40 protein-coding genes and 1 tRNA gene are annotated in these 40758 nt (G+C 45.2%); 18 read left to right on the top strand and 23 right to left on the bottom strand.

Annotated features, from left to right (window positions below):
- Nucleotides 1–145: 145 nt before the first annotated feature.
- Nucleotides 146–469: a hypothetical protein gene (locus E2R66_RS28530; protein ID WP_158288490.1), complete on the bottom strand. Its 324-nt coding sequence runs from the start codon at nucleotides 467–469 to the stop codon at nucleotides 146–148.
- 69 nt (nucleotides 470–538) lie between these two features.
- On the opposite strand from E2R66_RS28530, the gene E2R66_RS23225 reads away from it, so the two are divergent.
- Both E2R66_RS23225 and E2R66_RS23220 read left to right on the top strand, forming a co-directional pair.
- Nucleotides 539–1420 (top strand): NmrA family NAD(P)-binding protein, encoded by an 882-nt coding sequence (locus E2R66_RS23225; protein ID WP_133235409.1) that lies wholly within the window; start codon nucleotides 539–541, stop codon nucleotides 1418–1420.
- Nucleotides 1421–1430: 10 nt separating this feature from the next.
- On the top strand, nucleotides 1431–2357 hold the full coding sequence (locus E2R66_RS23220; RefSeq protein ID WP_133235407.1) for an alpha/beta fold hydrolase: 927 nt from the start codon (nucleotides 1431–1433) through the stop codon (nucleotides 2355–2357).
- Nucleotides 2358–2389: 32 nt separating this feature from the next.
- On the opposite strand, the gene E2R66_RS23215 is transcribed toward E2R66_RS23220, so the two are convergent.
- The gene (locus E2R66_RS23215; protein WP_133235405.1) at nucleotides 2390–2698 is read right to left on the bottom strand and encodes a hypothetical protein; all 309 of its coding nucleotides are present in this window, start codon (nucleotides 2696–2698) and stop codon (nucleotides 2390–2392) included.
- A gap of 669 nt (nucleotides 2699–3367) precedes the next feature.
- Between E2R66_RS23215 and E2R66_RS23210 the strand changes: the two genes are divergently transcribed.
- Entirely contained in the window at nucleotides 3368–5836 is a 2469-nt protein-coding gene (locus E2R66_RS23210) for an N-6 DNA methylase (protein ID WP_133235403.1), read from the top strand.
- Between the two features lie 45 nt (nucleotides 5837–5881).
- Nucleotides 5882–5955 (top strand) — tRNA-Asp (locus E2R66_RS23205).
- A gap of 176 nt (nucleotides 5956–6131) precedes the next feature.
- On the opposite strand, the gene E2R66_RS23200 is transcribed toward E2R66_RS23205, so the two are convergent.
- The 16 genes from E2R66_RS23200 to E2R66_RS23125 all read right to left on the bottom strand — a co-directional run bounded on the left by E2R66_RS23200 (nucleotide 6132) and on the right by E2R66_RS23125 (nucleotide 24788).
- On the bottom strand, nucleotides 6132–6899 hold the full coding sequence (locus E2R66_RS23200) for a 3-keto-disaccharide hydrolase (RefSeq protein ID WP_133235401.1): 768 nt from the start codon (nucleotides 6897–6899) through the stop codon (nucleotides 6132–6134).
- A gap of 29 nt (nucleotides 6900–6928) precedes the next feature.
- Nucleotides 6929–7804, bottom strand: coding sequence for a sugar phosphate isomerase/epimerase family protein (locus E2R66_RS23195; RefSeq protein WP_133235399.1), 876 nt, complete (start codon nucleotides 7802–7804; stop codon nucleotides 6929–6931).
- Nucleotides 7805–7851: 47 nt separating this feature from the next.
- A complete protein-coding gene (locus tag E2R66_RS23190) occupies nucleotides 7852–8739 on the bottom strand; it encodes a hydroxypyruvate isomerase family protein (protein WP_133235397.1) in 888 nt (295 codons plus the stop codon).
- Nucleotides 8740–8741: 2 nt separating this feature from the next.
- Nucleotides 8742–9995: a nucleoside permease gene (locus tag E2R66_RS23185; protein ID WP_133235395.1), complete on the bottom strand. Its 1254-nt coding sequence runs from the start codon at nucleotides 9993–9995 to the stop codon at nucleotides 8742–8744.
- A 134-nt stretch (nucleotides 9996–10129) separates the two neighbouring features.
- Nucleotides 10130–10555, bottom strand: a complete 426-nt coding sequence (locus E2R66_RS23180) for a c-type cytochrome (RefSeq protein ID WP_133235393.1) — start codon at nucleotides 10553–10555, stop codon at nucleotides 10130–10132.
- A gap of 69 nt (nucleotides 10556–10624) precedes the next feature.
- On the bottom strand, nucleotides 10625–11860 hold the full coding sequence (locus tag E2R66_RS23175) for an MFS transporter (protein WP_133235391.1): 1236 nt from the start codon (nucleotides 11858–11860) through the stop codon (nucleotides 10625–10627).
- A 47-nt stretch (nucleotides 11861–11907) separates the two neighbouring features.
- The gene (locus tag E2R66_RS23170) at nucleotides 11908–12960 is read right to left on the bottom strand and encodes a sugar phosphate isomerase/epimerase family protein (protein WP_133235389.1); all 1053 of its coding nucleotides are present in this window, start codon (nucleotides 12958–12960) and stop codon (nucleotides 11908–11910) included.
- Nucleotides 12961–12969: 9 nt separating this feature from the next.
- Nucleotides 12970–14139, bottom strand: coding sequence for a Gfo/Idh/MocA family protein (locus E2R66_RS23165; RefSeq protein ID WP_204985984.1), 1170 nt, complete (start codon nucleotides 14137–14139; stop codon nucleotides 12970–12972).
- A 241-nt stretch (nucleotides 14140–14380) separates the two neighbouring features.
- Nucleotides 14381–15007, bottom strand: coding sequence for a gluconate 2-dehydrogenase subunit 3 family protein (locus tag E2R66_RS23160; protein ID WP_133235387.1), 627 nt, complete (start codon nucleotides 15005–15007; stop codon nucleotides 14381–14383).
- A 54-nt stretch (nucleotides 15008–15061) separates the two neighbouring features.
- Complete coding sequence (locus E2R66_RS23155) at nucleotides 15062–16495, bottom strand: Gfo/Idh/MocA family protein (protein WP_133235385.1); 1434 nt, start codon at nucleotides 16493–16495, stop codon at nucleotides 15062–15064.
- 21 nt (nucleotides 16496–16516) lie between these two features.
- Nucleotides 16517–18196 carry a GMC oxidoreductase gene (locus E2R66_RS23150; RefSeq protein ID WP_133235383.1) on the bottom strand — a complete coding sequence of 560 codons (1680 nt, stop codon included), beginning with the start codon at nucleotides 18194–18196 and terminating at the stop codon, nucleotides 16517–16519.
- 230 nt (nucleotides 18197–18426) lie between these two features.
- Nucleotides 18427–20136, bottom strand: coding sequence for a GMC oxidoreductase (locus E2R66_RS23145; protein ID WP_133235381.1), 1710 nt, complete (start codon nucleotides 20134–20136; stop codon nucleotides 18427–18429).
- Between the two features lies 1 nt (nucleotide 20137).
- On the bottom strand, nucleotides 20138–20698 hold the full coding sequence (locus tag E2R66_RS23140) for a gluconate 2-dehydrogenase subunit 3 family protein (RefSeq protein ID WP_133235379.1): 561 nt from the start codon (nucleotides 20696–20698) through the stop codon (nucleotides 20138–20140).
- A 108-nt stretch (nucleotides 20699–20806) separates the two neighbouring features.
- Entirely contained in the window at nucleotides 20807–21721 is a 915-nt protein-coding gene (locus E2R66_RS23135; RefSeq protein ID WP_133235377.1) for a sugar phosphate isomerase/epimerase family protein, read from the bottom strand.
- A 14-nt stretch (nucleotides 21722–21735) separates the two neighbouring features.
- Nucleotides 21736–23274, bottom strand: coding sequence for a TolB family protein (locus E2R66_RS23130; RefSeq protein ID WP_133235375.1), 1539 nt, complete (start codon nucleotides 23272–23274; stop codon nucleotides 21736–21738).
- Between the two features lie 434 nt (nucleotides 23275–23708).
- A complete protein-coding gene (locus tag E2R66_RS23125; protein WP_133235373.1) occupies nucleotides 23709–24788 on the bottom strand; it encodes a fatty acid desaturase in 1080 nt (359 codons plus the stop codon).
- Between the two features lie 220 nt (nucleotides 24789–25008).
- Here E2R66_RS23125 and E2R66_RS23120 point away from each other — a divergent pair, with 220 nt between their 5' ends.
- The 5 genes from E2R66_RS23120 to E2R66_RS23100 are packed head-to-tail and all read left to right on the top strand — an operon-like array spanning nucleotide 25009 to nucleotide 29628.
- Nucleotides 25009–27828: an outer membrane beta-barrel protein gene (locus tag E2R66_RS23120; RefSeq protein WP_133235371.1), complete on the top strand. Its 2820-nt coding sequence runs from the start codon at nucleotides 25009–25011 to the stop codon at nucleotides 27826–27828.
- Between the two features lie 15 nt (nucleotides 27829–27843).
- Nucleotides 27844–28176 carry a type II toxin-antitoxin system RelE/ParE family toxin gene (locus tag E2R66_RS23115; protein ID WP_204985983.1) on the top strand — a complete coding sequence of 111 codons (333 nt, stop codon included), beginning with the start codon at nucleotides 27844–27846 and terminating at the stop codon, nucleotides 28174–28176.
- 6 nt (nucleotides 28177–28182) lie between these two features.
- Nucleotides 28183–28482 carry a HigA family addiction module antitoxin gene (locus tag E2R66_RS23110; RefSeq protein WP_133235367.1) on the top strand — a complete coding sequence of 100 codons (300 nt, stop codon included), beginning with the start codon at nucleotides 28183–28185 and terminating at the stop codon, nucleotides 28480–28482.
- A gap of 12 nt (nucleotides 28483–28494) precedes the next feature.
- Nucleotides 28495–28914: a PH domain-containing protein gene (locus E2R66_RS23105; RefSeq protein ID WP_133235365.1), complete on the top strand. Its 420-nt coding sequence runs from the start codon at nucleotides 28495–28497 to the stop codon at nucleotides 28912–28914.
- Between the two features lie 21 nt (nucleotides 28915–28935).
- The gene (locus tag E2R66_RS23100) at nucleotides 28936–29628 is read left to right on the top strand and encodes a toxin-antitoxin system YwqK family antitoxin (RefSeq protein ID WP_133235363.1); all 693 of its coding nucleotides are present in this window, start codon (nucleotides 28936–28938) and stop codon (nucleotides 29626–29628) included.
- 137 nt (nucleotides 29629–29765) lie between these two features.
- Here the strand turns inward: E2R66_RS23100 and E2R66_RS23095 are convergent, their stop codons facing one another.
- Both E2R66_RS23095 and E2R66_RS23090 read right to left on the bottom strand, forming a co-directional pair.
- Entirely contained in the window at nucleotides 29766–30266 is a 501-nt protein-coding gene (locus E2R66_RS23095; protein ID WP_133235361.1) for an FKBP-type peptidyl-prolyl cis-trans isomerase, read from the bottom strand.
- Nucleotides 30267–30447: 181 nt separating this feature from the next.
- A complete protein-coding gene (locus E2R66_RS23090; RefSeq protein ID WP_133235359.1) occupies nucleotides 30448–32466 on the bottom strand; it encodes a thioredoxin domain-containing protein in 2019 nt (672 codons plus the stop codon).
- Nucleotides 32467–32572: 106 nt separating this feature from the next.
- Between E2R66_RS23090 and E2R66_RS23085 the strand changes: the two genes are divergently transcribed.
- On the top strand, nucleotides 32573–33433 hold the full coding sequence (locus tag E2R66_RS23085; protein WP_133235357.1) for an Rpn family recombination-promoting nuclease/putative transposase: 861 nt from the start codon (nucleotides 32573–32575) through the stop codon (nucleotides 33431–33433).
- Nucleotides 33434–33593: 160 nt separating this feature from the next.
- A complete protein-coding gene (locus tag E2R66_RS23080) occupies nucleotides 33594–33989 on the top strand; it encodes a hypothetical protein (RefSeq protein WP_204985982.1) in 396 nt (131 codons plus the stop codon).
- Nucleotides 33990–33996: 7 nt separating this feature from the next.
- On the opposite strand, the gene E2R66_RS23075 is transcribed toward E2R66_RS23080, so the two are convergent.
- Nucleotides 33997–34254, bottom strand: a complete 258-nt coding sequence (locus tag E2R66_RS23075; RefSeq protein ID WP_133235355.1) for a Txe/YoeB family addiction module toxin — start codon at nucleotides 34252–34254, stop codon at nucleotides 33997–33999.
- On the bottom strand, nucleotides 34245–34445 hold the full coding sequence (locus E2R66_RS23070) for a DUF2683 family protein (protein WP_133235353.1): 201 nt from the start codon (nucleotides 34443–34445) through the stop codon (nucleotides 34245–34247). Before E2R66_RS23070 ends, E2R66_RS23075 begins: the two co-directional genes overlap by 10 nt.
- Before the next feature lie 276 nt (nucleotides 34446–34721).
- On the opposite strand from E2R66_RS23070, the gene E2R66_RS23065 reads away from it, so the two are divergent.
- The 3 genes from E2R66_RS23065 (at nucleotide 34722) to E2R66_RS23055 (ending at nucleotide 38047) form a co-directional block, all read left to right on the top strand.
- Nucleotides 34722–37016: an ATP-dependent helicase gene (locus E2R66_RS23065; protein ID WP_133235351.1), complete on the top strand. Its 2295-nt coding sequence runs from the start codon at nucleotides 34722–34724 to the stop codon at nucleotides 37014–37016.
- A gap of 159 nt (nucleotides 37017–37175) precedes the next feature.
- Entirely contained in the window at nucleotides 37176–37544 is a 369-nt protein-coding gene (locus tag E2R66_RS23060) for a helix-turn-helix domain-containing protein (protein WP_240049462.1), read from the top strand.
- Nucleotides 37545–37753: 209 nt separating this feature from the next.
- The gene (locus E2R66_RS23055; protein WP_133235349.1) at nucleotides 37754–38047 is read left to right on the top strand and encodes a hypothetical protein; all 294 of its coding nucleotides are present in this window, start codon (nucleotides 37754–37756) and stop codon (nucleotides 38045–38047) included.
- Between the two features lie 5 nt (nucleotides 38048–38052).
- Here E2R66_RS23055 and E2R66_RS23050 read toward each other — a convergent pair whose 3' ends face one another.
- On the bottom strand, nucleotides 38053–39492 hold the full coding sequence (locus E2R66_RS23050; RefSeq protein ID WP_133235347.1) for a tetratricopeptide repeat protein: 1440 nt from the start codon (nucleotides 39490–39492) through the stop codon (nucleotides 38053–38055).
- A 331-nt stretch (nucleotides 39493–39823) separates the two neighbouring features.
- Between E2R66_RS23050 and E2R66_RS28525 the strand changes: the two genes are divergently transcribed.
- The 4 genes from E2R66_RS28525 (at nucleotide 39824) to E2R66_RS23040 (ending at nucleotide 40643) form a co-directional block, all read left to right on the top strand.
- Complete coding sequence (locus E2R66_RS28525; RefSeq protein WP_158288489.1) at nucleotides 39824–39964, top strand: hypothetical protein; 141 nt, start codon at nucleotides 39824–39826, stop codon at nucleotides 39962–39964.
- Between the two features lie 30 nt (nucleotides 39965–39994).
- The gene (locus tag E2R66_RS28520; protein ID WP_158288488.1) at nucleotides 39995–40138 is read left to right on the top strand and encodes a hypothetical protein; all 144 of its coding nucleotides are present in this window, start codon (nucleotides 39995–39997) and stop codon (nucleotides 40136–40138) included.
- A gap of 66 nt (nucleotides 40139–40204) precedes the next feature.
- Nucleotides 40205–40396 carry a hypothetical protein gene (locus E2R66_RS23045; protein ID WP_133235345.1) on the top strand — a complete coding sequence of 64 codons (192 nt, stop codon included), beginning with the start codon at nucleotides 40205–40207 and terminating at the stop codon, nucleotides 40394–40396.
- Nucleotides 40397–40451: 55 nt separating this feature from the next.
- A complete protein-coding gene (locus E2R66_RS23040) occupies nucleotides 40452–40643 on the top strand; it encodes a hypothetical protein (protein ID WP_133235343.1) in 192 nt (63 codons plus the stop codon).
- The last annotated feature ends 115 nt before the right edge of the window (nucleotides 40644–40758 follow it).

Below are 40758 nucleotides of genomic sequence, written 5' to 3'. Positions count from 1 at the left end.
TTTCCGTTTTAACAGAAGGGGGCATATGAACTCAATTTTTGATAAACTTATAACCAGAATGACCGAGGCTAAACCCGTAAATTACAAAATGATTAAATGCGAACTAAATACATAATCCTATGAATTTTTTACCGAAATATCCAGTCTAAATCCCCAAAAACCCACGAGGTTTAACATAGAAGCCATAGAAGAGACCGAATTGTTCTATATCGACAAACCCGAGATGGAAAAGCTTTATAAATAATTTCCAACCTGGCAGGAGTTTGGCAGGATAACCTGGGAAGCCATGGCGGTTAGGATGATCGATCAAATAATTAGTTTCCAAACCTTGTCGGCAGAAGAACGCTACCTGGAATTTATGGCGAAATCTGAATTGATAAAAAGAGTCCCGGTCAAACAGATCGCCTCTTACCTGGGTATAACACCCAACGCCTTGAGCAGAATCAGAAAAAACATCAAGTAAATTCATTAACTACCAAATGGTAGTTTTAGCGGCCTTTTAAGCATGTACGTTTGCATCATCAAAAATGATGATAAAATGGAAAAGCTAATATTGGTAGCAGGAGCTACAGGTCATCTTGGCCAAAAAATATGCCGGGAACTGATCAAAAGAAATGTACACGTCCGGGCGATTGTGCGCGAACAAAGTGAGCCTAAAAAAGTTGATGCGCTTGAGAAAATGGGCGTTGATATTTTCAAGGTTGACATGGACAACGAACAGGAATTAATAGGCGCATGTGCAGGCGTTAATTGCATTGTATCGGCTTTAGCAGGGCTGCGCGAGGTTATCGTAGATACACAAACCAAACTTTTAAATGCGGCGGTCGCCGCAGGTGTTCCGCATTTTATCCCTTCTGATTTTTCGTCGGACTTTACGACGATGCCGGCGGGGGAAAACAGGAACTTCGATCTACGCAAAGAATTTCATGCGATATTGGATAATAGCCCGATCCGGTCTACCTCTATCTTCAACGGGGCTTTTGCAGACATACTTCGGTATAATACGCCGTTATTCAATGTACAGCAAAAAACTATTTCTTACTACGATAATAAAGTCGATTGGGCAATTGACTTTACTACCATGGACGATACGGCTGCCTTTACGGCGATGGTAGCACTGGATGAAGCTGCGCCGCAGGCACTAAGAATCGCAAGCTTTAGGATAAGCCCCAATGACCTGGTTAGTTTGAGCGAGCAATATAAGGGATCAAAATTCGACTTAATTGATATGGGTTCAATGGAAGGGTTTTCAGCTTATAACAAAACACTAAGAGCAGCTCATCCCGAAGGAGAAAATGAGCTTTACCCTAAATGGCAGCAGGCGCAGTATCTGTACAGTATGTTTTTAGTTCATCATACTAATTTGGATAACGACCGGTATGAGGGTTTAAGCTGGTCGCCCGTAGCAACAAATATTTAAAAAGATGATCATGAATAACGAAGAAAAAATAATGACCGATCAGTATTCCGACGAAGAACTGATCAAACAATGGCCTGGATTTGAAAACAAATACACGAATGTTAATGGTGTAAAATTACATTATGTGGAAGGCGGCAGCGGCATCCCTTTAATCTGCCTTCCGGGCTGGCCGCAAACTTGGTATTCCTTTAAAAACATAGCCCCGACACTTGCACAAAAATACAGCGTAATCGTTGTAGACATCCGAGGCATGGGTGCTTCTGCTAAACCGGAAGCTGGTTATGATAAGAAAACCATGGCTAAAGATATTTATGATCTTATCCAACATCTAAATTTGGGGAAAGTGTACTTGCTTGGTCACGATATTGGTGGCATGGTAGCTATGAGTATGGCTTTTAACTATCCGGAAAGTATAGCAAAACTGGTGATCATGGACGGCGCGCATCCCAGCCAGGGTATGCTTCAAATGCCTTTGATACCGGCATTAGGCACATTTACTGAAAAAATGACCGGTGAGTCGCAATATGTTTGGTGGATGGGTTTTAACCAGATAAAGGGACTGCCCGAGAAATTATTGGAAGGAAGGTTTCAATATTTATTGGATTGGTTGTTCGCTTATGTAATGATCGACGAAACGAAAATGACTACCTTCGAAAGGGAAGTGTACGCATCAGTTTATAATGATCCGGAAAATATCCGCGCCTCAAATGCCTGGTATCAAACATTTACCCAGGATATAGAAGATGCAAAAAGCTATCAGTCATTGACTACGCCTGTTTTAGGCATTGGAAGTAATGTGAGTTATAATTTCATGAAGATGGGTTTACCTTACGTTGCAAAAGACTGTAACGTGATTGGATTGTTAGATAGCGGGCATTATATGAATGAGGAAAAGCCTGAAAAAGTGCTGGAAGTTATTCTGCCGTTTTTGGGTTAACCAGTATGGCAGTGCTATTCTTGAATATTTACTTATATAAAGCTGCTATCTAAAAAAAGCCGGCTCCCCTCACAGGCAGCCGGCTTTTGTATTTTTTCCGTCCAATTTTTCTCGGTCCAATTTTTCACATCGGTTTTATAAAGATTCCTTTCCGGCCGATAGTGCAAATATTTATCAATCATCCCGATGTGGAACTTTTCATCCAACGATGACTGCTTAAAATTCAACGACAAGGCCATGGTCACACCCTCCGAAACAGACGACATCCTGTTAAGGTTAACCGGCAGCACCTCTTTAGATAGGGCCCTCCGTAGCGCGATTACCCAGGCAACGAGCGTCAACCTAGAAGCAGGTTTAAGCGGAAGATAGACCGGGAATTATTTTTGCGCCTGCCTAATATTGCCGGGAGAAATTAAACGGGCAACGCAATGAGGATGAGTTGAGTTGTACCGAGGCCCATCTTGCGGAAAGATTAGGTTTATAGATTAATTTATCGAGTAGCTAAAAGTAAAGCTTTTTGTTGGATTGGATTCGGCTGAATTACTACCTGGTAATCATTAGCATAGAAACCTTGCGGCCCGCATAGGAAGCGGTGGGTGTATTGCGGAAATACGATTAGTTGGGATTAGCGGTAATAGGCGGTAGCGTGAAATCTAGGGACACGCGCCGGCAAGGGGTAATTCATCAACAATTAAGAGTAAAATCACAATTCCTAAATATAATTCAAAAAAAGCAATCAAGTACTAATTATTTTAGTATTTTTACAGCAATTGTTATTTATCACACAAATGACGACCAGTAGAATGCAAACCAAAACTGTTATACGAATATCTTAAGAGAGTAGTTAAACCTGTGGAAGTGAGTTACAATTCACATGAAACGTTAATTTTAATCATTTGCAGTTCGAAACTTTCTTCGATAAGCTTACCCTATTTTCTTATAAAAAGAGAGTTGGGTGTTTTTTACAAGATGGATAGGCCGTAACTTTACATTAAAAACAATCTTGAAAAATGATAAATAGCAGGAAGAATGAAGCTAAAACCGATTTAGATCTATACAACTATATAAAAGAATCAAAAAAGTATAGCGAAAAATGGTTAATCAAAAAAACTTCGAATTCCTATGTACAAGAATGCTTAGATGTCTCTAGTAAAAGTGGGAAGGGTTTTAGAGGAGAGCCTGATCTAATTTATTTAAATGAAAAAAAGCGTCTTTTAATCCTTGTAGAGAACAAACCAACTATAAAAAACCATATCTCAAAAAATGAAAATAGTCCTAAAAGCTACGCGGTAGATGGTATTAAACATTATTTATCACATTTTTTTGGTGAGAAAATAGACACGCTCAATCCGACGATACGAAAATACTTTGAAGACTGGTCCATAGTAGGAATTGCATTTTCTGGAGATATTAATGATGAATATAATCACTTAATTTCAACATTTATTTTAGCAAATGAGCAAATAAAAAAAATCGAGACAAACGAAATTTTAGACGAGGAAGATTATTTGGCTTTTTTCGAAAATATAGATCTTGAAAACATTTCGAAAAATATCTCAAAATCTTCCAGCGAGATAAACAGAATGTTGCGGACACTTGATTCGCAAAAAAGGCCCGTGTTACTGAGTGCATTGATGATTTGCCTTTATGACAAAGGAGATATATCTAACGATTTCAAGAAGAGTTACAGCAATTGGACTATAACTACTATAATTAGAAATATCCCTACAACAATTGAAGATATTTTACTAAACGAGGGCATTGATAAAGATAAAATTGATGTCCTAGTAAATGAATTGACATTTATTAAAACGGATAACGACTTATTATCATCCGACATATTAAAGAAAATCCTAAACGAACTTGAAAGCAATGTAATTCCTCTTTTTAACAAACGAACCAATTACGACATAATTGGAAAATTTTATGAAGAGTTTCTGCGTTATGCTGGCGTTGCCAATGTAAAAAAGGGTATTGTTTTAACGCCAAGTCATATTACTCAATTGTTTACCGAATTAGTCGAAATAAAAAACAATGACGTTATTCTGGATACATGTTGCGGGACCGGGGCGTTCTTGATATCAGGAATGAATAAGTTAGTCCATGAGATTGAATTATCGCAACTGGCCAATAAGCAGGAGAAAATAAAGAAATTAAAGCAAAATCAACTAATTGGCTTCGAGAAAAGCAGTACCATGTATTCGTTGGCAATTTCGAACATGCTTTTTAGAGGCGATGGAAAATCTAGAATTTTTAATATAGATGCATTTTCTGAAAAAGCTGAAGAAATTTTAAAGAAACTTCGGATGGAGGATATACGTCCTTCTATAGGCTTTATCAATCCGCCATATGGGGGTAAGGATAATCAAACAAATCCCACAAAAAAAGAAATTCAATTTTTAGAAACATTACTAGATTCTGTGAGCAGCTATGGTGTTATTATAGCACCGCTGTCGACTTATTTCAAAGACGAAATTGAACGAAACAGAATTCTTTCTAAACATACGTTAAAGGCTGTTATAAATATGCCAGGAGAGTTATTCCAACCTAATGCCGCCACACATACAGCCATAGCTATTTTTAAGACTAATTTACCTCACAACAATAAAAACGTTACATTTTACGATTTGAATGATGACGGCTTTGTTTTATCGAAAAATAGAGGACGCACAGATGTCTTAAATAAGTGGACGACAATAAAAAAAACGCTGTTAGAAAAACTAAAGAACCCCGACAAGTATGAGAATCAGATAAATCTTGTGAGTACTCCTATCCTTCTAAACGATGAATGGATCATACAAGCCCATTCAAAGACGGACTACTCGCATTTATCAGAGAAATCTTTTATAAAAAGCATAAAACAGCACATAATTTTTTCGACTAAGCTAAAACTTGATTTATTAAACAAGGACATTGATGAGATTACTTTCTTAGAAATATTAAATGACACTATACAACGCAAGCCAGCCAACGACAAAATAAAATTCAACTTTAATATGTCGGATTGGAAGGAGTTTTCTTTTTCTGAAGTATTTTATTTTGAACGCGGTAAAAGGTTGATAAAATTAGATCAAAACAATGGTGACATAGCTTACATATCTTCCACGAAGGTTAATAACGGCATAGATAATTATATAACGCCACCTACTTATATGACTATCTATAAAAATGCAATGACAATAAATAACAGCGGGAGCGTCGGATACTTATTTTATCATACGTATGACTTCGTATGTTCTGATCATTGTACGGTTATATATTTGAAAGATCAAAACACGACGTTAAATAATTACATTTCGATTTTTCTTAAACCTATTATTGAATCAATTAGGCCAAAATTTAATTTCGCGAGGGAAATAAGTGATGCAAGGTTAGAAAGAGAGAAGATTTCTTTACCAGTTGACAAAAATGGGAATCCTGATTTTATATTTATGGAAACTTACATAAAATCATTGCCATATTCAGGAACTATCGTATAACAGGGTAAACGCACTAATATTTTTATTATATTTGAACTCGAAAACGGAGTGGTAGTTCAGCTGGTTAGAATGCCTGCCTGTCACGCAGGAGGTCGCGGGTTCGAGTCCCGTCCATTCCGCAACTCACACTTTGATTTCATTTGGCAGCGATGTTCGCGAGTTTTTTACAGCTTAGTGAGTTTAAAACTTACTTCTGACCTACTTCACTTTCATCGCTCCTAAGACGGGAATCCAAAAAAAGCCGGCTCCCCTCCTCAGGCAGCCGGCTTTTAAATATCAATAGAAGCTGTTCCTTTTACAACTCCCTCACCCAAATATTTCTGAAACTCAACGGTTCGCTTTTGTCGCCGTGGGCTTGTAGTTTTATAGGGCTTGGGCCGTGGGCTGCGCGGTAACCGGGTGCGCCGATGTATTGAGTTGGGCCCAGCAGTTCGATGTTGTTTTCTACCAGTACGCCGTTGAATAATACGGTTACGCGGGCCGGGGTTTTTACTTTATCGCCATCGAAGGTTGGGGCGGTCCAGATCACATCGTAGGTGTTCCAAACGCCGGGGGGCTTGGTTGGGTTGGCCAGCGGGATAAACTGTTTGTATATACTGCCTGCCATGCCGTTTACGTAGGTTTCGTTCTTGTACGAATCCAGCACCTGCAATTCGTAACCCAAATCGCCTTTGCCTATCGAAGCCAAAAACACGCCGCTGTTGCCGCGGCCCTGACCTGTGCCGGTGATGCTGGCAGGTACCTTCCACTCAATGTGCAGCTGGTAGTTACCAAATTTACGCTTGGTTTCGATGTTGCCGGTTGCTTTGTTTACCGTGAGCACATCGCCGTCCACGTTCCATTTGGCGGGGTTGCCGCTGGCTACGTCTACCCATTCGTCCAGGTTTTTACCGTCGAACAAAACAATGGCATCAGAAGGAGCATCGCTGGTGGTTTTACCTGCGGTAACTACTTTAGGTACCGGGGTCCATTTCTCGGTATCCTCGGGCTTTGCGCCTGTTTGGGCGTTGGCCGCAACCACGCTGCACATAAGCAGTGCGGTTAATATGAATTGCTGTTTCATGTATCTATGAATTAATTGGTGCGCCTTAATTAAGCTTTCAGCAGGGTTTTTACGTATGCGCTGCTTTGGGCAATGCTCTTGTATGGGTCGATATTAGTAAAGTTTTCCTGCTCTACAATAAAGTGTTTGATGCCGCCCAGTTTGGCCTGGCCCAATATCGTTTTAAAATCGATGGTACCGGTACCAATCTCGGTGTTCAGCTCGTGGTTGGTTTTATCCATATCCTTAATGTGTACGAAGGTAAAACGGCCCGGGTGTTTTTTGAAGATCTCCAATGGATTATAACCGGCGCGCACTACCCAGTACAGGTCCATCTCCATGTTTACCAATTTAGGGTCGGTAGCGTTTAAAATGGTATCGTAAAACGTGGTGCCTTCGGTTTCTTTCCACTCAAAGTTGTGGTTGTGGTAACCCAGTTTCAAGCCTTCGGGTTTCAATATCTCCGCAATCTTGTTCATTTTATCGGCAACGCCTTTAAAGTCGGCAGCCGTTTTAATGAATTCGTGGTTGATGCTTGGGATAATGATATAGGTTTGGCCGGTGGCATGCGCGCTTTCGATATAGCTATTCAGCTGATCCATTTTGCCGCTGCCGAAGTATTCGTCAAGGCCGTAGTGACCGCTTGGGGTAGTCAGGCCGTTGGCTTTGAGTAAGGCGCTGAATTCCTTTGCGCTGAGGCCCCAAAAGCCGCCATCTTTAGAATAGCCGAAGGTCTCAACTTCCGAGTAGCCCGCCTTGGCGATGTTGGCTATGGTGCCTTTTACATCTTTAGGTAACTCATCGCGTAAGCTATATAACTGCAGGCCTACGCCTTTTTTGCCTTTTGCCGATAGTAATTGCGGCGCCAGCATCAATGCTGCCGAAGCCATGCCCGCCTGGGCCAAAAAATTCCGTCTGGTTGTCATGTATTTAGTTTATAAGTAGTGTTATGACCTGTGCTGCCTTCAATAGTTTAAACGTCGCAAATGTGCACGGCTGTTTTAAGCGATGCCAGCTTGTCTTTGTACTTGGGTATAAATTCCTGCGCTACAAAGCCTTTGTGCCCGGTTTCTACTATGGCTTTCATAATAGCCGGGTAGTATAGCTCCTGCGTATCGTCTACCTCGTTACGGCCGGGTACACCACCGGTATGGTAATGGTTGATGTATTTGTTGTAGGCGCGTATGTTGCGTATCACGTCGCCCTCGTCAATCTGCATGTGATAGATATCGTACAGCAGCTTAAAGTTTTCGCTTCCGAGGCGTTTGCAAAGCTCTGCGCCCCACTCTACCCTATCGCACTGGTAATCTTTATGGTCAATCTTGCTGTTCAGCAGTTCCATTACCAATACTACGCCGTGTTTTTCGGCAAGGGCCGCCATCGGTTTAAGGCCCTCTACGCAGTTGTTCCATCCCTCCTCGTCGGTTTTACCGCGACGGCTGCCACTGAAGCAGATGAGATTTTTGTAACCTGCGGCGGCTACCTTGGGTATCATGTCGGTATAGTTTTTATGCAATTGCGCGTGGAACTGCTTATCGCCGAAACCGTCAGTCAGGTTTATTTCGGCACCGTTGCACATGCTGGATACCAGTCCGTATTTTTTCAATGTAGGCCAGTCGGCGGGACCAACCAAGTCGATGCCTTTAATGCCTATATCTACAGCGGCGGCGCAAAGGTTTTCTACCGATATATCGCCGTAGCACCAGCGGCACACCGCGTGGTTGATGTTTCCTTTTAATTTATCAGCCATTGGTTCTTTTGCATCAGTTGTAAATGATGATAATACGCCGGATGCGCCTATGGCGGCGGTACCGGTAATGAGGCCTTTGATGGCCGTACGTCTGTTTGGGTTTGTTGCCATGGTTATACTTCTAAACGTCCTTCGGGTTCGCCTTCAATGGTTAATCCCGGTTTGGTTTGTATTTGGTTTTTGTCTTTAAAAAATACGATAAATACGATCAATACTACTGCAGCTATACCGCCGGGTATTAACCAGATTGCTTTCCAGTCGTGTACAGTTTCGGAGGTTTTCCAATGGTCAACAATCGGCCCTGAGATATAGGAGCCAATAAGCATCCCTACTCCATATGTGGCTAAGGTAATAAAGCCCTGCGCTGCACTTTTAAAGCGATCACCCGCCAGGTTATCGGTATAGATCTGGCCTGTTACAAAGAAGAAATCGTAACACACGCCATGTAAAACAATACCGGTAATCAACATCCAATACCCGCTACCTGCATCGCCGTAGGCAAAAAACACATAACGCAATACCCAGGCCAGCATGCCTATTGCCAGCATTTTTTTAACCCCAAGGCGCACAAAAAATAAGGGCATCAATGCCATAAAGGCAAGCTCTGACCATTGACCGAAGGACTGTATAAATGCTGCCTTTTTCATCCCTACTTCGTTAAGGAAAGGGTTGGTAAAATTGTAATAAAATGCAAGCGGAACGCAGATAGCGATTGAAGCCAGGAAAAAGATGAGGTATGAGGAGTTCTTTAACAGGCCAATGGCATCAAGACCAAGGATATCGCTCATAGAGCTCTTCTGCCCTTTTTTAGCAGGTGGCGTTGGCGGCAGCGTGAAGCTTAATAAACCTAACAGCAATGATGCAATGGCAGCCATTTTAAAGGTGAGTACCAATGTATTGTTTGCTTCCCAGCCCAACCAGCCAATAACCGTCCCGGCAACTATCCAGCCGAAAGTACCCAGGATACGGATAGGCGGAAATTCTTTGCTCGGGTTGGTCATCTGCTTAAACGACACCGAGTTTACCAGCGCCAGCGTAGGCATGTACACGATCATGTAAGCAAAAATAACCGGCAAAAATCCACTGAAATTAGGAATGGTGGTAATGTAGTATAGTAATGCGGCACCGGCTAAGTGCAATACGCCCAAAACCTTTTGGGCGGAGAAATAACGATCGGCAATTAACCCGATAATGAATGGGGCAATAATAGCCCCCCACGATTGACTGGAGTAAGCAGTGGCATTTTGCGTGCCGGTTGCGGCAAGTGTTTTACCCAGGTAAGTACCCATTGTTACAAACCATGCGCCCCAGATAAAAAACTGGAGGAACATCATGGCAGATAACTTAACACGGATGGTTAAGTTCATAGTTAAATTGGTTTATATAATGACAGGAGGCACGGGCGTTTGCCCGATACGTAGATGTATAAGTACACTATAATGCCGGATGCTTGCCAAAAGGCGGCATCCGGCATGAATAGGGTTGGCTAACGCCAGCCGGTTTATTTCACCGACAGGATGTACGTTACCATTTCTTTGGCATCGTCTAAAGAAAGCGCCGGATGCGCGGTCATGGCCACATCGCCCCAGTTGCCGCTTCCGCCTGCAATAACTTTCTTGGCCAGTTTTTCGGTATCGGCTGCGGTATATTTCTTTGCGATATCGGCAAACGCAGGGCCGATGATCTTCTGGTGCTCCTTATGGCAGGTAGTGCAATCAGAGCCGGCAATTAAAGTTGCGCCTTTGCTTGCAGGTGCAGCAGTGGTACCGGTTTTGCTGGCTGCAGTATCTGCATTAGTAGTAGCTGCTGTAGCAGCCTGGTTGGTTGCCGTAGTGCTGGTGTCGCCACCTTCGGCTTCGCCGGGTTTTGTACCGCCGCAAGCTGCAATTACTAAACTGATACCTAAAACAATAAATACTTTTTTCATGGGGTGTTATATTACAGAATTAAACTTCCGCGAAAAATACGTTTTTTCTACGAAAAATGCACTTCTTTTTTAAACTACCGGGTCTTTTATCGTCTGCGTTTTATGCATGCTGCGCATGTATATCACCAGACCTGCAAAAGCAACGATCAACACAATGGGTATTACCAGCGTTGCCTGTAAAACCATTACGCCTGCTTTGGTATTATCGCCTGCTGCCGCTTTAACGATATCATCATAATATTTACCCATAAATATGGTGTAAATTGATACCGCAAACATACCCGCGCCACCCATGAGGTTGAGGCCCAGGGCGCCTGTTTTGGGCAGGTTGGTGTTTACAAAACCCAGCATCATTGGCCAGAAGAAGCAAACGCCCATACCAAATATGATCGCTGCTAAAAACAGGGTATTGCCCGATTGTGTGCTTAACAGGTATAAGCCGGTAGCTGCCAGTATGGTCGATATCAGCAACACCGTTTGCGGTGTAAACTGCTTCAGAATTGGCTTTGCAAACGCACGGCCAACTACCATGATACCGGTTTCCAGTGTCAGCAGAAGAATGGCGTTGCTGCTTACGTTTTTCAGCAATACATCTATCCATTGCCCGGTAAACAGCTCGGTAATACCGGTACCCAGCATGCATATCATCATGAAAATGAACAGCGGGTTTAACAATGCACGGTACATACCGGCCATACTTACGCCTGATGCTACGCGTTCGGTAACCGGGAAATCGAGTTTAGAGAACAGGTACCCGTAGATAAGCGTTGGGATGAGCATAGTGGCCACCTGTATTTGCCAGCCAAGCCCAATGTATTTAAACAGCGTTACCAGCAAAGTACCAATTACAATACCGCCCGGGAACCACAGGTGAAAATGGCTCAGTTTGGTGGTTTTTTCTTCGGTATAAAGCGATGTTACCAGGGGGTTACAAGCAGCCTCTACCGTTCCGTTGGCCAGGCCAATAAGCAGGGTTGACAAGAACAACGGCCAATAAGCGCTGCCTTCTCCGAAATATGGTGCGCAAATAGTTAATACGATGCCCAGCAAATGAAATACAAAAGCCAAAACAAGCAACTTTTTCATACCGATGATATCAACGATTACGCCGCCGAATATTACGGCTAAGGGGAAGCCCCAGAATGCCGTTGCAGTGATGGTACCCAGTTGTTCTTTATCCAGTTTGAACTGAACGCCAAGGTCGCCAAGGATACCCGCGCGGATACCAAAGGATAATGAAGTCACCAGCAAAGCCAGGCAACTCGCCCGGAATAGCTGTGTACGGTTAATTGTAGTAGTGGCCATTTTTTTAATTAGGTTTTGGGGTTGGTTGGTTTATATTCTTCTCAATTTTATAAGCCGATGAGCTTACGGTTAAAAGCTTCGTCGGAGCCGGAGGCTGCAAAATCGTCGAAAGTACGGTCGGTAACGCGGATGATATGATCCTTGATAAACTGCGCGCCTTCTCTAGCGCCGTCTTCGGGGTGTTTTAACGCACATTCCCATTCCAGCACGGCCCACCCGGTGTAATCGTATTGCGTTAGTTTACTAAAGATGCCTTTGAAATCTACCTGCCCGTCGCCCAAAGAACGGAAACGGCCCGCACGGTTTATCCAGTCCTGGTAGCCGCCGTAAACACCCTGCCTGCCGGTTGGGTTAAATTCGGCATCCTTTACGTGGAACATCTTGATGCGCTCGTGGTAGATATCAATGTACTCCAGGTAATCTAATGCCTGCAGCACAAAGTGCGATGGATCGTAAAGCAAACAGGCACGTTTGTGGTTGTTCACTTTCTCCAGGAACATTTCGTAGGTGATACCATCGTGCAGGTCTTCGCCGGGGTGTATCTCGTAACAAAGGTCTATCCCGTTCTCGTCAAAAACGTTCAGGATAGGCTCCCAACGGTTGGCCAGTTCGGTAAAGGCGGTATTCACCAAACCTGCAGGGCGCTGCGGCCATGGGTAAACGGTTTGCCATATCAGCGCGCCGCTAAAGGTAACATGCGCATTAAGGCCCAGGTTCTGTGATGCTTTGGCAGCGTATTTCAGCTGTTGCACTGCCCATTTCTGCCGTTCGGCGGGGTTGTTCTTTACGGCATCCGGCGCAAAAGCGTCGAACAATGAATCGTACGCCGGGTTCACGGCAACCAGCTGACCCTGTAAGTGGGTAGATAGCTCGGTAATTTCTAAACCGGCAGCGTTTACGATGCCCTTTATCTCGTCGGCATAAGTTTTGCTTTCGGCTGCTTTTTGCAGGTCGATAAAGCGTGCATCGTTAGTTGGTAGCTGTACGCCTTTGTAGCCAAGCCCAGCCGCCCATTTACAGATGGAGCTTAGATCATTGAACGGCGCTTCGTTGCCTATAAACTGCGCTAAAAATATTGCCGGCCCTTTTATAGTGTTCATGTGGTAGTATTAGATAACGTAATCGGTCCATTTTTGGTCGCTGTTGTTAGAAGCCACCACATTATTGATGAATGCCATACCGCGGATACCATCGTCTATCGATGGGAAATCGAGCCACTCGGCTTTAGGTTCTACGCCTTCTATTTTAGCCCTCAATGCCAAAGCAAAGTTGCGGTACAGGTTGCCAAATGCTTCCAGGTAACCTTCGGGGTGGCCACCGGGTGTGCGGCAGTTTGATGTCGCGAAGCTCGAAAGCCTGTCGGTATAGCCGCTGCCAGCGCGCAGGGTTTGGGCCGGTTTGTCGCTCCATTTTACGGTAAGCGTATTTGGCTCCTGCTGCTGCCATTCAAGACCGCCGTTTTCGCAGTAAACACGTATTTTTAAGGCATTTTCTTCGCCCGCAGCAATCTGCGATGCGGTTAAAGTGCCGGTAATATTATCTTCAAAGCGCAGCAGCACCGCGCCATCATCATCCAGCATACGGCCATCCACTACAATGTTTAGGGAAGCATTCAGCTGGGTTATTTTCTTGCCCGAGATATACTCTGCCAGGTGCGCAGCGTGGGTACCTATATCGCCCATGCAACCGCTCTTGCCCGATTTTGATGGGTCGGTACGCCATGATGCTTGTGCATTGCCTTCACGCTCTGATAAGCGACTAAGCCAGCCTTGTATGTACTCTACATATATCTTACGCACTTTGCCTAGTGAGCCTTCGCGGATGATCTGCCTGGCTTCTTTTACCATTGGGTAACCTGCGTAGGTATGGGTAAGCAACAGCATCAAGCCGGTTTCTTCTACTTTTTCTTTCAGCTTAAGGGCTTCTTCAAGGGTGAAGGTTACGGGCTTTTCGACTACCACGTTGTAACCGTTCTCCAATGCCGCCATTGCCGGGGCAAAGTGGGCAAAATTTGGGGTAACGATGGTTACGAAATCCATGCGTTTATCCGCAGGCTGCAATGCCTCGCCTTTAAACAGTTCATCGAATGTGTTGTAAATACGACTTTCATCAAGGAAAAGCATACGACCGCTTTCCTGTGCTACTTCGGGGTTAACGCTAAGCGCGCCGGCAACCAGTTCTATCTGGCCGTCCATATTGGCAGCAATGCGGTGTATAGCGCCGATGAAGGCATCTTTACCACCGCCGATCATGCCCATGCGCAATTTTCTTTTACTCATATGTATTGTTGTTTGCCTCCTCTGAACCTCCCCAGGGAGGGAAGACTTTTGGAAGAAATTTTTAGTTAATAATTGGCGAAAGATAATAAACAAATTCTTTCAATGCAATCCATTGCATTGAAAGAATTTGTTTTCTCTAGCCCCCTAAAATCACCGGATGTTTCCGGCCAAATCGGGTAAAAAAAAGCCCTCCTTTCCGGGTCCGAATGACTTTTAGAAGGGAGGGTTTGGGTGTGACTTCCTAAGAAAGTGCCCAGGCGCGATCTCCTTTTTTGTAAGGGTAATCGCCTATGTATTTGCCCGGTACCGGTACGTAGCGCAGGGCTTTGGTGGCACCAACTTCTGATGTAAAGTAGCCCAGCAGGGTTAATTGTTTCATCATGGTGAAGTAATGGTTTGGCACATCCGGCGCTTTGTAGTCTTTTTCGCCGGCATGTTTTATTTTATCGGCATCGGCTTCTTTGCCTTTTTGCGCGGCGTAGTCCTTAGCTTCTTTATCTATTTCGGTTAAAAGCTCGGTACGCTGCGCAGCAGAAATTTCCATGAATTTCTTGCTGAATTTTTTGTTGCTGGCATCATCCAACTTGCCAATACCTTCCTGAAATACTTTCTGGTCATCGGCAGTGTAGCAATCTTTCACCATCACGGCCATAAAGGCACCTACTTTGGCCGCTTTTGCACCCGGGGTGCTGGTTTCGGGCAAAATGGTTTCGCCAACCTCGTCTAAAAACGCGGTTGTTTCGGGTTTAGAAAGATCTTCGGTATTTGCGGTACTGCCCGATTTACAACCCGACATAAAGAACTCAGCGCCGATGATGGATCCCCCAAGGATCAACCCCACACGGCCTATCGCGTCTCTTCTGTTCATTTTATCAATTTTTTAATTGTTGAATTATTGATTTATTGAAAATATATCCTACAGCTACGCTTTCAGCACGAAGCCTTCGCGGTAATTGCGTTTAACAAACTGGTTGGCATCAGCAAAGTTGGTCACCTTCATGGCATCATTATCCCATAACATTTTTATAGTTCCACCTTTCAGGTCGTGGCCGCGTACTGCCAGGTTGGCCATCAGCAAAGCTTCGGTCAAGGGACCGGCTATCTCAAACGGAGAGCTTACTTCCTGCTTGCCGTAGCCTGCGATACATGCTTCTACCCATTGTGCATAGTGGCCGCTTGCGCCGCCCGGCACGCGGGCATATTTTTGTTTCGCTTTCACGTTCTCCATACGGCTCTTTGGTAATAAAGTAGCAGCATCTGAGTAGGTGCTGGCATACATTTTACCTTTAGTACCAATGAATAGTGTACCATTGCCTTCTTCACCACCCCACTTTTCGTCGGCGCCTAACTCTATCGGGCGTTCGGGCTGTATGCCACCATCCATCCAGTGCAGTGTTATATCGCCTTTGGTTTTGGCAGTTTTAGGGAACGTTAAGGTAATGTGGCTGGATGGCGGGCAGCTTTCGGGGAAGCGGCCTTGTTTAAACTCATCAACATACACACTGCCTACGCTGGCCTGCACATCTTTTGCATAACGGATACCCAATACGCGGAAAGGCGCTTCTACCAGGTGGCAACCCATATCGCCCAGGGCACCGGTGCCGTAATCCCACCAGCCGCGCCAGTTGAACGGTACCAGTTTATCTACGTAGTCCTTTTTAGGTGCGGTACCCAACCACAGGTCCCAATCCAGTTCCTTAGGGATGTTTTGGCTTGGATCGGGCCATTTAATGCCTTGCGGCCACACGGGGCGGTTGGTCCAGCAGTAAACGGTGTGTACATCGCCTATCAGGCCTTCGTCATACCATTCCGACATTAAGCGGGTACCATCGTTTGATGCGCCCTGGTTACCCATTTGGGTTACTACTTTGTATTTCTTGGCTGCGTCTGTCAGCAAACGGGCCTCCCAAAGGTCGTGCGTTAAGGGTTTTTGCACGTAAACGTGCTTGCCCATTTGCATGGCACCATAGGCTATGATGGCGTGGTTATGATCGGGCGTGGAAACCGATACCGCATCGAAATTTTTCGACTCTTTATCGTACAGCTCGCGCCAGTCTTTATAGTATTTGGCTTTGGGGAACGATGCGCGCGATTTTGCCGCGCGGCGGTCGTCTACATCGCAAAGGAAAGCGATGTTGGCTTTACCGCTTTTGGCAAATGCCGCAATGTCGCTTTCGCCCTTGCCGCCGGCACCTATACCGGCAACATTCAGCATGTCGCTTGGCGCGGTGTAGCCTTTACCGCCCAGCACAAAGCGCGGAACAATCATGAACCCTGCTGCTGCCAGCGAGGTATTCTTGATAAAATCCCGCCTGGAAGTACCGTTTGCGGTGGTTTCTTCTTTCTTCTCAGTCATTTTTGTAGATGCTAATATGGATTAAATATTACCTTTTTTCAGTTCATCAACGGCATAGTTTGCTGCGCGGGCAGTAAGTGCCATGTAAGTAAGTGATGGGTTCTGGCAAGCGGCAGAGGTCATGGCGGCACCATCCGTAACAAATACGTTTTTGGCATCCCAAACCTGGTTCCACTCGTTCAGTACCGATGTTTTCGGATCGCGACCCATACGTGCAGTACCCATTTCGTGGATGCCACGACCCAATACGCCATCGCTGGTGTAACCTTTTACATCTTTTACGCCGGCATTGGTCAACATTTCTACGGCGTCGTTCATCATATCTACGCGCATCTTCTTCTCGTTGTCTTTAACCTCAACGTCGAAAGCCAACACAGGCAGGCCCCATTTATCTTTCTTGGTTTTATCAAGCGTTATCTTGTTATCGTGGTATGGCAGGGTTTCGCCGAAGCCGCCCATGCCGAAGTTCCAGCCTCCCGGTTCTGATAGTGCATCTTTAAACGCACCACCGATATTCATTTCGGCGATATCACGACTCCAGCCACTGCGGCTGCCGCCACCCTGATAACCAAAGCCGCGGATGTAATCGCGTTTTTCGCCGTTCAGGTTACGGTAACGTGGGATATAGATACCATTTGCCCTGCGGCCGAAGTAGTATTTATCTTCAAAACCTTCTATCCTGCCGCCTGCACCAACACCCAGGTGGTGGTCCATTACGTTGTGGCCAAGTTCGCCGCTGCTGCTGCCTAAGCCGCCTTCCCATACGTCGGTAGCGGAGTTCATCAGCACCCAGGCACTATTCAAGGCCGATGCATTTACGAAAACGATCTTAGCAAAGTAATCGTAAGTTTTGTTGGTTTCGGCATCTACAATGCGTACGCCTTTTGCTTTTTTGGTGTCTTTATCGTACAATATCTCTGTAACGATTGACCATGGGCGCACCGTTAAATTACCGGTTGCCATAGCTGCCGGCAAAGTGGCCGACTGTGTACTGAAGTATGCACCGAACGGACAACCTAACCAGCATTTATTACGGTACTGGCAGTTGGTACGGTTGTTATGCGGCACGGTAATATTGGCTGTACGACCAATAATGAAGTGGCGCGATTCTTTATAAAACTCTTTAAAGCGTTTCTGTACGTCTTTCTCTACGATGTTCAAATCCATCGGTGGCATAAAATCGCCATCCGGAAGGATTGGTACGCCATCGCGGTTACCGGATATACCTGCAAATTTCTCCGCGTAGCTATACCATTTTTCCAGGTCTTTATAGCGGATAGGCCAGTCAACGCCAACGCCATCCTTTAAGTTTGCTTCAAAATCGGTATCGTGCCAGCGGTAGCTTTGGCGGCCCCACATCAGCGAGCGGCCGCCTACGTGGTAACCTCTAAACCAATCGAAACGTTTAATTTCTACGTACGGGCTTTCTTTCTCGTCAACCCAGTAATCGAGGTTGGTTTCGTTCAGCGGGTAATCGCGCTTCAAAACCGGGTAATCTTCGATCATTTTTTGGGTGCGGCCGCCGCGATGCGGGAACTCCCAGGGGCCCTTGGTAGCGTTCACATAATCTTTAATGTGTTCGATGTTCCTACCTCGCTCCAGCATAATGGTTTTTAAACCCTTCTCGCTCAGTTCTTTTGCAGCCCAGCCGCCCGATATCCCTGAACCAATGACTATAGCGTCATAAGTGTTTGTAGACATAATATTAATGCGTTAAATTAAATTTGTTTAGTATTGGTTACCGCGCCTAATGTAGGCATAAAAATTATTTTTCAAATATCTTTTTCATTGTGTTTTATTAACACAATCTTCAGTTGACAGTGGGCAGTTTTCAGTCGGCAGTTCTTTTACAGTTGGCGGTTTTCAGTTGGCAGTATAAAACGCTCATGCTTCTGTCAACTGCCCACTGCTAACTGCCCACTGAAAACTGCTTACTGGTAACTCTTCTCCCTTACCCAATGATCTACCGCTCTGGCTGCAAAAGCCATATAGGTTAAAGATGGGTTTTGGCATGAGGTTGAAGTCATGCTGGCGCCATCGGTTACGTAAACGTTTTTGCAGGCGTGCAGGCGGTGCCATTTATCAAGCATAGATGTTTTAGGATCGTTGCCCATGCGCACGCCACCCATTTCGTGGATATCCAGGCCCGGGGCACGGTTATCTACCGATGCCTGTATATTGGTGAAACCAGCCGAGGTAAACATCTCGGTCATCTGCTCCACGTAATCCTTTTTCATTTTGGCATCGTTATCATCGTACACCACAGAAATTTTCAACTGAGGGATGCCCCATGGGTCCTTCTGCGTTTTATCGAGGGCCACGTAGTTGCTTTCTTTGGGGATGGTTTCGCCCATCATATGCGAGCCAACCTGCCAGTTGCCCAATTCGTCTTTTACCAGGTTCTTTTTCAATTCCTCCCCAATGCCGTTACTGCTGGTTTCCCGGCTGCGATAAGCATAAAAGCCTGCTGCATAGCCACGCAAAAAGTCGGTTTCTTGCTTGTAAACGTTGCGGAAACGCGGTATGTAGCCGCCGCCCGCAGGGTTACGGCCATCGGTTGTCCATTCTTTATCTCCATCCCACTCGGCGCTGATGTGTGCCGAATAATTATGGAAGGCAACGTATTTGCCCAGCGTGCCGCTATCGTTACCCAAACCATTAGGGAAACGGTTGGAGGTGGAGTTGAGCAATACCAGGTTGCTGTTCAATGCGGCTGCGTTCAGGAAGATTACGTCGGCATAGTATTCTATAGCTTCCTTGGTGTTGGTATCAATAACCCGCACGCCCGTTGCTTTGCCCAGTTTTTCGTCGTAAATAATGGATTCTACGACCGAGAAGGGCCTCAAGGTAACATGGCCGGAGCGTAATGCCCATGGTATGGTAGAAGCATTTGCGCTGAAGTAACCGCCGAATGGACAGCCGCGCTGGCAAAGCGTGCGTTTTTGGCACTGCCCCCTACCCTGATCCAAATGTATTTGGTTGGGTTTTGATAAATGGGCGCAACGCGCGCTGATAACGTGCCTGTTTTGATAACGCGATTTAACATGTTTGCTGAAACGCTGTTCTACCGCGTTGAGGGGGAAGCCTGGCAAGAACTCGCCATCGGGCAATTCGGCAAGGCCATCCATATTGCCGGATATACCTGCAAATTTTTCGACATGGCTGTACCACGGTGCAATATCTTTATAACGAATGGGCCAGTCTACCGCGAAACCATCGCGTGCCGGGCCTTCAAAGTCGAAATCGCTCCAGCGCTGGGTTTGGCGTGCCCACAGCAGCGATTTACCGCCTACCTGGTACCCGCGTATCCAGTCGAAAGGTTTCTCCTGCACATAAGGGTGCTCCTTATCTTTCACGAAGAAGTGCTGGGCATCCTCGCCAAACGCATAGCACTTGCTTACGATGGGGTTTGCTTGGCGCAGCTCGTCGGTTATTTGCCCATGGTGCGCAAACTCCCAGGGGTACATATTAGTTGTGGGGTAATCTTTTAAGTGCTTTACATCGCGGCCGCGCTCCAGCACCAGCGTTTTGAGGCCTTTATCGCCCAATTCTTTTGCTGCCCAGCCCCCGCTCATCCCAGAGCCGATAACGATGGCATCGAAAGTGCGTTCTTTTATACTATCTATATTTAAATTAGCCATGCTATACTGCCGCTTTCTTTTTAACCGGGAACATGGCATTATACCTGCCCGGTACCAATTCATAAACTATTTGCTCCGTCATAAAGTATTTGGAGGTGGTGTACCCAAATACTGTTTGCCCTTTTACTGCCCAATAAAACCCATTGGCTTTATTGTCCTTATCTTTATTGTTCGGAACTTTGCTTTGCTTTTCTATATCGTTTGCAAAGGCGCTGCGCTCTGCTACAGTCAAATCATTAAAAGATTTGCCGTATTTTTTATCCACAGCAGTTTCAAACTCCTCTAATCCAACCAGGAAATCGTCCTGCCCCTTTTTGTCAAAGCAGTCGTCTATCATCTTGAAAACAAAAAGGTTTATGCCGAGGTCTTTGGCGCCGGGGGTACTTGTTTTAGGGAGGATGGTTTCGCAGAGGTTGCTCACCAGGTTCTCCTGTGCGGCATCCAGCTTAAGTTGCTTCAATGTTACGATGGGTTTGCCCTTATCACCGCTGAGGCAGGCAGGCAACAAGGCCGCGCTGCCCATAATCAAAGCCATATTACGGATCGCTATCCGCCTGTTCATTTGATGGTTCAAATCCTGAAATTAATTTAGTTTATGCATACATAACGGGATATTGCGCCTTGCAATATCCCGTCACCTGTAAACGAAGCTGAAAATAGTGTTTAACTATTAATAACCCCATTTTTTCATGGTTTGTAAATCAATTTTTACAGAGTCTATCGGATCCATGCCCTGGTACGACTCCTGCTCGATGATCAGATACTGCGTTGCGCCGCTTTTTTTGGCTTCTTTCAGCACATCTTTCACCGGCAGTACGCCTTTGCCTAATATGCAGCTTTCGTAGCCCGTTCCTTCGTTAGGGTGCTCTGCGCTCTTTATCTCATCCTTTACGTGCATTGATTCGAACCTGCCCGGGTATTTTTTGATAAGCGATATGGCATCGTTCTCGCGGCCGTACATATTACCGATATCCAACTGCTGGGAAACCAATTTTGGGTCGGTATGCTGCATTATATAATCAAACAGGCGCATATCGCCTACCATGGTGGTAAACTCAAAATCGTGGTTGTGGTAACCAAATTTCATCCCCGATTTTTGGCACAACTCGCCGCTTTTGTTAAACTGTTCCATGGTACGGTCAAGCGCGGCCTTATCCGTACGCACGGCTACGTCCATCCATGGGCTAAACACGTATTTTTGGCCAAGCACGGCGGCATCTTCTACGGTCCATTTCCAGGCATCGGTAAAATCGTTTTTTGCTGCATCCCAGTGCGATGGCAGCATTACGGTATGGCCGCTTGGCATTACCAGGCCCAAATCGTCTAACACTTTTCTGAATTCCTTAGCCGTCCAGCCGTAAAACTTACGGTCGATATAATTGGCGTGTTCTACGTGTACATAGCCCATATCGGCCAGCTTTTTAAGCGTGCCGGCCGGGTCTGCCTTCATGGCATCGCGTACCGAGTACAGTTGCAGGCCTACGCGTTGGATTTTAGCCGCAGCGAATACGCTATCGGGCAATAAGGCGGCGGCGGTGAGGGCCACGGCGCTGTGTTTAAGAAAACTTCTGCGAGATGTAGTCATGTTGTTTTAGGTTATTAGTTTTTTGCTATCGGGAACACAGGGAACAATAAATTAGAATTGCTTACAAATGCGATGTGCTTACTATCCGGCGACCATGATGGCGTATTGATAGTGCCCTGCCCGCCGTATAAATAGGCCACAACTTTTGAGGGGCCACCTGCAGCAGGCATAACGCGAATATAAACATGTTTATAGAAAGGATGGTCGCCGGGGGCAACTTCGTTCTTTAAAAAAGTGATATATACGATCCATTTGCCATCGGGCGATACATGCGGGAACCAGTTGTTGTAATCATCGTTGGTTATTTGGGTTTGGTTGCTGCCATCGGCATCCATGCGCCAAACCTGCATCAGGCCGCTGCGCACCGAGTTGAAGTAGATGTATTTGCCATCGGGCGTGTACTCGGGGCCATCATCCAAACCCTTGGTTGTGGTTAGCCTTTCTTCGGGGCCGCCGCCGGATGGGATGCGGTACACATCGTACTCGCCGCCACGCTCGCCACAAAATACCAGGAATTTACCATCGGGCGACCAACCATGCATATAGCTTGCGCCCACACCCCTGGTGGTAACCACCTTAGCATCTCCGCCACCTACCGGCACGGTATAGCCTATTGATGGCCCGCCATCGCCGCTGCTGATGGTCAGCATCTTGCCGTCGAAAGAGATCACATGGTCGTTATTATTATTTTTGGCGGGGTTGGTATTGATGGCCGTTGGTGTGTTTGTAGACAGGTTGAAATTATATAAGGTACCATCGCTGTTGTAAATAAGCGATTTGCCGTTCTTTATCCAATTAGGAGCCTGTAAGGATTTGGGCGACTGGTAAACAACGCGGCTGTTCTGCGTTGCCATATCCAATAATTCTATAGCGCTGCCCAGGTATTTTTTGTATGGAACCAGGTCCGCAGGTGCAGGCGTAACGATGCGTACATTGCTAAAAACGGCCTGCTCGGTAACATCGGCGTTGTGCGAGCACACGAAGATGCCTACATAAACATCATCGCCCAGGTCCAGGTAAACCTTTTCTTCCGGACCAAAAACATCGCCCTTATGTGCTACCGACATGGTATAGGTATTGCCTTTTCGTTCCAGCTGTATTACGCCGGCAAAGGTGAGGGGTGATTTTTGCTCTTCGGTAACTGCGCCCATCGTTTTACGGTATTGCAGCGAGGTGAGGCCATCGCCATGCACCACGGCGTTTACATGTGCTGAATTACCGTCTAATGATTTGCGCACCATAAAGCCCCATTTGCGGTGAAGCTCGGTACCTTTACCAACAAATTCGGCATTGGTGCGGAGGATGAAATCGCCGGTCATCTTCTTCCACACATAATGAAACTCATCGGTATTGGCCCATATATTGGTACCAGAACCACTAACTGTATATTGCTGCGATTTTGGCTCGTATTTTACATCGCCTTTGTTTTTAACCGGACCCACATCGTTCTGTGCATCAAATATGCCAATAGGCTGGCTTTGCGCCATTGCGCCATTGGTGCACAGCATAGCTGCCAGCAACACGCTAAACATGCAGTAAATTTTTCTCGACATCAGGAAATTCGGTTTGGTAATAATTGGTTTACTAAGTTATATATTCATTCGTAAACCTGTGCCCAAAAAATGCGATTAAATAAAAAAAGAGGCTTTTTTTGTGCCTCTGGTGGTATCATTTAGGTGATGGAGTTAAAATAGTACCATGTTTGGTTAAATGGATTTAGTACGGCCTACCTGCTGGTTTGATTATGCCGAGGTGCAATTCACATACCCTCTTGAGAGGGGGCGGGTTGGACTGAGCGGTAGCAGGGGGTGTGTTTGCCGCTATGCATCCTTAACACACCCCTCTCTCCAAAGGAGTCCTTCGGGCTAGTGGGGAATCGCACAGTCCTGGCGCGCATTATTTAAAAAGCTTCAAATTCCCTTTTAAATGAAAAAAGGAGCGCTTTCGCACTCCTTACATGTATTTACCTCCCGGTAATTATATCGTATTAAACTATTTCTGTAGCAAATATCTGCTTGCCGGTTTCAGGGCAGTACACTGGCGCTGCTTTCAAAGCGGGCCTTACGTATTCTTTCAGGAACTGTTCCTTAGAATCTTTATACTGGCTTACAGCACCTATCATGCTCATGAATTTGATGTAGTAAAAGGCAGTATCTATCTGGTGCGGCTTGAAACCTGAGCGCGCGCTTTTTGGGAAAAGGTGGTGGTTGTTGTGCCATTCACCAGCCACGTAGCCCGGCCAAAGCTGATTAACCGACATATCCTTACGGTTATAGTCGATGCCTTCTCGGCGTTTATCTTCGCCTTTGCCGTGGCCTTCGTAATTAAAGGTACGTACGCCAACAGCCCAAAAGCCTGCGGCACCAAAAATAGCGCAACCTAAAGCTACGCCGCCAATTAAATAAAACACCGTGAACCAAAATGCCCAGTTAGCAATAACGCCAACAACTGCATGGAAAGGATTGGCTACCGAACCCCATTTTTGGTATTGCGCATAGGTGTTTACCGATACGCCTGTATGTTTCATTAAAGTAACGCAGCGGGCGTACTCTTTCTCGTTCATGTTACGGTTAACGGGCTGGTGATTTGCATCGGCCAAAAAGCAGTACAGAAAACCGCCCTGTGCGTTGTATGGGTCGCCCGGTTGGTCTGATAAGGCATGGTGCACGTGGTGCGATATAGCGTATATCTCCTCGGGGATAATTTTTAGCGTAAGGTTTTGGGTAAAGAAACGCCAGAAGTTGTTACTGAACTTATAGGCACCGTGGGTGCAATAGCGGTGGTACCAAATGGTACCATGGGTACCCATTACCACCATGCTATATAAAAAAGCGATGATAAGGCCCTGTATAGAAAAGTACTTAAAAATAAACAAAAGCAGGAAGCCAGATAGCGTTAAAACCATCATCCAGCTCATAAATGAGAGCCAGTTCTTTTTTGTTTTGAAGATGTTAATCCTCGAAAAAAATTCTTTTAAAATTTGACCGTTGGTTGGTTTGGAAAGGTTGCCATTTGCATCCTTCCATCCATACGAAGGCTGTTCTAATACATCGTGTATAAATGCCATTAGGGATTGGGAGGTTAGTTTATCAATTAGTTTTTTATATATGGGGACGGACGAAAGATAGGCAAAGCAATTGGCTTATCCTATAAAAAAGGTTAAAAAAATTAAGACATAATTAAATTGATAGCAAAAAGGCATTCTCATTGCAACATTTGTATGACATTGGCATTACAATTAAACTTCTCGATACTTTAACCGTCATTAGCGCAATTAATCCACCGCCATGACAAAACGTTTATCCTTACTGCTCCTCATCCTTATGCTTTCTGCCAGAGCACTTTTTGCACAGCAGCCTCCGCGCGCCGTTAGCGGTACCCTTATAGATAGCCTTGGTGCGGTGCCCGGGATGACGGTGAAACTCACCTCAGATAAGGATAGCATGGTAGTAGCCAGCGACACCAAAGGCGGGTTTAGTTTTGGGGCAGTTTTTTCGAGGAATTTCAAGATAACCGTTTCGGGATTGGGGTATGAAGCCATGAGCCGGAAATACGCAATGGATGACCAGAATACGGCCATCCGGCTGGACCCCATTAAACTGAAAGTACAAACCAATATGCTGGGGCAGGTAAACGTAACTGCTATAAACCCCATCACCATTAAAGAAGATACGGTTGAATATAAAGCCGCAGCCTACAAAGTGCGCGAGGGTTCGCCGGTTGAGGATCTGCTGAAGAAACTGCCCGGCGTATCGGTAGATAAAGATGGCAACGTTACCGCACACGGTAAGCAGATTACCAAGGTGCGCGTAAATGGCAAGGACTATTTTAACGGTGATGTGCAAACCGCTACCCAAAACCTGCCTGCCGATATTGTAGAGAACATACAGGTGATAGATGACTATGGCGACCAGGCCAACCTCACGGGCATCAAAACCGGCGACCCTGATAAGATCTTAAACATCACCATACAAAAAGGCAAACGGACGGGCAAATTTGGGCAGGGCACGGTAGGCATAGGTAACGATGAGCGTTACCTGGCGCGCATATCGGCCAATGCTTTCAGGGAAGAGGAACAGGTATCGCTGGTGGGCACTGTAAACAATAACAATACCAACTCCTTTAACCTGGGCGCAGGCGGGGGTGGCGGCGGCAGAGCCGGACGGGGTGGTGGAGGCGGGTCTGCAGGTGGCGGCGTAAGCACGGCCAATGGTATCACCACCAACCGTTCGCTGGGTTTTAATTACCGCAACGAGTGGGGCAAAAAGATAACCGTTTATGGCAGCTATAGTTATGCTAATCGCGACAGGCTGAGCACCACCACCTCGCAAACGCAAAGCTTGTTCCAGTCGGGCGCAATTTTGGGTACCGATAACAGCGACGGACGTACCCATAACCTTAACCACCGGATAGACTTTAATATGGAGTACCGGATAGACACCCTGAATTACCTCAAGATAACCCCCAACTTCAACTATAACTCTTCCAACGATAACAGCACAGATGCCTTCAGCAATACGCGTAACGATACCACCGTTACCGGTAACGAACTGGCCTTAACCAACTCTACCGCACCAAGCGGCAGCATCAGCGTTTTGTATAACCATAAATTCGCAAAAAAGGGGCGCAACTTCAGCATAAATACCAGCCTGGGTTACTCCAAAAACACGCAAGACCTCAACGACCAATACACTACCGAACAAGCGGGCATAACAACGCCTCTGTACCAGCAAATTAACACCAATAACAGCAGCAACCGCTACGGCGTATCGTTATCCTACACCGAGCCCATAGGCAACGGCAATTACCTGGAAGCCAACTACAACCACAATTATACCAATACCGATAACAACCGCTATAACTACCGCATAGACCCGGTTACGCTGGGCCAAACGTATGTAGACTCGCTGAGCACATTGTATAATTACCAATTCATCACCAATAAATTCGGGCTTAACCTGCGCGGCGTAAAAACCAAATACAACTACACCGTGGGCCTGGCCGTGCAACCCAGTTCGCTGGATGGGCAATCGCGTAATTTTAGCACCAGCACGAATACCTTTAATTATATACCAACGGCCCGGTTTATCTACAACTTTGCCAAAAACCATTCTTTATCGGTTAATTATAGCGGCAGCAACAGCCAGCCTGGCTTTACGCAATTACAATTGCAGCCCGATTTCAGCAACCCGCAGAACCGTGTTTATGGTAACCCCAACCTAAAACCGGCGTTCAACAACAACATAAGCCTGCGGTACAACCAGTTCGATATCGCCAGCGGCAACTCGCTCTTCACCAACCTATCGTTCACCAGTACCCAGGACAGAATCGTAAGCAACACGCGGCCTATCACCGTTAGCAATGCTTCGGGTACCGGTGGCCGCAACAACACTATACAGGAAACCCGCTATTTAAATACCGATGGCTTTTACTCGGCCAATGGCAACTACGCTTACTCCAAACCCTTTGCCAACCGCAAGTTTACCGTTACGCTAAACGGTGGTGCCAATTTCAACAACAACATCAGCTACCTTAACGATGTGCGCAACGTTGGTAAAAACTGGGTATTTAACCAGGGGGCGCGCATCCGCATAGATATCGACAGCCTGATGGATACCGAAGTGAGCGGCAATTACAGCGTAAATACCACCCATTACAGCATCCCATCATTCATCAGTACCGATGCCCGCACCTGGACGCTGGGGCTTGATGGGCGCAATTACTTTTTTAAGGGTTGGATACTAGGCTACAACCTTACCCAAACAATTAACCGTGGTTTCAGCAGTACGGTAAAGGCCAACCCTACCCTGCTGAGCACTTATGTAGAGTACCAGTTTTTAAAAGGCAACATTGGCGCGCTGCGTTTCCAGGCTTATGATCTATTCAACCAAAATACCGGCGTAACCCGTAGCGTAAGCGGCAACCAAATTATTGATACCCGCACCAATCGCCTTGGCCGTTATTTTATGCTGACGTTTGCCATAAGGCTGCAGAAATTTGCAGGCAGCAGGGGCGGTCGCAACGGCGGTGCCGGCGGCAGGCGCGCCGGTGGTGAAGGTGGTGGTGGTTTTGGCGGAGGTGGCGGAGGTGGCGGCAGGCCGGAGTAGAAAATAAGAATTTGTTTGGATTTAGTAGTTGACAACTGTAAATTTACAGTTGTCAAAGTAAAAATGATTGAAAGCTTCAAACACAAAGGGTTAAGACTATTGTGGGAACATGGTAATGGCAGTAAATTACCTGTGGACCTTGTTAACCGCATCGAACGAATGTTGGATGTTATTGACTCAGCAACACAAGTGCCTGATGATTTTGGCGCTTATCGAAACTGGAACATCCATAAACTCTCCGGAGACCTGAAAGACTACTGGAGTATTAAGGTTAATAAAAATTATCGGATTATCTTTCGATTTGATGGACAACACGCATCTGACGTTGATTATATAGATTATCATTAAAAAGCCATGAAAAGACAAATGAGGCATATCCACCCCGGTGAAATTTTGCGGGAGGACATTATCGCAGCAAATGAATTAACGGTAACCGAAACAGCTAAAATGCTGGGCATATCGCGCCAAAGCTTAAACAAGATTATTCACGAACAATCGGATATCACGCCCGAGATGTCGTTTAGGATTGCAAAAGTATTCGGGGGTACCGCCGAGATATGGGCTAATTTGCAAACCAAATATAACCTGCATTTGGCAGCCGAAAAAACAAAAGAGCTGTACTTGAAGCCCTTTAAGTATCAGCACTCTGCATAGTATTTTCACCCCATGTTAAACCATGCGCAAAAATTCCCGTCGAAGAGGGGGTTCGTTATCTTTATCCCGCTGATTATTTTGCTATTGATAGAAGTTGGCTACATTGCCGGCGGCAGGTATATTGGAGCGGTGTTGCTGCTCGCAGTAATGTCGGCAGTGTTTTTGCCGGTGTTTTTCAATACCTATTATACCATCCAAAGCGATGGCATGTTGAAGGTGAAATGCGGCATGTTCTTTAATACTATCGTTGATATCAATAGCATAACCAAAGTGGAAGATACCCATAGCATACTGAGCGCCCCTGCCCTTTCGATGGATAGGTTGGAGCTGTTTTATAACAAATTCGATTCGGTTGTAATCTCCCCACAGGATAAAGCCGCTTTCGTAGCCGAATTACAAAAAATAAACCCGGGTATCCGGTATAATTCATAACCAAAACCGAAGATTGAACGCATGTTAAAGACGCTAATCCTTTTTTTTTCCTGCATATTATTAGCTTATAGCGGAAACGCACAGGAAACCACGAAGAAAAAAAACTGGCTTACCAACTCCGTGCAGGAAGTTACTACGGTGTTGAAAACCAATAAAAACGTGAAGCAGGGCTTGTACATGGCACTCTTCCAAAAAACAACTGTAGTAGCCACCGGCATGTACGACAATAATAAAAAGGTGGGGCTTTGGCGTTTTTTTAGTTCGCAAGGCCAGCAGCTTGAAGTATATGATTATACGGCCGAAAAGCTGTTTTTCGAAGCACCGGAAGATACCACCTCTTCGCTGCGTTACTTTGTGGACCGGGAGCTACAGCCTACCGATAAAGTGACCAAACCTATTAAAATAGGCGGCAGGTATTACGGGTATATCCCCTACCTACAGTTGTTTACCTTACCCGATTACATCGACCCGTCAAACAAAAACTTCTTCGATGTAACTGTAGAACTGCTGATAAGCCCACTTGGCCGATTGGCGAGCTATAAAGTAAACCTTAATATCAAAGGCAAAACCGTAAGGGTTATCAACATGAACACCAACCTGCCCGACGAGGCCGACAAAATATTCACACCCGCTACGTTAAATGGCGAGGGCATTGCCTGCCGCATCATGATAAAAGCATACATCACCGATAATAATCACCTCGATTTTGACTAAGTCGCCACTACATTGCGTAATGCACTAAACCGGAAGCGGCCCTTTTGTTAAACCGTTCTTTCTGTTTGCCACTAACAACACAGGCGCACCGTAAATTATACGATGCGCCTGTTGTACGTTGTGTTTAAGCCTTAGACTTAGTGATGGTGGTGGCCATCCGGGCCGTGTGCGTGGCCGTGAGAAAGTTCCTCCGGCGTTGCAGGGCGCACGTTCAATATCTCGCCTTTAAAATGCAGTTCCTGGCCGGCCATAGGGTGATTAAGATCTACAATTACCGAGTCTTCGGTAACCGAAACTACCTGGCCCTGGAAACGGTTGCCATTATTATCCTGCAAAGGCAATACTTCGCCAATTTGCGGTATCTCGGCACCCTGGAACATTTCTTTCGGCAAGTTAGCTACTGCTTCTTCGTCGAATTCACCGTAACCTTCTGCTGCTGATATACGGAAATCATAGGTATCACCTGTTGATAGGGTGCTTAAGTTCTCTTCGAATTTGGGTATCATTTGGCCCGCGCCGAACAAAAAGGTTAGCGGTTGCTCCTGCGTTGCGCTTTCTGCCAGGCCTTCGCTGCCATCTTCTTGTTTAACATACAAATCGTATGTTAATGATACTACGTGTTGTGGTTCAATTTTCATTATAATGATTATTCGTTAACAATTAAATCCTAAAATCTAAAGCCTAAACTCTAAAGGCTAAAATTTAAATACTCAATTCTAAACTCTATTGCTTAGTCTAAATTCGAACGCCTAACCCTAAACTTTGTTGGTATTGCGTTGCTTTTTTTTTTCGAATTTCGATTTTAGATATTAGAATTTACTACGTTATTTGTTTTAATGCATCCGCCGTATTATCAACCGGAAGGCTGCAGGTTTTATCCCGGCAAACGTAAATCCGGTTGATATCCCCCGGCTTATCTGCCAGCAAAGGTAGTGTTCCTTTTTTACCGCCCAACATTATTTTATTGGGGATGTAGTTTTGTTCCATCTGTTTACGCAGCGCATCGGCATTATCACCGGTAATCGCTACCTCGTAAGTGCCGAATAACTCATCCAGTAAAAGCGAAGTCCAATTACTGTAACCGGTGCTATATTTAGCCAGATGCGGTACGATGTTGCGCAGCATTTGTGCTGCTATATCATGATAAGCTTCCTGGTCGAAGAATAGCCCGAGCTTTTTTAGGTTGCGCGCCATTACAGAATTGGAAGCGGGGATAACGCCATCCATCATCTCGTATTTGCGGGCTATGAGGTGCTCGTCGTCATCCGCGGTGTAAAAGAACATGCCGCTGACCTTATCGTAATAATGCAAAATAGCATAATCGCTAATGCCTTTTGCGCGGGTAAGCCATTGCTCATCAAAAGTAGATTCATACAGGGCGATAAAGGCATCTACGATGTTGGCGTAATCATCCAAAAAAGTGGCGATGGGTTCGTGATCGCCATTGGGCAAAAGCACGGGCTCTTTGAATATCCGCAGGAGTTTATCGCCAGATAGCATGTTATTACTCAGGAATTCCGCGTTCCGCAGGGCGAGGTCAAGGTAAGTCGGCTCATCAAAGGCGCGGTAGGCATCGCAAAGGCCTTTCAGCATCAGGCCGTTCCAGGAGGCTAAAATCTTATTATCCAGCCCCGGCCTGATGCGCTTATCCCTGGCATCGAAAACTTTTTGGCAGGCAAGGTCTATGCGGCTTCGCAATGCTTCCACCGGCAAACCTAAAGTAGCAGCCAATGGCTCATCATCTTCCCTGCGGAAGAAAACGTTGGCATGTTCTTCCTCCCAGTTGCCCGCATCGGTAGCGTGGTAATAAATGCAGAAGAGTTCGGTTTCGTCGCCCAATATCTCCTCGATTTCGGCCTTGGTGAAAATATAGTATTTGCCCTCCTTGCCTTCGCTATCGGCATCTAGCGCAGAATAAAAACCATAATCGGGCGAGGTTAGTTCGCGTTCTACGAAGCTGATAATTTCATCGGCGATGATTTTGTAAAGCGGGTCGAGATTCCAGGTATAAGCTTCGGAGTACAGGCTAAGGAGTTGGCCATTATCATACAGCATCTTCTCGAAATGCGGCACATGCCAAACACCATCCACCGCGTAACGGGCAAAGCCGCCACCGATATGGTCATAAATACCGCCGTAAGCCATTTTCTTTAACGTGAGTTTAGCCACGCGAGAAATCTGCTCATCCTGCATCAGGTGGGCATAACGTATCAAAAACAACCAGTTATTGGGCATCGGGAATTTCGGCGCGCCACCCAGGCCGCCCTCCTCTTCGTCGATATAGCGCTTCCAGTTTTTCAGGATAGGCACAAGGTCCGCTTTGGTATATTCGGGCTGCTCGTGCACAAAGGCAACGGATTCATATTGTTTGATGCCATCGGTAAGGCGTACGGCATAGTCCTCGGCTTCCTCGGGCTTGGTTTTGTAGAAATCAGCAAGGTTGAAGAGCAGACTCGTCCAGTCGTTCTTGCGGAAGTAGGTGCCGCCGTAGATAGGCCTTTGGTCGGGCAGGCAGATACAATTTAGCGGCCAGCCTCCCCTGCCGCTCATCAGTTGCACGGCACTCATGTATATCTGGTCAACATCAGGGCGTTCTTCGCGGTCGACTTTGATGCAGACGAAATACTCGTTCATCACCGCTGCAACGGCATCGTCTTCAAAGCTTTCATGCTCCATCACATGGCACCAGTGGCATGCCGAGTAGCCGATGCTCACCAAAATCAGTTTGTTCTCCTCTTTGGCCTTGTGCAAAGCCTCCGGCCCCCAGGGGTACCAGTTAACCGGGTTGTTGGCGTGTTGTAATAAATATGGGGAGGTGGAATTGGCGAGGCGATTCATAACGTACGTTTTTCAGGATAAGTGGCTAAGGTGTTAATTGTTTTTAAAAAGCACAAATGAAAATACGGGCAATTTGCGTTCCGCTTGTAAAGCTTTATATTTGAATATGCCTGAAACCAAACCGCCTGTACCCGGAAGATATATCGACCCATTAGTTGACTTCGCTTTCAAGAAGATATTTGGCAGTGAGCCTAACAAAGACCTGCTGATTGCCTTTTTAAACGTTGTGTTCCGCGGGCGTAAACATATTGCGGATCTCGTTTACAATAAAACCGAACACCACGGAGATATAAAACAAGAGGGCACAGCAATATTTGACCTGCTTTGTACTGGTGATAAAGGCGAGCGTTTTTTGATAGAAGTACAACGAGCCAGGCAAGGATACTTCAAGGAAAGGGCTTTGTTTTATACATCCAGGTTGATCAGCGAACAAGCACCCAAGGGCAAAAGAAATGCTTGGGGATACAATATTGACGAAGTATATCTGGTAGCGCTATTAGAGGATTTTAGTTTAGAGGGTAGCCCTGCCAACGCTTACCTGCACGACATTTGCTTATGTAACCGCGAAACCGGCGAAATATTTTACGATAAATTAGGTTATACCTATATTGAATTGAGTAAATTTGTGAAAGAGGAGGTTGATTTAATAGACGACCTTGACAAATGGCTTTATGTTTTAAAGAACATGAGCCGGATGGACAAAATTCCGGTTTACTTACGCAAACCGATATTTGAAAAATTATTCAGCATTGCTGAATATACAAATCTTACAAAGGAGGAAAAAGATATGTACGATAGCAGCTTAAAATATAAATGGGATAACCAAAATGTATTAGAATATGCGGTGAAAGAAGCTAAACACAATGAAGCATTAGACATTGCCCGTGAGCTTAAAAAGGAAGGCTTGGCTATTGATTTCATAGCTAAAACAACGAAATTGGCGATTGAAGAAATTGAAAAACTGTAGTAAACTCGATAACTCTCATTGTGCCTTATAAAGTCATCTCTTCAACAATTGATCTGCAACCATCCTACTGCCGAGGATGCAGGCAATTGTACTAAGCCCAGACAAGTGGTAGTATTTTCATTGAATTTGCACCGAAAATAATCACCAAACCTCTTGTCAAATGCAAGCTATCGCCAAACTCCACTACGCCAAAATCATTATGTTTTTGGCCGCCCTGTATAATATCTTTTGGGGCTTAGTGATCTCCGCCTACCCGCAAATCCTCCTGTTCGGCAACGCTCCTACCGATTTCCTGCTGATCATCCTGCGTTGCGTTGGCATGCTGGTTGGCGTGTACGGCATTGCCTACTACTTCGCTTCGCGAGATCCGAACACCTACTGGCCGCTTATTTTGGTAGGCTGGATAGGCAAATTACTGGGGCCGGTTGGCTCGGTGTACTATATCGTATTGGGCAAACTCCCCCCCTCATTCTTTTGGGTGAATGTGTTCAACGATATCGTTTGGTTGGTGCCATTCGGCTGGGTAATTTATATGGCGGTGAAGAAAAGGTTGTGAGGAGAAATTAATAGTGGCCGCGTAGCGAATAAACATTTATTGTATCGTCCGCAACATCATAAATAATTCGGTGTTCGTTATCAATACGCCTGGACCACTTCCCGGAAAGTTCGTATTTCAACGCTTCAGGTTTCCCTATGCCTTCAAATGGATGCTGCTTCGTATCGTGAAAAAGCTGCTGTATTTCCTTCTGAACAATCCTGTTGCCCGACTTTTTCCAAAACTCAAAATCCCTTTGAGCTTTTTCGAAAAGGTCTATTTCCATAGATTGTCAACATCAACCCGTAACCCTTTTTTTCCAGATTTTCGTACTTTCTCCCCTTCGAGTACTTCTTTTACAAAAACAGGGTCGTAAGGCGATTCACCTAACTCAAATACCACCTTTAAAGCTTTAGCCACAGCAGTTAAAGCATCTAATTGTTCTTGATTTTCAGGATGCAATATTAAAGTTGCCATAGACAAATTTATCAATTATTCCATTAACCTTTACAACGTTAGCATTTTTTTCCACAGATATATTTTTACAATTGAGCAGCACAGGCCATATCAAAAGTTGTAATTCTTTTCCGTTCTTCCTCCGTGCTCTTTGCGCCTCTTCACCACGCAAATCTTAGCGTCCTCTGTGGTTAAATAGCCACAATGCCAACAACGCCCTAATAATGTTAGCATTTTTCCGCCCCCATTTATCTTCAAATTACTTAATTTCGCCTTTTAAGAAAAGAGGAAAAGGATTTGGATTATTTAGCTGGGTTAAACCCCGAACAAAAGGCCGCCGTACTGCAAATTAAAGGCCCGGTGATGATCATCGCTGGCGCAGGCTCGGGCAAAACACGTGTTATCACTTACCGGGTTGCCCATCTTATCCGCAGCGGGGTAGATTCGTTTAACATACTGGTACTTACGTTTACCAACAAAGCCGCCCGCGAAATGCGCGAGCGTATAAACCATATTTGCGGCCCCGAAGCCAAAAACATCTGGATGGGTACCTTCCACTCGGTGTTCGCCAAATTGCTGCGCGTAGAAGCCGAAAAGATCGGCTACCCTAGCAACTTTACCATTTACGATACCGACGACAGCAAGAGCGTGCTCCGCGCTATCCTCAAGGAAATGAACCTGGATGATAAGCTCTACGCCGTAAACTTTGTATTGAATCGTATCTCTGCCGCCAAAAATAACCTGGTTGGCTGGCAGGAATACCAGCAGAACGACCAGATACAGGCCGATGACCAGGGCGGCGGCCGTGGCAAACTGGGCGTTATCTATCAAACCTATGTGCAACGCTGCTACCGCGCCGGCGCCATGGATTTTGACGATTTGTTGTTTAAAACCAATGAGCTTTTAAAACTGCACCCCGATGTGCTGAACAAATACCAGCACAAGTTTAAATATCTGATGGTGGATGAGTACCAGGATACCAACTTTTCACAGTACCTCATTGTAAAGCGCCTGGCTGCCGTAAACGAGAATATTTGCGTGGTAGGCGATGATGCACAAAGTATCTACGCCTTCCGCGGGGCCAACATCCAGAACATCCTCAACTTTGAAAAGGATTATCCCGACCTGAAAATATTTAAGCTGGAACAAAACTACCGCTCTACCCAAAATATAGTAAGTGTAGCCAACAGCATCATTGCCAATAACAAAGAGCAGCTGAAGAAAAACGTTTTCTCCGAAAAAGAAACCGGCGACAAGATAAAAGTGATGCGTGCCTTCAGCGATAACGAAGAAGGTAAGATGGTTGCCGATACCATTATGCAGGACAGGAGCACTAACGGCATGAAATGGCACGATTTCGCCATTTTGTACCGCACCAACGCACAGTCGCGTTCTATGGAGGAGGCTTTGCGCAAAAATAATATCCCTTATAAAATATACGGGGGTTTATCCTTCTACCAGCGTAAGGAGATAAAGGACCTTATCGCGTATTTCCGCCTCACGTTCAATCCTAATGACGAGGAAGCATTGAAACGCGTGATCAATTACCCAAAGCGTGGTATCGGGGACACAACTGTTGATAGAATTATCGTAGCGGCAGACAAAAATAGCATTACCCCTTTCGAGGTGATATTACAACCCAATCGGTACATTGAAAAAGCACCTGCGTCGTTATCGGCGTTTGCGGCCATGATTCAAAGTTTTCAGGTGCTGGCCAAAAATCAGAGTGCCTACGAAGCGGCACTTTACATTGCCCAGCATTCGGGCCTGCTGAAAGACCTTTACGAGGATAAATCCGTAGAGGGCCTCAATCGCTACGAGAATATACAGGAGTTGCTGAATGGTATCAAGGAATTCTCTGAAAGAGAAGACATCGAAGAAAAAGGCCTCGACGTTTTTATGCAGGATATTGCACTGTTAACAAACGACGACAAGGATAAAAACAAGGATGCCGATACGGTATCACTCATGACCATCCACTCTTCCAAAGGGCTGGAGTTTCCTCAAGTATTCGTGGTGGGGTTGGAAGAGAACCTGTTCCCATCGCAAATGTCGCTCAACTCGCGCAGCGACCTGGAGGAAGAGCGCCGGCTGTTTTACGTAGCTGTTACCCGGGCCGAGCGCAAACTGAGCATCAGTTATGCAACATCGCGCTTTAAATTTGGTACGCTGATCAATTGCGAGCCTAGCCGCTTTTTAGATGAGATAGATGCCCGTTACCTGGAGTTGGATTATTCGGCGAAACCTGCGCAGAGCTCGTTTTTTGATGATGAGCGTAACGCCTGGAGCCGCAAGCCCGATACCAAGGGCGATACCTTTTCCAAGCCAAAAACCGCCACAACGCCACCACCTGTTAAAACCACCTCTATACTGGCAAAGGCACACGTGGTGTCAAAAGATTTTAAAATAGCTGATACCAGTAACCTGCAGGTAGGCATGCAGGTAGAGCACGAACGCTTTGGTTTTGGTAAGGTACTTAACCTGGAAGGCAATAAACCGGATGTTAAGGCAACTATTTTCTTTAAGGAAATCGGGCAGAAGCAACTTTTACTAAAGTTTGCTAAGCTAAGTATAGTGGGCGGGGCAGAGTAACCTTTTAATTTCCATATTATGTGGAACTAATTCCCCGGTTTTTTCATGTATGTTTAACGCTGTGTTAATATAACGCAATAGGGGCACATTTTGATTAATGGCATTCCATTTGGATAGGTATTAATACCCAATTTACCATTAATTAATTTTTTCACGTACATGATGAGCGAAACAATAAAAAAGAAGACAAACAAATCGGCAGGTAAAAACATCCGTACGCTCCGCCACGACCGTGGCTGGAGCCAGGAAGATGTTGCCAGCCGTTTAGGCATTTCTATCCCTGCATTTTCTAAAATCGAAACCGGCGTTACTGATATTAATTTATCGAGGCTTGAGCAAATTGCCAACATTTTTGAGGTAAGCGTGGTTAACCTGCTTTCGCTTGAATACGTAGAAGAACCCAGTACGCAGGATGTTAGCCTTAACATCATCCAAAAGAAATTATTGGACAGGGAAACCGAAATAACCAATCTGCAGCGCAAAGTAATTTTGCTGTACGAAGAGCTGCTGAATAAAAATCATGTTTAGTAATAAACAGGGGCCAACTGTTTAGTAAACAAAACAGTTGGCCTTTTGTAAATAGTCCTACAATTTCTCTTTGGGAAAATAACTTGAGCATAGCTTAATTTTACTGTGCAAAAGTGAACGTAATTTGTTTTTTTTTAGCTTATAGCATTAATGGCACATCAATGGCTTAAATAACATGCTGCACCTAAAGTGGCATAAAAAAGACCAACATGAGCAACTACATGATATCTATAGCCAATGATGATGCAGTAAAAAACGGCATCATACACGATCCGGCAACTAAGTTAAAAGTGAAGGCTTTCGACTTGTTGAAATCAAGGTTTAAGCCCCGTAAAGGCGAGGTGCGCTTTTTTGTTACCGCAGGCAAAGAGAAGCTTGCGTTTGAAACACAGGGTTACCACAAGCACAAACAGCTGCTTATTTTGCACATGATATCTATTTACTGTGTGTATCTAGGGCTGCTTGAGGCACAGATACACGCTTCCCTGCCTGGACTACGTTAAGGAGTTTAATAAGCGTTTTTGCCGCTATCGTTCAGCATTTCGCTCATTTCGATTATTTTCTGATCGATGTCTGATACGCATTTATCCATCATTTTGATGCATTCCTTCTCATCAACCAGCCCCTCCTTCTCCAGATTCATAAGGCCACGGAGCGTGGCGATGGGTCCGCGAATTTGGTGCGAAAGGTATGAGGAGTATTCTGATAATTTCTTGTTTTTTACCTGCAAATCTTTCGTGCGTTCATCAATAATTTCTTCCAGGTGATGGTTCACCCTATCCAAATTATCTTTCTGTTTAGATACCTCGCCGTTCAACTCGGTTAGTTTGGCATTAGTATTAGCCTTGCGTTTTACATTGCTTACCAGCAAGGCTATTACTACAAGCAAAAGGCCGGCAACTATTGTTACGGCCCAAAATTTAATCCTGTCGTTTTGCTGTTGCAGGATAATGGCATCTTTCTCCCGCTGCGTGGCGGCCTGCTTATACTGCTCCTGCAGCATCGTTATTTGGGTGCTTTCGTTGGAACTATGTATCGCGCTATCTTGCCTGAAGATCATCTGCAGGTAATACAGCGCTTTCTCGTAATTCTTCCGTTTTGATTCCAGCTGGTAAATGACGTAGTTATAGTCGTTGGTTAGTTTCTCATCTTTCAGCACCTTAGCGTAGGCCTGCCCTTCGGTTACCATACGACTGGCATCCTCAAACTTGCCCTGCGCTATATAAAGCGTTGCAAGTGTAAGGTTGGTACTGGCAACAGGCTTGTTCAAATCGAGTTCTTTACCGGCTTTATTGGCTGCAAGCAACAGCGTTTCGGCCTTATCAAACTCGTGCAGGTTGTAGTAAATAACGCCCCTGTTTTGCTGTACCTGCACCAGGTTTATCGAGTCGCCCAGGGCAGCGAACATAATATTGCTTTTATCGTAATAACTAAGGGCTTGGTTGTAGCTTTTATTACGGTAATAAACGTTACCAATATTCATCATAATTGATGCCTTAACCGATTTGTCGTTGATGTTTTGGGCTATGCCCAAAGCCTGGTTAAGATATTCAAGCGCCTTGTCTTTATTATTGTCCAGATATAGGTTGCCAATATTGTTGAGCACTTTGGCCTGGTTGCGGAGATCGTTGGTAGCCTTGAAAACATCAAGTGCCTTAAGGTAATTATCAATGGCCTTGCCTGCCTGGTTAAGGTAATAATTCCCTATACCTATTACCCTGTAAGCCTCCCCTACGCCCCGGTTGTAATTTAACTCCTGCGCAAGCGCGAGCGCTTTGTTGGCTACCTCTATGGTTTGCTCGGGACTGGTGTAGCGGTTATCTAATGCCTGTTTATTTAACTTTATTACCTCAGACGTATCCCTTGAGTTAATACTTGCGTAAACATTATTAGCGCCAACAGAACAACAAATAAATAACAGAATTATCAGAGGATAAATTTTAGTCATCGGGGCTATATACGTTGAAATACCGTGAAAGTTATAAAATAAATACTAAGTATGGATGTTTGTACTAAATTTAGGAAAAAAAATAAAAAATAAAAAATGAAATAGTTTCTCGAAAATTAAAAAACATATTTATATTTGCGTTGTTTAAATAACTGACTAGCAATAAGTTAAGTTATGTTTGGCATGTTGTTTTTGCGCCAAAAAATTAACATTTTTTGCTGATTTAAATTATAAACTATTGATTACAAAGGGCAAAAAAAGCCTTGCAATATCGCTAACAACAGATGCGGCACACAATTAATTTAAAATAAAATTTAAACTATTAAATAACATGAAAAAAATTTGCATGGCAGCGTTGATTTTAATCTCAGGAATAATGGCATCCTGCGTTACAAAAAGCAATAGCACCGCGCTAAGCGTTATCCTGAAACCCTCCATAGGCTTTCGCAAAGACATTGGCATTGCAGATTAATTACCTTAATTACCGTTAAATACCCCTGTTATGAAAAAGATATTTATTGCAGCATTATTCGTAGGCACCGGCATCCTGCCTTCTTGTACAAAAGAGGTAAACCCGCAGCCAACCGCAACGGCCATTGAACATAGCACAACCCCGTTCCGCAAGGACATTGGCACTGCCGACTGATAAAATCATCAACCAGGAAACGCTAAAGACATAACATAAATAAAAACATCCCTAACAACATATAACATGAAAAAGACCATCATCGCAGCAGCCTTAATTTTAACCACCGGCATTGTTTCGGCATTCACCACTATTGCACCTGCAAAACGCGATACAACTACCACCAAGCCATCAACTAAGAAAGATATTGGCCAGGCCGATACCAAAAAAGATATCGGACAGGCAGATACTAAAAAAGATATCGGTCAGGCAGACTAATTAAAGCACCTATCAACCCACAAACAAAGCATAACATCTATAACAAAAAGCAATCATGAAAAAAGTAATCATAGCATCAGCACTTATCTTAACCACAGGCGTAGTTTCGGCATTTACCACTATTGCACCTGCAAAACGCGATACCACTACCACCAAGCCATCTACCAAGAAAGACATTGGACAGGCTGATACCAAAAAAGATATCGGTCAGGCTGATACTAAAAAAGATATCGGTCAGGCAGACTAATTAAAGCACCTATCAACCCACAAACAAAGCATAACATCTATAACAAAAAGCAATCATGAAAAAAGTAATCATAGCATCAGCACTTATCTTAACCACAGGCGTAGTTTCGGCATTT

This window comes from Mucilaginibacter psychrotolerans, assembly GCF_004519315.1.
Taxonomy (GTDB): Bacteria; Bacteroidota; Bacteroidia; order Sphingobacteriales; family Sphingobacteriaceae; genus Mucilaginibacter; species Mucilaginibacter psychrotolerans.
This window is presented reverse-complemented; position numbering and strand designations above follow the sequence as displayed.

Coding starts and splice junctions, on each gene's coding strand:
- E2R66_RS23105 (WP_133235365.1), top strand. CDS start 28,495: ATGTTAAACCATGCGCAAAAATTCCCGTCGAAGAGGGGGTTCGTTATC.
- E2R66_RS23165 (WP_204985984.1), bottom strand. CDS start 14,139: ATGAGTAAAAGAAAATTGCGCATGGGCATGATCGGCGGTGGTAAAGAT.
- E2R66_RS23190 (WP_133235397.1), bottom strand. CDS start 8,739: ATGGCAACAAACCCAAACAGACGTACGGCCATCAAAGGCCTCATTACC.
- E2R66_RS23055 (WP_133235349.1), top strand. CDS start 37,754: ATGAGCAACTACATGATATCTATAGCCAATGATGATGCAGTAAAAAAC.
- E2R66_RS23110 (WP_133235367.1), top strand. CDS start 28,183: ATGAAAAGACAAATGAGGCATATCCACCCCGGTGAAATTTTGCGGGAG.
- E2R66_RS23145 (WP_133235381.1), bottom strand. CDS start 20,136: ATGGCTAATTTAAATATAGATAGTATAAAAGAACGCACTTTCGATGCC.
- E2R66_RS23170 (WP_133235389.1), bottom strand. CDS start 12,960: ATGAACACTATAAAAGGGCCGGCAATATTTTTAGCGCAGTTTATAGGC.
- E2R66_RS23160 (WP_133235387.1), bottom strand. CDS start 15,007: ATGAACAGAAGAGACGCGATAGGCCGTGTGGGGTTGATCCTTGGGGGA.
- E2R66_RS23060 (WP_240049462.1), top strand. CDS start 37,176: ATGATGAGCGAAACAATAAAAAAGAAGACAAACAAATCGGCAGGTAAA.
- E2R66_RS23085 (WP_133235357.1), top strand. CDS start 32,573: ATGCCTGAAACCAAACCGCCTGTACCCGGAAGATATATCGACCCATTA.
- E2R66_RS23125 (WP_133235373.1), bottom strand. CDS start 24,788: ATGGCATTTATACACGATGTATTAGAACAGCCTTCGTATGGATGGAAG.
- E2R66_RS28520 (WP_158288488.1), top strand. CDS start 39,995: ATGAAAAAGATATTTATTGCAGCATTATTCGTAGGCACCGGCATCCTG.
- E2R66_RS23150 (WP_133235383.1), bottom strand. CDS start 18,196: ATGTCTACAAACACTTATGACGCTATAGTCATTGGTTCAGGGATATCG.
- E2R66_RS23100 (WP_133235363.1), top strand. CDS start 28,936: ATGTTAAAGACGCTAATCCTTTTTTTTTCCTGCATATTATTAGCTTAT.
- E2R66_RS23140 (WP_133235379.1), bottom strand. CDS start 20,698: ATGAACAGGCGGATAGCGATCCGTAATATGGCTTTGATTATGGGCAGC.
- E2R66_RS23225 (WP_133235409.1), top strand. CDS start 539: ATGGAAAAGCTAATATTGGTAGCAGGAGCTACAGGTCATCTTGGCCAA.
- E2R66_RS23070 (WP_133235353.1), bottom strand. CDS start 34,445: ATGGCAACTTTAATATTGCATCCTGAAAATCAAGAACAATTAGATGCT.
- E2R66_RS23075 (WP_133235355.1), bottom strand. CDS start 34,254: ATGGAAATAGACCTTTTCGAAAAAGCTCAAAGGGATTTTGAGTTTTGG.
- E2R66_RS23175 (WP_133235391.1), bottom strand. CDS start 11,860: ATGGCCACTACTACAATTAACCGTACACAGCTATTCCGGGCGAGTTGC.
- E2R66_RS23220 (WP_133235407.1), top strand. CDS start 1,431: ATGAATAACGAAGAAAAAATAATGACCGATCAGTATTCCGACGAAGAA.
- E2R66_RS23185 (WP_133235395.1), bottom strand. CDS start 9,995: ATGAACTTAACCATCCGTGTTAAGTTATCTGCCATGATGTTCCTCCAG.
- E2R66_RS23155 (WP_133235385.1), bottom strand. CDS start 16,495: ATGACTGAGAAGAAAGAAGAAACCACCGCAAACGGTACTTCCAGGCGG.
- E2R66_RS23195 (WP_133235399.1), bottom strand. CDS start 7,804: ATGACAACCAGACGGAATTTTTTGGCCCAGGCGGGCATGGCTTCGGCA.
- E2R66_RS23120 (WP_133235371.1), top strand. CDS start 25,009: ATGACAAAACGTTTATCCTTACTGCTCCTCATCCTTATGCTTTCTGCC.
- E2R66_RS23130 (WP_133235375.1), bottom strand. CDS start 23,274: ATGTCGAGAAAAATTTACTGCATGTTTAGCGTGTTGCTGGCAGCTATG.
- E2R66_RS23040 (WP_133235343.1), top strand. CDS start 40,452: ATGAAAAAAGTAATCATAGCATCAGCACTTATCTTAACCACAGGCGTA.
- E2R66_RS28525 (WP_158288489.1), top strand. CDS start 39,824: ATGAAAAAAATTTGCATGGCAGCGTTGATTTTAATCTCAGGAATAATG.
- E2R66_RS23180 (WP_133235393.1), bottom strand. CDS start 10,555: ATGAAAAAAGTATTTATTGTTTTAGGTATCAGTTTAGTAATTGCAGCT.
- E2R66_RS23080 (WP_204985982.1), top strand. CDS start 33,594: ATGCAAGCTATCGCCAAACTCCACTACGCCAAAATCATTATGTTTTTG.
- E2R66_RS23045 (WP_133235345.1), top strand. CDS start 40,205: ATGAAAAAGACCATCATCGCAGCAGCCTTAATTTTAACCACCGGCATT.
- E2R66_RS23210 (WP_133235403.1), top strand. CDS start 3,368: ATGATAAATAGCAGGAAGAATGAAGCTAAAACCGATTTAGATCTATAC.
- E2R66_RS23090 (WP_133235359.1), bottom strand. CDS start 32,466: ATGAATCGCCTCGCCAATTCCACCTCCCCATATTTATTACAACACGCC.
- E2R66_RS23095 (WP_133235361.1), bottom strand. CDS start 30,266: ATGAAAATTGAACCACAACACGTAGTATCATTAACATACGATTTGTAT.
- E2R66_RS23200 (WP_133235401.1), bottom strand. CDS start 6,899: ATGAAACAGCAATTCATATTAACCGCACTGCTTATGTGCAGCGTGGTT.
- E2R66_RS23135 (WP_133235377.1), bottom strand. CDS start 21,721: ATGACTACATCTCGCAGAAGTTTTCTTAAACACAGCGCCGTGGCCCTC.
- E2R66_RS23050 (WP_133235347.1), bottom strand. CDS start 39,492: ATGACTAAAATTTATCCTCTGATAATTCTGTTATTTATTTGTTGTTCT.
- E2R66_RS28530 (WP_158288490.1), bottom strand. CDS start 469: ATGAATTTACTTGATGTTTTTTCTGATTCTGCTCAAGGCGTTGGGTGT.